This is a genomic window from Alkalihalophilus marmarensis DSM 21297 (genome assembly GCF_000474275.2).
Classification (GTDB): Bacteria; Bacillota; Bacilli; order Bacillales; family Bacillaceae_D; genus Alkalihalophilus; species Alkalihalophilus marmarensis.
This window is the reverse complement of sequence record NZ_ATAE01000045.1, coordinates 1-57,671: the sequence shown is the minus strand read 5'-3', so window position 1 is coordinate 57,671 and position 57,671 is coordinate 1. Positions and strand designations below refer to the sequence as shown.

The window sequence follows — 57,671 nt, the reverse complement described above, 5'->3', positions numbered from 1 at the left end:
CCATTTATCCTCGCTTTAGGAGTAGGGGTTGCATCTGTCTTAAGAGGGAAGTCTGCTTCATCTGATGGATTTGGATTAGTAGCACTAGCTTCAATAGGACCTATTTTAGCTGTATTAGTATTAGGGGTGATTTATGGATGACTTTAAACATATTTGATGGTTTCGGGCATGTTTTATATGAAGTTGCCTTTGCACTTATTCCCCTGCTCATATTTTTCTTATTCTTTCAATTTTTTATTTTGAAGCTTCCAAAAAAGAAATTGCTAGATATACTAAAAGGGATGATTCTTACTTTTTGGGGACTCGCTTTTTTCCTTCAAGGTGTACACATCGGATTTCTCCCTGCTGGAGAAATGATGGGAACGTTAATGGGGCAACTGGATCATTTATGGATGTTGATTCCAATAGGTTTTCTTTTGGGATTTGTGGCCACGTTTGCTGAACCAGCGGTGCGTATATTAAATCATGAAGTTGAAAAAGTATCAGGTGGTTATATCCCTAAGAAGGTCATGCTTTATACATTATCAATCGGTGTTGCTATCTCCATAGCATTATCCATGTTGAGAATCATTGCAGGTATTCCATTATGGTACTTTATTATACCTGGGTACCTTATCGCATTGATCCTCATCAAATTTTCAACTCCAACATTTACAGCTATTGCGTTTGATTCAGGAGGCGTCGCAACGGGGCCAATGACAGTAACATTTATTGTAGCCATGTCAGTTGGAATAGCCACTGTCTTAGAAGGTCGTGACCCTTTACTTGATGGGTTTGGAATGATAACATTAGTCGCTCTTTCCCCTATCTTATCAGTACTAACCTTAGGGTTGCTTTACGGAAGAAAGGAGAAAGAAAATGAACAAAAAATTAAATCCGAAGCATAAATTGCTTGTTACAATTGTAAATAAAGGTATGGCTCAGAAAGTAGTTAAAGCTTCCAAAAAAGCAGGGGCTGAAGGGGCTACCATTATATATGGCAGAGGTAACGGTATTCATGACAACCAAAATCTACTTGGATTCAGCGTAGATACAGATAAAGAAGTTATATTTACCCTGATGTCTAAAGAAAAAATGGATGCAATCATAACAGCAGTTGAAAACGCAGGCAAATTAGATAAACCTGGTAGCGGGATTGGTTTTGTCGTTGATGTAAAAAGATTCGCTGGAATTGTACACTTACTTAAGAGTCAAGATTAAGGTAAGTATTCAGGAGGTTACCATGAACAATAAAGTTTTATATGATTTAATTGTGACGATTGTAAATAAAGGCTATTCAGAAGAAGTTGTTGAAGCTTCTAAGAAAGCAGGAGCTGAGGGTGGTACCATTGTTTGCGGCAGAGGTACAGGTATACACGAACAAGCAAAGCTCTTTAATATAACCATTGAACCAGAAAAAGAATTGGTTCTGACATTAATTGATAGATCAAAAACAGATGAAGTACTAGTGGCGATTGAAAAATATGCAGAATTAGATAAGCCTGGAAAAGGTATAGCATTTGTTTTAGAAGTAGAACGTACGATTGGGATTAACCATATCCTAAATCGAATGATAAATGAGAATTCAACTAGAAAAGAGTTCTAAAGCGTTGTAACTCAACGCCTTCAAAAAAGCAATATTATTTCTGGTTTTCGGACGAACTTGTGTATGGGACATTCAATATAGATAGTCCCTCTATAGTATCAAAATCATAGGAAGTACTACGCCAGTCTAGATGGGTTGTATTAGCAGCCTACCATTGTATTAGACTTTTAGAAGAACTTCCATTTTTGTTAAATAGTTAGACTTTATTCGTCCGCTCTTAATTTGTGTTGGTTATCGCTTGAATAAGCCTTTGAGGCAACTCGAGGGCTTTTTTGTCTATATGAATGAAATGGTGCTCTGCTTCTTCATTTTGTTTCTCTTTTTCGACCTCTTGATGAATCCTCTCCATCTTCCGATCTAATTCAGCTGCCGTATCCGCCGCTTCTTTTAATTCTTGTAGTAAATGACTGGGCACTGCCTTTTGATACTTATAGTATATTTTATGTTCGAGACTAGCCCAGAAATCCATAGCGACCGTCCGGATTTGAACCTCCACTTTCACACTTTCCTCACGGTCGGACATAAAGACTGGAATTTCTAGTATAAGATGTAGGCTTTGGTATCCATTTGGCTTAGCCTTCTTTATATAATCCTTACATTCAATCACCGTAATATCTTTTTGCTGTTGCAGCATTTCACTAATAATATAAATGTCTGTGATAAAGGAGCAGCTAATCCTAATACCTGCGATATCATGTATATGCTCTCTTACACTCACTAACGATGGCGGCAATCCTTTACGCTGCACTTTTTTGAATATACTCTCAGGAGATTTCAATCTCGATTTTGTATGTTCAATCGGATTATAGCTGTGAATATACTGAAATTCTTCTTGTAGAATATTTATTTTCGTATTCATCTCATCCAGAGCAAATTTGTACACCATCATAAATCTTGTAAGCTCTTGCTTCATTGCTTTAATTTGTCCTACATTCACACTTGTTTGTTGTGACAAACCTCATCTACTCCTTTATATAGAACGTTGAGTTAAAAAGCTATTATTAGATCCAACTATACTGTTTATATAATTATTGCTTTAAACTAGCCTTCTGATTCAATAATAATAGATGTCAACTTTTCAAGAACTGATGTCAGCTGTTCCATTTCTTCTTCAGTTAATTTTGACATATACTTCTCCATAATTATATTCCGTTTCTTTACAGATGATTTCAAAGCACTCATACCTTCATCTGAAATCCGCACATATACCGCTCTTCGGTCTTTCTCATCTCGTTCCCTTATCACAAAATCATTTTTTAACAAACGGTCAACCATGGCTGTGATTGCACTTGGCTTCACCTGAAGCTCTTCTGCTAACTGCGATGATGTTATGCGACCCTTCTGCTCTAGCGTATTGAGGACAAAAAATTGTTCTCCCGTGAGGTTATGTTCAAGTTTTTCATATACTTTTGGCCCTAACGTTTTCATTGCCTTATAAAAAGCCTGATCAAGCCTTGCGTAATATAACTTCAACTCATCCTTTTCCATTATAGACTCCCTCATTTATTTCACGTCATTAACTATTTACTTCATGTAGTTAAATATAAATGGATTTAAGTACTTTGTCAAATAGGACAATAATATAAATGAAAGCAAGTCATGTACAAGCAAAAGAATTCCTCCTTGCAATGGTGGTTGATTTCCGCTGCAGGTACTCGCTTTCCGCGGGCGGACCGGGAGCCTCCTCGTCGTTTTCACTCCTGTGGGTCTCCCATGGTCAACGCACATCCCCTGGAGTCTCGTACCTTCCGCTCCAATCAACGGAGCTTGAAGAAGATTATATATTCCTGCACAAAAAGACGACTTATCTAATTCAATAGAATCAGTCGTCTTTAAGTCAGGTTGTTTAAATTTCTCTAAAAGGGGCTAGCTAGCTCTTCATTCGTGTTTTAATTTTAACTATTGTTCACTAGGATTTACGATCGGTGTGTCGGGGTCATTTCCCCATTCCTCCCAAGATCCTTCATACATTCTAAGATGTTCAAACCCCATTAATCTTAACGTAAAGTACATATGAGATGCTCGCTCTGCCTTTTGACAGTAAATGATAATCTGTTTTTCTCTCGTTACTCCAGCTTCCTCAAGCATTTGTTCAATGGCACTTGCCTCTTTAAAATATGGCACTTCTCCGTCCTCTAAAACCTTTTTCCATTCGAGGTTCACAGCACTTGGGATATGACCGCCTCTTTTCGCCCTGACATCCTCCCCCATATATTCAGCTTTTGAACGAACATCGAACAGTACCTTATTGGGGTGGTCTATTGCTGCCTTCACATAATCGTGTTCCACCTCAAGGTTTGCCTGCATATTCGCCTTGAAGCTGCCTTTTCTCTCCTCGCTGGGAGTGGTAGAAACCTCCTTGCCTTGTGCCTTCCATGCTTTAAGTCCGCCATTTAATACCCGTACTTTTTTATGTCCGTATAATTCCAGCGCATAAAATAACCTTGTAGCTGCCGTATCATCGCCATCATCATACACAATCACTTCATCATCGTTGCTTATTCCAAGCTCATTCATTAATCGCTCAAATTCTTCTGCCCGAACTAAATATCCGTCAACAGGGTGGCTTTTATCTGCTAATTGAGCAGCATCAAATGGTAAAGCTCCCGGAATATGTCCTTCCGTGTACCCCTCGCTGCGCGTATCAACAATGATAAAGTGTTCTTCATTTAATCGCTGGGCCGTCTCCTCTACACTAATGAGGAGATCATTATTAGGATACGTCACTTCTCTTGCAATCCCTTTCATTGGAACCAAGATGGTAAGCATCAGCAGCAAACATAACAAAACAAACAGCTTTCTCATAGCTTTCTTCACTCCTTTGGTCAAATATCTACCTTAGTATGACCAAAAGTGGAAAACACATGAAAAAAGCAAGCGCTCTAATAAGAACGCTTGCTGCAGTTATGCTCTTCTTCCAGTTAACATTTGTAGAATGAAGACGATAAGGGCTACAACTAACAGTAAGTGAATAAGTCCTCCTCCAACTTCAAATGAAAAGCCTAGTAACCACAATACAAACAACACAATCAGTACTGTCCATAACATTTTATCCTCACACCTTTCCATCTTATTTTCCAATTTGTTTGTTGGTTATTACATCCCCCTATTTAACTTAATCAAAACCTCTACGCCTAAATTAAGTCCTTGTTCACACGGAAATGACTCCACGCCTTTTCCTAATTGAATCCATTTCACTAGTTAGAACTGATTGGTAAAAGGGTAGATCAACTCTCCTTTTTTACTTATGTTTCAGGTGGTATCAAATCGGATATATAAACGATAAGAAATCATTTTAAAGGGAGGCGTTATCATGAGAAAAGATGTAGATGTCGAGGAGAAGCATGTGGAGAAAAAGCATGATTCAAGTAAAGTAGCATCGAGCTTTATAAAATATTTAGCTTATATTATCATTTTCTTTGGGTTCTTATGGTTCTTAGTTCAATATGTCTTTCCGATGTTTCAATAGAAATCGATCTTATCTAATCTTGTTTGCTCTTTTCTATCCCACATTTAAAAACAGCCTTTGCATCAGTTATATTACTGATGCAAAGGCTGTTTTTGGTTTAGAGAGAATTATTTAATTAAGCGACAAGTTGATCACAATGCCTTTCGCTTCTTCTGACTCTAGTTTAATTCGATAATTTCCTTCTCTCAGCTCTACCGCCATCTCGCCGGAATGGTTCCCGGAAACCTCTTCACTCCAAATCATTTCGCCATTATGCTCTAGAAATAATAAAAAGGAACCTTCTCTTATAAAGGCCTCGTAAGGCAATAAAGCCACGTCTTTTATTGATTCCTCTAATTGAAACGCCTCAATTTGAAACGCCTCAATTTCATAAGTACCTTTTACTGATCCAATCGAAAGCTCTATTTCACCATTCACATTTGTATTGGAAACATTCGTTACAACGTTGTCTGAAAATATAAAGACGAGGATAGGAAAGGTGATCATTAGGATGACAAAAGCACTCCCTATCATTATCCATTTCTTCTTTAAAGGTGAATGATCTTTTTGATTAGAGATCGATTGATAAATAAACGTATTTAATTTATACACTATACGAAACAATAAAGGAAAGATTACTAGAGGTATGATAAAAAGCCACTCACCCGTCATTACAATCAAAGAGATCATCATCACAAACCCGACAAAATAAAAAGCAATGACAAACCAATAAAAAAAGAGAAAGAGCCTATTAGCGCGATACGGCTTGCCAAATAGTAAAGAAATGATATTCATTAAACACCTCTGTTAGAAAGATTAAACGATTTTTGAGTTCTATCGTTATATTCTTTTTTAATCAAAAAGAACCCATGCCTCATGCCAGGTAATGGGTACTTATAACATTTTCAGCGTAACGAACGATTGCGTACTTCCTGTCACTTGAAAAGTAATCGTCTGACCAGCATCGACTGTCACTTCAGCCTCTTCCGTTTGAAATCCGTCCATACTTGCATACACCGTATGAACTCCTGGAGATACCTCAACGATTATTTCTTTCCCTCGTTTGATCTTCCCTATTTCTTCTCCGTTTACATAAAGCTTGAAAGCACGCGTAAAAGCATACCATTCCTTGCCTCTAAAAAATTTAATAAAACCTTGGTCTGTAGCCAATGTGTAAACCTCCTTATTGCATCTATTGTTATGTATAATTCTATTTAAATAATTTATTGATTATTTTATATGCGATAAAAACAGCAATCGTTGTTAGGATTAACTGAACACCAATCATCACAAGCTTCTCAAAAGTATCTTCATAGATAAGCAAGGAAGTGACGATTTGAATGGTGATACTAATTAAATAAAAGACAATGATAAACGTAAAGCCATGGCGCTCCCAGAGATTGGCCACATCCTCTCCCCCTTTGCCTTTAGTGAATCTCTACATTGTAGGCTTGATATAGTTCCAAGTAGAAAAATTCACTTGTAGAAGTTTATTTTCATTTCAAACTCTTCCAATATTCTCTTCATTTCTTTTTACATTCAGGGTATTTTTTTAAGAATATATATTTGTGAATAATATGAAGAATGGCAATAGGCAGAAAGGAAACAATGAACCAGGAAATCACAATTACGATCCATTCTTCTTCTGATTTAGCACGCGCATCTGAAACGAAAATAATAACTATTAATAATCCGAAGAGAAAGGCCATTATTTTACCTATAATAAAAGCTGCATGTACACTTTTTAATAAAGATTGTTTATCTTTATTCATTTTTGTGTCTCCGTTTCACTCCATATAAGAACCTATTTCCTTCTTATTTATAAATGCTTTCTGGTTGGCATTATAACAGCTTGCTAGTATAAAGAATTCAATAAAAAACAGCCCATATTAAACTGCCTTTCATATTTGTCAAATCTTCTTTGACAAATCTTTAAATGCTATTAAACTATTCTAGAAATTTCCCCTTAAACTTTGGATAGACAATCTTCCTTATTAAAATTAACATTCCTAGTAAAGGGATAAAGCTCAACAAAGTTAATAGGATGTATAAGCCATAAAAAAAAGATAAAATTATATATGTTATATTTATTAAAATCACTAGAGAATAAATTAATAAAAATAAACCGTTAAAGTATGCTAAAGTATTTAATTTAGCTTTATCCTTTTTATTTTCAATACTTTTAGCTCTATTAGAACAATGCCTATATTCTTCTAATGAAATAGTGTATAACTCCTTTAATATTCTCACATTACTCTTCCTTCTTTGACACCATATCTAATTTAACTCTCATAATTTGACCTTTAGTACTAAAGTCTTTATGTGCTTCATATTGACTAGCTAATGTCTTAAAGAAAGTCAGCAAAGGCAGATGTCATTCAATAAATAAAGAACGAATTGCCTTCACCTCTCTTATTTACTGTTAATCTGCGAACTCACATTCTGATCAGCTTGTTTCATCGTTTCAATTGATTGGCGGGTGTCTTCTTCATTTTTTAGAAGCAGGGCTTGGTACGCTTCAATCATTTGATTCATTTGTTGGTTCAGCTGGTTAAGACGGTCTACTACATCTAGGACATTATTTTCCCCCACTGAAGAAGGCATTGAAGGGTCTAGTGCTTGAACAGCGGTTTGCAGCTTTGCTAATTCTTGCTCTACATCCGCATATATAATTTTAATTTCGCTCATCTATACCCCTCCTTAACGTGCGACCATCGCGGCTTTTGCAGCAACGATCGATTGTTGAAGTGAAATAATTTCTTGCTCTGTCTGTGAAATCTTGGATGAGAGAGTTTGAAGAGAGGTATCAAGCTGACTGCCCGGTAATTCCCGGTAACTTGATACGAGGCCGCCTTCACGGAGGTTTTCAAACCGATCTGCCAGGCTCCCTGCCCATGTGACTGAAGATAAACTAGGATTCTTGCATAGATGCTCATTGCTATAGAAATCTTCTCTGCAATTCATCAACTCAGTGCGGCATGATCTAAGTCTTGCGAGTTCATCCTGCTTTTGACGTAAGCTCAAATACAATCCGGTTAATGGCATAAATGACACTTCCCTCTTTTTATTTTTTAAGAAAAAGAAGCATGTTTCTCTCTCTGTCATGCTTCTTTAGGTTAGTTGCTCATACTTGTCTGGCTTTTTCATTAATTTTGGAATAACAACAAACATTAATATAGCGATCATTAGGATGACAACTGCGATTAAAATGGTACTGATTTGAACAATCCCTGTTTCAGATTCCTGCTCTATCCGGCTCTGTCTCGCAGGTTCTGTTTCTCCATTAAACAAATCGAGCCGCTCTGCTTTAGCGGTAATCGTATTCACTTCGATCGTCCCTGTTTGAAAGAGCTCCTCATATACCTCACCAAAGTATTTCATTTCTCTTTGCGTAAAAGTAAGCACCCTTTGCTCTTTAGACAGTGCTTCCCGCCTCACACGTTCGTCTTCTCTGTAATAATTTAAATCCACATTAATTTGTCGTTCTTTGTATTCCTGAGGCTCTACTACTGGATCCCCCTCCGCCAGCACTAATGACGGAAGGAGAAAAAATAGTAAACAAACAAAGGCAGATATATTAAGAAGCTTCATAGCTCTCATCTAAATCTTCCTCTTCTTTTTGAGTAAGACGGCGTCCTCTAATGAAGTATGCAGCAGCTGCTGCTATGATACTTACAATAGATAAAACAATAACAGCTGGAATGAACATCGATTGATTTCCAAATTGAATCGACATGTATACTTCAGAAACCGGATGATTCATGCTGAAATTCGGCATAACCAGATCAAGCAGCGGTGTGACAAAGAACAGCATTAGACCTACGATGACAAGACCGCCGGTTATTAGACCGAAAACTAGACCTAACTGAACCAATCCAGCCGTGGCAGTTAATAGCAGAATCGTTACAATCGTCCACTTAAATGCTTGAACATCATGCATTGGGTAAATATTAAGCCCATAAATACTAATGATTAACCCGACAGCGATATTTAATAGTACAAACATTGATGCATTAAGCATGGCTGGTACATAAGAGAAGTAGTGTACAAACAATCCGATAATTAACCCAGACACTAAGATAATGACCAGCATTACAACTGGAGGCGTATTATTTGTTCTTTCTTCAGGAGCCTCACCGCTGATTTGGACTGGATTTGACAGGTAATCATACACGTAAGGATTTGGCTGACCATCCACTACAGCATTTCTAAGAATACTGTAAAGGTCGTTTTGTACAAGCTGTGAGGCTTCTACATTGGTAGCCCAGTTATTATTTAATTCATCTGCTCTAGATTGAACAGAGCCTACTTTTTCATATAACTCATCAGTATACTCATTGACGTAATTTGAGCGATCAGACAGCGAACTGACTAAGTTTGATACTTGTTCAATATTGCCCATGGCATTTTGCTGATTCGATACGATCATTTCTCCGCTCATATCATCTACTGGAGGAGATTCAACCTCCGGCGTTTCGATACCTTCGCGCAGCGCAAGTGTTACAAGATTCGCATTTTCCTCAATTTCTTGCAGCTCACTTACAATCGCCTCTTGTTCAAGCTGAACACTCTCATCATATTCATCAATAAAAGTATGAACAGCCTCAACAAATCCTTCAAAGTCACTTTCTAAAAGATCAAGATCATCAATCGATTGATCTAATCCAGATTGAAGATCGTTGAAGCCGCCTTGAATGGATTCAAAAGTTTCTTCAACAGCTGTGAGACCTTCACTGCCTGCTAAAATATCAGAAATCAACTCATCTTCTTGTTCCGCAGACTGATTAGCAGCCTCGTGATACGCAGAAAGATGTGAGTAATACGTTAATAATTTATCAGTATCTTGGGTCTGAATAGCCGTCCCAAAATATGGAGCTAATCGATCTTTGCGAGTAGTTGATAAGTTAGAAGAGCCTAGGATGCCAGCTTCTTTTTGATTGATCTTATCAATAATTGCTCTATTCCCTGGATTCCCAGTGTTCGGCTGCTGCTGTGGTGCGCTTTCGATTTGAGCAATCAATTCTTCTAACACTCGTTCCCACTCTGCTTGAGTAGAAGATTGAGCATTTAGCTCGCCTTCTATTTTTTCAATTTCACTCTCAAGTGCAGCTACAGAAGCACGAAGACCTTCTAAGTGGTCTTGTTGACCTCCACTGTCTTCTTCGCCCTCTTCTCCGTCTGAGGGAGAGTCACTAGCGGCAGAATCAATCGCTCCCCTTAATTGTGACAGCTGGGCTTTTAGTTCTGTTAATGATTCTGCTGAGGCAAGGGTAGCTGTTGGTATATCAACATCAACTTCAGCAGGCGGGTTCTGGCCTCCCTCGTTTCCCCCTCCGTTTGATCCATTGGTCAACTCTTCGCGAATTGGGAGCATAGCTGATTCTAGCTGATTAAAAGAATAACTCATTCGCTGAGTTCTAAAAGTATTCATCATCTCTCTTTGGCCATCTTCAAGATGACCAGCTAGTTGATTAACAGTCTCCTCGCCTGTGGAAGCTCTTAAATCGGATAGCACTGAATAATTACCATCAATCGCACCTTGGACCCTAGAGACACTTTGTGAAAAATCTTGACCATCATTCGTAAATGCTGGTCTTGGACGTTCTTGGATTCGTACAATTGTATCGAATCCGTTGTACATGGTAGATTCATAGCTTGTCAGCCCTTGCTCAAGCAGCTGTTGATTTTCCAGACTAGTTGTCATGAATAATTCGTTCTGCTGCTCTTGATACTCACGATATGCTTGAACATTTTCTAAAAATGCACTCAGTTGCTGCTCGTATGTTTCAATGTTGGCAATCGCTTCTTCGGACGTGGCCTCTGCATCTGTAGATGAGCTGAGCAATTGTTCAAGCAGCTCTTTTTGTCTTTCCACTTCACTTGCGATCGTTTGAGAGTTCGGTGCATAGAAGGAATACATCGCTTCTTGGAAAGCAATTTCCCGTTCTACGATGTTATCGAATTTTTGGCGAATATCATTCACTTCTTGTGCCACTACATCCCAATAAATGCTCGTCACTTGTCTATTAATTCGGTTTCTAGCATTTTGAAGCGAACGCTGAACCCTTTCAATATTTCTTGCATTTAAGTTTGGTTGAATTTGATAGCTCAAGGAAGCTCGTTCAGGCTGATCTTCTTTAAATGTTAAAATATTATTTGAGAAATCAGAGGATAGATACAAGATTCCATCATATTGGTTTCTCTCAAGACCAGACTCGGCAGCATTTCTTCCTACTACCACATAATTGTATTCTGAATTCTCACCGATTGAGGCTGTTACAGCCTGACCAAAAAATACCCTCTCGCCTTGAAATTCAGCTCCTAAATCTTCGTTTACAATGGCGATTTGCCCTGAGGAGTTGTCTTGTCTCTTGTTTGGTTCCTGACCAATGTAAGAAAAGAACAAGCTCGGCAGGACAAGGATCAGGACAATCATCGCAATTAACTTTATTAAATTCGTTTTCTCAAGCATTCTCTGCCCTTCTTTCCCTGCTTTAGCATTTAGGAATTTGCATCCTTGTTGCTGTGCCATCTTGAATCAAGTAACCAAAGCCAGCCAGAATTTCCGGCTCATTCCGTGTAAACGGCAGTGTAATTAAACTCTGATCAGATTTCTTCGCTAATAGTACAGCCTGCCTGATCTGCTTTAACTCATTTGTTAAAGGATCAAAGCCTTTTGTAAAGTCGTTTGTGTTTCCGGCAACAATCACAGTAAAGCCTAAATGAGTGTATTTCTTCATGAATGTTGATATCTTTCCTTGAATCTGTGCATCAATCGTTTGCTGCAAGCGCGAAACGCTATCTACAACCAAGTAAATAGGAGCAAATGTCAGTGCACTGGATTGACCTATTACTTGTAAATACTCATTCTCACGGCGTCTTAGAGTCTCTTCAACGCTATTGAGCCATTCATTTATTTGATCTTTAGTCTCCATATAAAGGACACCATCCCGGCTCGCATATGTTGATAAACCTCGATCAACTCCGTCAAATAGAGCTACATCTGCATGCTCTTGTTTAAACATTTCTTCTAATAACACTTTTACTGCATTGGTTTTCCCTTTTTTACTTTGACCAACCACGAGACAATGCTCACTTTCGATATCGACTGATAACGTAGTCACTGTCTCTTCATCTAACCCAATTGACAGCGAACCTTGCTTTTTAGTAGCCGCATATTTCTTTGCAAATGTTTGGTAGTCAAGATTAGTAGGAAGCATAGGAATAGGTGCAGGCAATCGACAGCCTTGATACCTTTCCTTCATACGTTCGATCTTATCTTTTACGGCAGCAAGAATCTCTAAATCATCCTCACCCCAAGCCGGCAAGTACATCTGAGAAAGAGCTACTTGGTCTTTAATGATTAATGCACGGCCGGCTATTGCCTCTACTTCATACGGTGTGCGGCCGATAATTGAAAACTTCTCATTGCTATCCATTAAATAATGAACGACTTTCGTTTTTAGAGAGTTCATTAGTGGCTGCCTTACTACATTAATTCTTGTGGCTGAAAGCATAACCATGATGCCAAGCGACTGACCATCTCGGGCAAATTGGATAAACTGCGTTTCAATGTCAGGAAGCTCCTCTTTCACAAGATCAAAGTTATCAATCGTAAGAACAATCGTCGGTAGTATTTCATCTGTAAGACGGTTGTAATGAGTGATATTACTCACTTCACGATCAAGGAACAACTGCTTTCTTTTTTCAATTTCTTTCTTTATATACACCATAAATTTTTCAATTTTGCGCTGATCATCAAATCTGAAATAATCGGCTGTATGAGGAAGCTGTCTCAACGGCAGAAGCGCACTGTTTCCAAAATCAAATACATAATAATGAAGTTCTTCTGGTGTAAACGCCTCTGCAAAACGAAGCAGATAGGTCATGATTGTTGTTGATTTTCCGTACCCTGCTGACCCAAAAATACCTATATTGCCGTCTTCCTGCCACCTGTAACGATATGGTGTTTGACTTTGTCTTTCAGGCTCATCTTTTAAGCCAATAAGAAATCCTTCATCCACACTCCCTGCTTCCTCACTCGCAAGACGCGAAGCGAGAGGCGGCAGCCATGGACTTTGCAGTTTTTGAATGCCCATTGTGGATTGAACATTTGCTATCTCTGATACAATGGCTTCTATTTCTGTCTGCTTTTTTCGTTGCTCCCGCTTTACTTTTGCACTTACGTTAGACAACTGTACAAGGCCAAGGTCGGTTACAAGTGAGATTTCATCTTCTGTACCGACTGTCTCCTCAAGATAAGGAGCTCCACTCCAAGCTGATTGGAATAATTCATACACCTCGTTATTTCCTACTTGCAAATAACCGCGTCCCGTAATCGTGAGATTTGCTGCATCCGAATTTTTTAAGACCTCTTTACTATCTGTTGCATCCTGCACTTTCAAAGCAATCTTAAAACGTGCGTTACTCCAAATTTGATTATCAATGACACCGCCAGGCTTTTGAGTCGCTAGAATTAAATGAACGCCTAAGCTTCGCCCAATCCTGGCAGCACTGACCAGCTCTCTAATAAATTCAGGCTCCTCATTTTTCAGCTCGGCAAATTCATCTGAGATCAGAAACAGATGAGGAAGCGGCTCTTTGGCTGTACCTTCTTTATAAAGGTCTGTGTAGTCATTGATGTGGTTTACCTCAAATTGATCAAATAAACGCTGGCGGCGCTTCATCTCACTATTAATGGAAGCGAGGGCACGTGTACTAAAGTTTTGGCTCTCATTTATATTTGTAATGGTTCCAAGAAGGTGAGGGATTTGCTTAAATGGCTGGGCCATCCCTCCGCCTTTGTAATCAATTAATAAAAACGCCACTTCATGAGGGTGATAATGAACAGCTAAGCTTAAAATATACGTTTGAAGCAGCTCACTTTTACCTGAACCTGTAGTACCAGCTAGAAGTCCATGAGGTCCGTGAGCTTTCTCATGTAAATTTAAGACAGCTACATCCTTTTTCCCTTTTAATCCAATCGGTACAGCTAAAGACTTCGAAGACTGATTAGTAAGCCACCTATTTGGGATATCTAGTTCTTCCACATCTTTCGCATTGAATAGATCAAGGAATGAAACCATTTCAGGGATCGAATTGTTCATCCCTTTTAGATGATTAAGAGAACGTAGTGTTCTAGCAAATGTTTCATTGCCTTGTTGTTGATGGCTGTCTAGATCAAACGCTGTATGCAGCGCTTTTTTCTCTTGGATGAGGATTTCACCTTGTTGATCATTAATATAGCCTACTAACGTATGAATCGTTTCAGCCAAATTCTCTTTTGTATCTGTAGCAAAGATTGTAGACATGCCAATCCCTTTATCTTCGCCTTCTAAGTACTCCATAATCAGGTGCTCAGAGATTAACGCTCGATTCGATACAATGAAGACAATATGAGGGTAAAAACGTTTCTTGTCCTTTTCCTCATCCATATCTCTTTCTCTTAATATTTCATAGATAGATGATAACAACTGGTCTCTCGTTCTCTCATTGTAAACAAAGCCTCTAGCAAAAGAATGCGGCAGCTGAAAATGAGGCAGCCATTTCATCCATTCCCAATCTCCATATTCTTCTTCATCAAAGATCGCAACAAACCTTATGTCATGATAGCTATGGAAGAACGCCAGCTGACCGACAATTTGCTGAATCTCCTTTTGCACAATCGATTGCTTCCCAATCAATCCAATTGCCCCTTTAGAAGCATCGATCGTTAACGGGACATTTTCCACTTTGTTATAAACATCAATCATTTCTTGTGATTTTTCAACTAAGTCATCTATTTCCCGATTGGCAAAATCTAAGCTTCCGACCGCTACTTCATAGCTAGCAGGAACCGTTGCTCTCCCTACTCTAAAATGCAAGAAATCCTCACTTTCTAGAGTACGCTCAAAAATACGATCACTAATCTGTCTTACGTCTGTTTTTAATTTCTCAAATGAAGGGAAATGGTAATACAGCACTTTCTTTTGCTGATCTGATAACGCTTGTAGTTCCTCTCGCTTTTGTTCTAGATAGCGATTGTAGACTCGAAGACGCGTTGCTAGCTTGATTTTGCGCTTTTTCTTCTCACGGAAGTATTGAATAGTTGAAGTGAAGATCGTTGTTGTAAACATTACAATCGAAATGATAATAAAGACACCTCTAGGTATTAATAACGCCACCATCCCCATGACAATGAGCATCATTAACGGAGGCAGGATTAACAGCCATAATGCCCTTTGGTTATCATCCCCTTCTTGGGAAGGAAACGAAAACGTTACTTTTTCCTCAGGGAGATCATAAATCATTCTTGGCGTGCGGCGATAATCTGGATACTTCTTTTTCATTTCAGAAGTAGGCGGCATCGCACGTGCTAGGGAGGTTTCATAGTCGTCTGATCCTGACAAATGCAGAAGATCCCCTTCGATAAATGTCATAGAGAGGCCTGAATAATAGATTACATCACCATTAAACAAATGCTTACTCTCTTTAATCTGCTTGCCATTCACATAAACGATAGCATCACTCGCTGCGCTAAGATGCCATGTCTCCTCTATACGGTCCATTTGAATAGAATTTTTACTTACATGGTTTTCTCCTAATTCGTTCAAAAGGACAATCGTCGCACCTTCTTTATGACCGACCGTTATTTCTTTTTGATGCCCAACATAATACGTAGCTTCAGCGTTCGAACCTTCTTTTAAAATGAACGTCAGGCTATGACCTTCCTCTGTGAGCGTGAATGGTTCCTCAATCTTCAGTTCTGTAAGACGCTCCCCTTCTTGATACAGTACATATCCGTCCTCTTTTACAATGGATAACTCGCCGCTTGTAAATGGATGAGAATAAAGAGTTAGTGAATGTTCTTCACTGTTTCCAATCGTCACTCTTTTATGGTGCTCCAACGGGTAAAGTTGATATGTATCCTTATAAAACACAAACAATTGTTGCATCTGTCTCACCTCCCTAAGACTCGGAATCTTCTTCCTCTGCTGCTTCTTCTGTTTCATCAGCAGATGGTTCTGGTTCTGATGGAGGTTCTGGCTGTGCTGGTGCTGAAGCTGGTGTTTCTTCTTCCTCTTCTTCTACAACAGTCTCCGCCTCAGCCGCTTCCTCAGCTTCTAGCTCCTCACGTTCTCTCATATACTCATCTATCTCATTTTGAATGATTTGCAGTTCTTCTTCTTTTTCTTGTCCCGATAAGCGGTCATTGGCTTTAATATCCTCGCGATACTTAAGCAGTCCAAGCATGACAAGGTCTCTATCTTCTAAGGACCTAGCTAAATCAACGGCTTCTTCATTTTCTCCCCTGCCAATATGAATCCAGTATTTGAAATAACGTTCATCCGACTGAAGGGTCAGCGTGTTGCGGACAGCATTACGCTGATCTTCCGTTAAAGGTTCATACTCTACATAAGAGGTGGCCAGCTGATATTGCACCACATACGGCATACCATCTGAATCGTAGTAATTCAGCTGATTAATGACTTCGCTATAATTTGTCATTAAGAAAGCTTCACTGCTTTCTATAAATGTTTCCTGCTTTGGCTGCTCAAAAAAGAATGAATAAATGCTGTATGCAATAAATGGTAGTAATAGAGCAGCCGCTGCAATTAAGCTGTATTTATGTGCAAGCCATTTCTTCTTCGGAAGGGAGATAAGGGTCTTTTCACGGCTCTCAAACTCTGTAATCGTTTCTTCTACGTAAGCTGTTAATTCGTCTAATGTGCTGCACTCAAATATTTCTTTTACAAAGGGACTTAACGTCATTGTTGTGTGGTAGTGATAATAGTCGTAAAATGTATGAGCTGGGTCAATCAACTCACTTATTGTCGCTTTAACTTCAAGTGTCAGATTATCTTTTTCTTGACTATAAGGAGGAAGACTTTCTTTCACCCCGTAGTGGAGGAATATTGGTTCGAAGCTCTTATCAAATACGATGTTCTCAGGGCACACGATTAAATGAAGTCTTGTATACGAATGAGTCTTTACCGCTTTTAAAAGATTATGAGCGAGCAGCCATTTAGCATAGGTTGTCTTACGCTGGATCATTGCAAAGTTCAAAATCGATTTGGGACGCTTCATGATGATTTTGATTTCATCTTCTGTATCTTCAACAATTCTTTCAATCTTGTCATCTAATTTTGTCAGCATTCCTGCTTCTAGAGGATCGCTTAGTTTCACTTTTGCTCTTTGAAAATGAAAAACATGCTGACCTTTATCTTTTGAAACCGTGGCTTCTATTTGTTTTTCTAAATACGATAGCCGTTTTTCTTCCATAGCAGGTACTCCTTTAAAGGCTCTTAGTCAGTAACTGGTCACCTATTTGTTTAATCTAGTGATAGTATCTCTACCTTATATAATGACGATTTTGTCACCGTTTGTGATTCCGCTTGCTTGAAGAGTGGCATGACCTGGAAGGACCTTTTCTTTATTCTCAATCCTTACCCAATTGCCCTCACGAGGAGGCTCTTTCATTTCTTTGATCTGCCAAACAATATCAATGACTTTTTTCACAGAATAATAGTCAGACAAGCGCAAATCAAAGGTTTCTCCCTCATAATGACGCATGTCAATAGTTACCTGTATATATATTGAAATCACCCCAAGACAGGAAAAAAAGCGCATAAACAAGTGTGTTGTCAGCGCTCCTTTTCATTATCATTTCATTGTGCTTTTTTACTATTTAACTTTACTGCACATTTTCACTTTATCGAACACTTTACTTAGCCTCGAATTTGACTAGCAATTTGACGGTCAGTATCTTCAAGAACTTGTGCAGAATTTGCAAGCTGCATAGATACTTCGTTTAATAGAGCTGCCATTCGATCAAAAGACGGGCGTAGTTCTTGGTATTGTTGAGCAAATGCTTGGCTTGAAGCACCTTCCCAAACATCTTGTAAGTGACTGCTCATACCATCAAGACGAGTAAGTAAGTCGTAAATATTACCACTCTCTGTATCATACTGTCTAGCAACGTCACGTAGTTCAGCCGGTGTTAAGCGAATTACATCTGACATGTCCACAACCCCTTTAACATTTAGTTTTGTCTCTTATAGCTTACCAACTATTTTTTTACAGTCAACGCATCTACCACTATTTGTTTAAAACACTATTAATGACCTATTAATCCACTAATCTTCCGGCTGTTTACCTTTAGCAAACAAGGAAAATATAACTAGCATAATTAGACAAATAGCGACTAAATACCCAACCTTTATTAATAGACTATATTAGATTAATCTTTAAATACCCACTATTAGATAAAAATATGCACTTAATCCAAAATTTTCTTTTTACATATTATAAAAAATCAAAACCACCAGTGTGAACTGGTGGTTTACTCTGCGGCTTAAAGCCTCTCTTACCGGTGCTGCTCACTTGGAACAGCCGGTCCTGTGTTAGATTGTGCTGCCTGGGCTGGTGACATAAGTAAGCTTGCTGCTAAGAAACTGGTACCTACTGTCATGGCAAATTTCTTCATAATGATTCCTCCTCAACTTTTATCATTCACCTACGAATTCTCTCATTAAAATCGAATCCCTCCTTAGATACACGAAATTTTAGATAAGCGTAATAATGCACTAGTTGATGTCTTATTTCGACAAAAACAACCGCAAACTTCAGTCGTATTTCATGATCCTAAAAAAAGAGACACTAGGCTGTTACACCTAGTGTCTCTTCTGTAAGTTCCTATGTAGAACTTAATATTCTTCAATTTCAAAGCGTTCGACATTCTCCATGTTTATATACTGGTTTTTGTGATCGAACCATTTAGCCGTTTGAATTTTATCAATTTGCTGATTAAGTTCGTAGCCACTCTCCAGTTCAAATACAACACTTTCTCCACCACAAAAATAAAACGTAACTTTATATCTTTTCATTCTCTATCCCTCCTAACTCACTTATTCCCAAACATTTTCCTTTTTAACCTTAGTATTTCTAGAAAAATGTAAAAGAATCTATAATTAAGTTTTCCATATCTTATTTAAAAACTATTTATTGTGTTGATTTCTTTTTCCCAAAATAAAGCAAGCCTAAAAGAAGCCATGATATCATGATCACAAATGCAATAATAAGCGTAATAACTGGGCCTAGTGCTATAATAAGAGGGACAGATGCCGCTGTGACAATTCCCCCTCCTACAATAAGGTCGAGCATCAGTTGTTTATAACTAAATCCTTCCTTTGCTGGGCTTTCGTCTTTTGGATCTGCGAGTTTAATCAATAACAAACCAGCAGCACTCATCCCCATCGCCTGTCCTAAATCTCCAATTGCCCGCTCAAACCAATAGTCAGGCATAATACGAGGAGCAATGAATATGAAGGCCACAATATTCCACCCTATTGCAGCAACAGACATAAGTAAGAATGGGACGATATATTCACCAAGGACTGACAAGGATAACGTGGCGATAGCTGACACAATCAGCAAATCTAAGGCAAACCCTTGGATACGAGTAATCAGGTCCCGGTCTAAAATGGACTTTTTAACAAACTTACTTAGGACAAGCTGAACTATGACCGCACCAACCATTGCTAAAGGGAATAAAGGCAGGTGAACAAAAAGCTCCATATTCTCACCCCATAGAGCCTCTTCAATTAAAATAAATCCTTCTAAAATGACATACCCAATGGCAATAGCCACCCCTATGTATGCAAAATGAACAGTAAGTGTTTCGATCACTTCAGAGCGAGTTGTCTGATTGCCAGCAGACATGTCTTGCTGGTCTTCCTTTTTGATTAAGCCTTTCTTTTGTTCATCTGAAATGTCATCAGGACTATTTAAAATTTCGGTTTTTCCTTTACGCGCAGCCCAATTTATTAATAAAATTCCTAGAAAAACTCCAGTTAGAACACCGACAGTAGCTAATCCAATTGCTAAATCTCTTCCTTCTTCAAAACCAACGCCGCTGAATGTACCCGATAATCCGGCTGCGGTACCATGTCCACCAACAAAGCTGATCTCAAGTAAGGCACCAGCCGCTGGATTCATTCCAAATAAAGGCGTTAATACAACTAAAGCCAATGTGATGCCAATGACGTACTGTCCCCATGATAGAAAATGGGCAAATGTTATTTGCGGGCCAGCAACCTTCCATATCTTTTTGATATTAGGAACTTTCTTCCCTATGAATAAAGAGGCAAAGATGATACTGATCAACAGTTCGGGGAGCACTTCCCATACCTCTATCATAGGGGCTGGGAAAAGACCTCCCCCTTCAAATACTTCTACTCCAAACAGACCAAGCACTTCCGGTCCTAGCAGCAGTCCAAGAAGCCCCGCAATAATTGAGCTTGGGATAAAGAAAGATTGTAGAAATGGCGTGGCAACCCGAATCCATTTTCCGATAATAAGTAAAATACCTAATATGATAAAGCTAAATCCTATAACTTCTGCCGACATAAAAACAAAGCCCTCCTCTTCTTTTACTTTATAGAGAAATATTACCTGACGATTGAAAGATAAAACGTATCGTTATTAATCAAATAAAATAAAGCACCCTCCATGGATGCTTTAAACAACGACAGATAAATCGCCTCTTCCGAAATAATCAAGTAATTCAGGCCCGTTGTAAACTAGATTTAGTATATCTGCGATTCGATATTGCTCTTCAGTGATCGTCATACGTTCTTTATCCGGATAAGGAATAAATACACGGAAGCCGTCTACTGCTACTGTACGAAAACGTTCTATCGCTACTCCGTTATAACGTAAATTAAAGAATTTCTCATAAGCAATATCATCTTCATAAGCTGAAATCCAATCTTCTCTTAATCCTTCACTCGGAACAGTAATATCAGAATCAATTGTAATGGAGATATTATCTTTGAATACATACACACTAGTGTCTTGATCATATAACCAGTCACTAGGCTTTGATTCAATAATGGATAACTTAAACTCTTCGTATCTCATTTTCGTCAGCTCCTTTGTACCCTAAATCCCCTCTCTCTTCTGATTTGAAACCTAAACAAGAAACCTCCAATGATCTTCACTAACTTGATCCTTTTATAAATTGAGAAGATAATGACTATAGATTTATATACACAAGAGAATGAAAGGAGAGCTCCCTGTGGATTCTTTTCCTCACCACTTCAAAGAGAAGCACCTGCTTACCCCTAAGGTGAAAATGAATTTGAAATTAAAAATGATCCTGTTAATAGGAGCATTAATTTCGCTTACTTTTATCATTATGGGTGTGTTTCTTCATTATTTCTTTTCTGATACGATTGAAACACAATTAGGTGAGCGAGCGTTAAGCGTAGCAACAAGCATTTCGCTCATTCCTGAAATCCAAGAGGCATTTGCCCTTGATGTTCCTGCAGCTGTCATCCAGCCGATCGTTAAACCGATTCAAGAAGAGACAGGTGCTGAATTTATTGTTGTCGGCAATACTCATGAAATCCGTTATGCTCATCCTGATAAAGAAAAAATTGGGTTGAAGATGGTTGGTGAGGACAACGCACCTGCCCTCTTGCACGGAGAGTCTTATATATCAAAAGCCACCGGTTCCCTAGGGTATTCCATCAGAGGAAAAGTTCCTGTATATTCAGAACAAGAAATTGTCGGAGTTGTTTCAGTAGGGTATTTAGTAAATGATGTGCAAAGCATGGTTCTTACATACAGCAAAGAGCTTTGGTATGTCCTTCTCTTCATGATCACTCTCGGTATTATTGGAGCTGTCCTGATTGCTCACTACATAAAAAAGCTGTTATTCGGGTTAGAGCCGGAGGAAATCTCACATTTATTACTTCAAAAAGAGACGATCCTGCAATCAACGCACGAGGGGATTATCGCAGTCAATCAAGAAGGAAAAGTTACCCTGGCTAATCATGCCGCTTTAAAACTGCTAACAGATCGACACTCTGCTCCACTATCACCACTAGAGAGTCCCGTTGGCAGGCCCATTCAAGAAGTATTGCCTATGTCTGCCCTTCCTCAAGTCCTTCATTCCGGGGAGAGTCAGTATGATCAACAGATGTATGTCGGGGCTCATACCGTGTTAGTTAACCGTGTTCCTATTTTTTATGAGAAGACACTAATCGGTGCGGTTTCTACCTTCCGTAATAAAACAGAAATTGACCAACTCACCAAGGAACTCACACAAGCCAAACAATATGCTGATGCGCTTCGTGCTCAGACGCATGAGTTTTCTAATAAGTTATTTACGATATTAGGGCTGTTACAATTAGAAAGAAAAGACGAAGCCATTTCATTTATTCAAAAGGAAAATAATATTCAACAGGACTGGATCCATTCTGTATTAGAGAAAGTCACCGATCCGATGGTTGGGGCAATTCTTCTTGGAAAGCTCAATCAAGCGATGGAACAACGGGTTAATATGGTGATTGAAGAAGGCAGCCAATTGATGCATCCATTAGAGGAACCACAGCAGGAAGCCCTTGTCACAGCTTTAGGAAACCTTCTTGAAAATGCGATTGATGCTGCGAAAACAAACCCCAAACTGCAGCAAGTCAGTATCTTTTTTACTGATCTCGGTGAAGACCTTGTTTTTGAAATAGAGGACTCCGGACCAGGAATTCCAATGGATTTAGCGAACAGCATTTTCACTAGAGGCTTCTCTACAAAAAAAGGAGAGCATCGCGGATTTGGCCTTGCTCTTGTAAAAGAAGTGCTCGCTGAAGTGAATGGACAAATTTATATAGAAGAAGGCGATCTTGGCGGTGCTTGCTTTGTCATAACGATCCCCAGAATAAAACTTCTCTAAGGAGGTTCCCCCTTTGCAAAATCCAATGTATAACGTACTCATCGTGGAAGATGATTTCCGTGTCGCTGAAATAACAAAAGGATTTGTTGAAAAAGTGGATGGTTTCAATGTGATTGGCCTATGCAAGACAGGTGCTGAAACTGAAAGCTTTCTATCTAATCTTAACGAAACAACTCCTGATCTCATCTTATTAGATGTATATATTCCTGATGTGAACGGGCTTGACCTTTTCTGGAAGATTCGTGAGAACTTGCATCAAGTGGATATCGTCATGATTACAGCTGCAAAAGAGGTTTATACGATTGAAGAAGCGCTGCGCGGCGGGATTTTTGATTATATTGTAAAGCCGGTTGATTTTAACCGTTTTAAACGCACGTTAGATACATTCAAAGATCAAAGAGGATCCCTTTCTTCTAAAGAAAAGCTTAATCAAGAAGAAATCGATCTCTTAACCAGGGCGCAAAGCCCTTCCCATTCCGCTGCCTTAGTAGAGCAAGAGCAGCTTCCTAAAGGAATTGACAGCATCACACTTGAAAAGGTTAAAAATATTCTAAGCTTACATAGTGATACGGGCATAACGGCAAGCAGCTTAGGAGAAGCCGTAGGGATAAGCCGCTCCACTGCAAGGAGATATTTAGAATATCTTGTTTCTATAAGTGAAGCACGGGCTGAATTAAGTTATGGCGATGTCGGAAGACCAGAACGACTCTACATTTCTAACAAGTAACCCTGTGAACAAAATGAACAAAACCCTCGAAATGAACAATATTTCATTAATGTTCATAAACTTCATCCCCTCTATTTTTCGTGATAAAGTTCTGTAATATCAGACAATTAGAAAAATAGAGGGATTTTTATTTTTGAGTGTATTTGTATACGCTTACAAGACTCCCTCTTTACTATTAAAAACAAAGGGGAGAGTATTATGCTTAGTATCATCGGTTTTGTCACCATTTTAGCTATTGTCCTGTTTCTTCTTAGCGGCAAAATGTCACCTATTATCAGCCTTATTACGATACCGATTCTTGGGGCTCTACTAGCAGGTTTCTCAATTGCAGAGATTGGATTGTTCTTTGATGAGGGGATAGCTAAAGTTATCAGCGTAGTGATTATGTTTATCTTTGCCATTCTTTATTTTGGAATTATGCAAGATGCAGGCCTTTTTGATCCAATTATTAATAAAGTCATTAAGATCTCTAAAGGGAATATCGTTGCTGTGGCTGTTGGTACGGTTATCATTGGAGCGATTGCGCATTTAGATGGTTCCGGAGCTTCTACTTTTTTAATCACGATCCCAGCGCTCCTTCCATTATATAAACGGTTAAAAATGAATCCGTATCTTTTGCTATTACTAGTAGGTACTAGTGCTAGTATTATGAATATGGTACCGTGGGCTGGTCCAATTGGACGTGTCGGCTCTGTCCTTGGAATGGATCCGACCGAACTATGGAGACCCCTTATTCCGCTTCAAATTATTGCTCTTATTCTACTAATGGGATTAGCCTTTTTCTTAGGACTAAGAGAAAAACGCCGCATTGAAAAGCTCAATCAAAAGCTTGCAGTATCATCTGATCAGCTTGAAGCAGCGGCAGCATTGGATGTTACAGATGATGATGTAGCTCCCACAAAAGATACAACTCTCGCAAGACCTAAACTATTATGGGTAAACCTCCTCTTAACGCTCGGTTTAATTGCGATGTTAGTATGGGGAATTCTACCGGCTGGATTTATCTTTATGATCGCACTAAGTATTGCACTGCCGCTTAATTATCCTAAAGTAGATGATCAAATGGATCGAATTAAAGCCCATGCACCAAATGCCTTATTGATGGCTGCTATTATTCTTGCAGCAGGTTCTTTCCTTGGAATTTTAGGCGGGTCAGGAATGCTTGATGCCTTAGCTACAGATCTTGTTACCTTACTGCCAGCTTTCATCATTCCTTATCTGCACCTGATCATCGGCTTTTTCGGTGCACCATTTGAACTGATCTTAAACACGGATGCCTATTACTTTGCCCTCTTGCCTGTCGTTGAACAAATCGTAACTTCATACGGTGTTGAATCAACCTCAGCTGCTTACGCAATGGTCATTGGTAATATCATCGGAACATTTATCAGCCCGTTCTCTCCTGCACTGTGGCTTGCACTCGGCTTAGCAGGGCTTGAAATGGGTAAACATATTCGCTATTCCTTCTTCTGGATTTGGGGCTTCAGCGTCGTTTTACTGATTATTGCTGTAGTCATTGGAATTGTATAAAGAGTTTAAAGCTTCTCAGCCATCTTGGTATGAGAAGCTTTTTTCATTTTCATAAGTCTCCCTCCGCAAATTGACAAATTTTTAATGTTAGATTATATGACATCATTGTTGTTTCATGTTCCTCTTCGCGTTAAAGTTTGATTAATCTAAATATTCATTTTAATTTCTTTTGGGAGGGTTAGATCATGAAATTAACAGAAGTAGAGAAAGAGAAACTATTAATCGTCGTTGCTGGTCAATTGAGCAAAGAGCGAAAGGAACGTGGAATATTATTAAATTATCCCGAGGCTACCGCCTATTTAACATGCTACGCAATTGAGAAAGCGCGTGAAGGCAAAAGTGTCGAAGAAATTATGGAGCTTGGACGCCATGTGCTTACAGCGGATGATCTAATGGAAGGTGTTCCTGAAATGCTGGATAGTATCCAAGTTGAAGCGACATTTCCGGACGGTGTGAAACTTGTAACGATTCATCACCCAATACAAGCGGGGGTGAAATCATGAAACCAGGAGCATTTAAGATAGCCGAAGGTTCAATAGAGATCAATGCAGGCAGAGTTACATTGGAGTTAACTGTTAAAAATACAGGAACACGTTCTATTCAAATAGGATCGCACTTTCATTTTGCAGAGGCGAACAGCGCCCTTTCTTTTGACCGAGAAAAAGCGATTGGCATGCGGCTCGATATTCCTTCTGGGACCGCCATTCGAATTGAACCGGAAGAAGAACAAAGCGTAACGCTCGTCTCCATAGCCGGTAATAAAACAGTGTATGGCTTAAATGGGATGACAGAAGGCTCCCTAGATGAAGGAGGAAAAGAGAAAACACTTAAGAAACTCACAGAATCTGGCTGGATGACAAAGGAGATTTTATCATGAAGATTTCTAAGCAACGATACGCAGAGCTTTTCGGACCGACAACTGGAGATCAAGTACGTTTAGCAGACACCGATTTATGGATTGAGATCGAAAAAGATTGTACCGTATACGGCGAAGAAATGATTTTCGGCGGCGGAAAATCGATTCGAGATGGGATGGGTCAAAACGGAAGATTAACAGCTAAAGATGGCGCACTTGATTTAGTCATTACGAATGTCATCGTCGTCGATTACACAGGCATCATTAAAGCTGATGTGGGAGTGAAAGATGGACGAGTAGTCGGTGTAGGAAAAAGCGGCAACCCTGATATTATGGACCACGTTGATCCGAGCCTCGTCATCGGAGCAGGTACAGAAGTCATATCAGGTGAAGGGAAAATCTTAACCGCCGGCGGTGTGGATACTCATATTCACTTTATTTGTCCGCAGCAAATGGAAGTTGCCCTTTCTTCTGGGATCACCACCTTAATTGGCGGCGGAACAGGCCCGGCAACGGGAAGTAAAGCAACAACTTGTACTTCTGGTCCATGGTATATGGAAAGGATGCTGGAAGCAGCGGAAGAATTCCCTGTAAATGTAGGCTTCCTAGGGAAAGGAAATGCCTCTCACCCTGCTCCTTTAATCGAGCAAATTGAAGCTGGTGCTGTCGGACTTAAACTTCATGAAGACTGGGGTTCCACACCAAAAGCGATTGAAACATGCATGGAAGTGGTAGAAGATGCTGATATTCAAGTAGCAATCCACACCGATACGCTAAATGAAGCTGGATTTCTTGAAAATACATTAGAAGCAATCGGCGATCGAGTGATTCATACATATCATATTGAAGGTGCAGGCGGAGGACATGCTCCAGATATTATGAGACTCGCTTCTCACTCGAATATTTTACCTTCCTCTACTACACCAACGATGCCTTATACAACGAATACGATGGAAGAGCATTTAGATATGATGATGGTCTGCCATCACCTAGATTCAAACGTTCCAGAAGATGTGGCATTCAGCCGTTCCCGTATTCGTGCAGCAACGATTGCCGCTGAAGATGTCTTACATGATATAGGTGCGATCAGCATGATGTCCTCTGACTCGCAAGCGATGGGGCGTGTAGGTGAAGTCATTATCCGCACGTGGCAGACAGCCGATAAAATGAAGAAACAGCGTGGTCCGCTTGTCAGCGAACATGACCATGACAATGAACGTGTAAAGCGCTATATTGCTAAATACACAATTAATCCAGCCATCACTCATGGAATAAGCCATGAAGTCGGTTCAATCGAGAGCGGTAAATTAGCTGACCTTGTTTTATGGGATCCCGTATTCTTTGGAGTGAAACCTGAACTTGTGTTAAAAGGCGGAATGATCGCGCGCGCTCAGATGGGTGATCCAAATGCATCCATCCCAACACCGGAACCAGTGTATATGCGAAGAATGTACGCGTCATACGGACGAGCTAACCGTTCTACATCGATCACTTTTATGTCGCAAGCAAGCATTGATCTTGGTGTCCCTGAAAAATTAGGATTAACAAAAATGATTTCTCCTGTTCGTAACATAAGAAACTTAAGTAAGCTGGATATGAAATTGAATAATGCCCTGCCACAAATTGAAATCAACCCGAAAACGTATCAAGTCTTTGCAGATGGCGAAGAAATTTCGTGTGAACCGGTAAGCTCGGTTCCGCTCGGGCAAAGATACTTTTTGTTTTAATCATAAGCTAAACGAAGCATCTCCTCTTTAAAAGAGTGAGATGCTTCGTTTTTCGATGTTTCCATTCTCAATTGATTGAATATTGAGCTGCATCGGATATTTAATCAATGAGCCGCCTATAACTACCTAATAAGAACATCCCTACCATCCACAGTTAATTGACACACACCATTTTTGTTTTTTTAAACATTTCTAGGTGTCCTTTTAAAAAATCAACATAACGGTCAACCTCATCTATCGTTGTGTAGGGCGAAATGCTAAAAAATTTATGTGTATATATTGGTACGCGTTTGTCTGTATTTAATGCTTCTACTAGACATTGTTTTTTTGTGTTCCCAAAAAAGACCGTATCTCGGTAGACGCTCATCACTTCTGCCAGCTCGTCATTAAATTGATTAATCTCCATTATCTCTTCAACAGTTAAACTCCCCCTCCATTCATCATTCCATTTTATTTTCTCAGGATAAAAGCGAAAGGTTGTAATCGGGGATTTTTCATTTGTAATTACTACATTTGAAATTTCTTCTACTAACCTTTCTCTAAACTTCATATTGACTCGAATATAATTAGCCAAAAGTTCTTGATAACCTTCCATACCAAATGCCAATAACGACGCGTAGATTGCTAGAGAACTTCCCATTCGTGAGCATTCGATTGTGTAGCCAGTATGGTAGTTTCCATACCCACGATTCCCAACGTACGGCGTTTCTTCCTCATCTAAATCAACATATTTTAAGTGTTGTCTATTTTTCACTAAGAATAAGCTCGTGATATAGGGTGTTTGGCCAAGCTTGTGGAAATCAAAAACCATACTATCTGCAAGCTTGATTTGTTTAAACTTTTGTTGATAGGACTTTAATACTTGTATAACAGATTCTTCTAACTTAAGATGATTGCTTTTAAAGTCATACTCATTAAAGAAGGTATACATGCCTCCCATTGCTGAGTCAGCATGGATATAGACAGGACTCAAGCAGTGCTTAACCTCTAACTCTTCAGTTACCCTCTTAATCCCCTCCATGTCATCAATCCCAAACGTATCGGTTGTTCCCATTGTGGCAAGAACATATAATGGAACACCGCCTTTTTCAATAACATGCCCCATTTTCTCTTTTAAGTCTTCTAAATTCATAGAATGATCACGATTCACCTTCACCCGAATCATGTTTTCTACTCCTATTCCAGTTGCTTCTACTGATTTATACAAGCTGTAATGGGAAAGCTCTGAGCAAAAGCAATACAGATTATCAGGCACCCCCTTTTGATTAGAGTCCGGTGAGTACCTTGCAATAGCAAGTCGTAAAGAGTTAAAGACAGCCCCCTGCCCTCCCCAGGTTGTATAGCCAGAACTTAGATTTTCATCGTATCCGATTAGTTTTGAAAGCATACTGGTGATCTCGACTTCTGCCGCTGCTGCTGCAGGCCCCTCTACATCCCAAAGATTATTTCCATTGACAAGGACCATAATTAAATTCCCAATGATACTCGCAATATTCGGCAGGGGCGCCGCATTAGCAACGTAGTTTCGGTTGACATACCTATGTCCCTCTACCAATTTAAGAAGCTTCACAATCACTTCATCCATAGGCGTACCCGTTTCCGGGATGTCTGCCTGATGAATTAAACGATTATAATAATCTACCGTGTACTCAGGCATTTCTCCTAACGTTAGTTTATTAGGATCCTTTAATTCATCTACTTTTGTTATTACCGTCTTAAAATAGGATAATAATTCTTCTCTTTGAACCTTATTACCGTCCATGCTCGGATACAACTTTTGTAACTCGTTCATTACTTTACCTCCTTGATGTCTATCACAAAAAGAAGCTTCACACAAGTTTAATTAACCTATGAGAAGCATTCCTATTCTTATGCTGTAATATTAATTTTTTGTTAAACTGTCACTTCTTCTGTTTCATTACGAGGGTCCCATGATGACAATACATGGTTAGAGCTATTTTCAGCCTCTAACAGTGTTTCTGCTTCCTGGACTAATATTTGAATGGTACGTTGTTCATCATCACTAATTTCGATTAGTTCCTCGAACATTTCAACTGATTCTCTTGAGATTGAAGCGATCTCGACCATAGTTGACATAATTTGCTGAGAAGCTGCCGTTATTTCTTCTGTACTTGCAGAGGAATTAACATTATTCTCAGCAATAACCTTTGTTGTAGATAAAATCTTCTCAAACATAGCTCCCACTTCTTCGATCGCCATGTTTGTGGCTTTAAATTCTTCAGTTCCTTGCTTCATTGATTTTACAACATCCTCGGTTTCTGTTTGTATATTTTTTACTATATTAGATACTTCAGAAGAAGATTGACGTGATTGTTCAGCCAACTTTCGAACCTCATCAGCTACAACCGCAAATCCCCTGCCGTGTTCTCCTGCTCGAGCTGCTTCAATGGAGGCATTTAGGGCAAGTAAATTAATTTGTTCGGATATTCCTGTAATCACCTTTACAATAGAACCGATTTCATGTGATTTTTCACCAAGTTTATTGATGCCATCAAATGTTTGGTTAACGGTTTGATTAAACTGCTCCATTTTTTCCAAAGAGTCCTTTAATCTCTCATTTCCATCTTGTGTTAATTCTAAAGTAGCCGTTGATCGATCTGAAATTTCATTTGACCTATTTGAAAGATCTTCAATTGCCTGTGTCATCTCTTCCATGGACATGGCGCTTTCTTCTGTAGCTACTAACTGTTTCTCTAAACCTCTTCCTACCTCATCAATTGCCGCTCTTACAATGTCCGCTTTCTCAATAGCAGACTCCCCGACCTTAGCTAAACTCTCTCCTTTTTGATAAACATTGCTTGATAAGGAAGAGTAACTTTCCTTTACACGATGTAAAAATTCGATTAGTTGATTGTATACTGTATGATCAGCGCTTTTTTCTTCCAATTTGCTCCTCATATTGCCTGCAGAAAGTTCTCTTATACCATTTATAATTTCTTTATTGATGCGCGGATTATGCTTTAGGGAAAAATAACGGTAAGCAAAATACACTGTAGTGCCTAATAAAACGATAATAATACTGAGCAGTATCACTTCCATAAGAATGAATCCCCTACTTTTTATTATATTTTCATTCGAAATGAACCCTTTTAAAGTTCTCTGATAAGGAAATAGGTCCCATCAGCTATATTCTCATCAATTCCACTTAACCTGTTATTCTCTTTATATTTATGTACAATGTAATGCCCGTCTATATCTGTATACTTCTCCATTTGATGATATTTTCCCATTACACGTATCGATTTTGGGTTTGTCGCTTCACCTATAACTGCCTTCAATCCCTGTGAAGCTGCCTTAGTTATTAACTTATTGCCTAATTGTTGAATCACTTCATGACGGTCATGTTCAGCTGTTAAACCCAACATGAATAAATGCAAAAACTCGCCATCTTCTATTTCTTTTCCGCTTCGTTTTTTATAATCATCTATGAATCGTTGATCTATCTCTTCTAAAACATGTAGAATGACATTCATATCGGAAAACGACCCTTCAAATAAATCTTCTCCAAATATGACTGGCGCATTTGTATCTCCTGCTAATACACCCACCACATTCTGATTTTGATCTTTAGCGATGACGCAATAACCCTGGTCCACTGTACTGACTAAATAATCTTTGGTAAAATCGTAGAAATCTTCATAATGTATATCTAATTGACCTACCATAGGTTCCTGAACCCATTTACCTGAAACATTCACTCCTATAAATGAGCGGGCTAGACAATCAGCTGCTTTTTCTATTAGAGTAGATTGTTCGCTTGTTATAACTTCATATGAATATCGTTCTAATGTTTTTTGCACGTCTTAACTCCCTTTCAGATCATTAAATGAACCTCGTTTTAAAACGAATGAGACACTCTCTCAACAAATGTACCTGAGAAGTTAATTCTCTGAAGAGCATTCCGTATTTGAACTTGAGCAATTTTAGAGGCAGGCTTTACAACAAGAATATCTTTAAAGCCTAAACTAGAATAAAATTGCATCGTTTGCTCTAGTTGCGGGACAACTTTTGATGGGACAGGTGTTTGGTGTGTGGCATCGACAACAAATGTATAATGTGGCTTTGATACTTTATTGATGGTTTCCTGCAAATCGATCATATATCCTTCTACATCTTCTTCTCTCATTAATCCATGCACTTGAACTTGGATTTCTTTTGCATTCTCATCTATGGCCATTTTGTACTTCCTTTTATTAACTACTATCATCTCTTAACGCCTTCTTCCTATGGAATGTTATTTTCATTAATAACCTTCACTTATTTGTCTCGATAAAAAAAGAAAAGCTACCCCCAGACGTAAATAGGGATAGCCAAATAATCGTTCCATTCATAAATCATTTTTGGCAACCCGACTATCATGACCCAAGAGGATGTTAGACTCGTAGCTTTGCGTCCTTACCTTTCGATAAGTTTGCCTTTATCCTATTTAATTACTGGTTCTAAACTCATAATGACACAAATGTAATTATAGCACAAAAGAATTAGTTATTGTCGAATTATGTATTCTTTTAATTTAAAAATGGATAATAAATATCAATACTAATGATCTACATTAAGTTGTTTATAAAAATAGCAGTAATAATAGTACCAACACTTGGAAATGGGAGGTCAATTTGATCGAGATGTCCATAGAAAAGAGGCCTCTGAATTCTCAGAGACCTCTTAGCTTGTAGGAATCAAGTCATTTATACACCATGACCCCGAAACCTATTTTATTATGGTGTTAGAACGACATTACATCATGCCGCCCATTCCACCCATACCGCCCATGCCGCCCATGTCAGGCATGCCGCCGCCTTCGTTTTCCTCAGGCTTATCAGCGATTACAGCTTCTGTTGTTAAGAACATAGCTGATACTGAAGCAGCGTGTTGGAGAGCTGAACGAGTTACTTTTGTTGGGTCAACGATACCTGTTTCAACCATGTTTACCCACTCGCCAGTAGCTGCGTTGAATCCAAAGCCAACTTCTTGTGACTTAAGACGTTCAACAATTACAGAACCTTCAAGACCTGCATTGTGTGCGATTTGACGAACTGGCTCTTCTAGAGCACGAAGTACGATGTTCACACCAGTTGCTTCGTCTCCATCAGCAGATACAGCTTCAACTGCTTTAATTACATTAATAAGTGCTGTACCACCACCAGCTACGATACCTTCTTCAACTGCTGCACGAGTTGAGTTAAGAGCATCTTCAATGCGAAGCTTGCGCTCTTTCATTTCAGTTTCTGTTGCAGCACCAACTTTAAGAACAGCTACACCGCCAGCTAATTTAGCAAGACGCTCTTGAAGCTTTTCTTTATCAAAGTCAGAAGTTGTTTCTTCTAATTGCCCTTTGATTTGGTTTACGCGAGCTGCGATTTGATCTGCTTCGCCTGCACCTTCAACGATTGTTGTGTTTTCTTTTGTTACAACTACTTTACCAGCACGGCCAAGTTGAGTGATGTTCGCAGACTTAAGGTCTAGACCTAGATCTTCTGTGATCACTTCTCCGCCTGTTAATGTAGCGATGTCTTCAAGCATAGCTTTACGACGGTCACCGAATCCAGGAGCTTTAACAGCTACTGCATTAAATGTTCCGCGAAGTTTGTTCACAACTAGTGTAGCAAGAGCTTCACCTTCAACATCTTCAGCGATGATAAGGATCGGCTTGCCTTGTTGTACAACTTGCTCAAGAACTGGAAGTACCTCTTGAATGTTAGAGATCTTCTTGTCTGTAATTAGAACGTAAGGGTTATCTAGAACTGCTTCCATTTTGTCAGAATCAGTTACCATGTAAGGTGAAGCATAGCCGCGGTCGAATTGCATACCTTCTACCACTTCTAGCTCAGTAGAGAAACCTTTAGATTCTTCGATTGTGATAACGCCGTCGTTACCAACACGCTCCATTGCCTCAGCAATGATTTGGCCAACTTCCTCATCAGCAGAAGAGATTGCAGCAACTTGTGCAATAGACTCTTTACCTTCGATTGGTTTAGCAATGTTTTTAAGCTCTGTCACAGCAGCTGCTGTTGCTTTTTCGATTCCTTTACGGATAACCATCGGGTTTGCACCAGATGTTACGTTTTTAAGTCCTTCACGAATCATAGCTTGTGCAAGTACTGTTGCAGTTGTTGTACCGTCACCAGCGATGTCATTTGTTTTGCTTGCTACTTCAGCAACAAGTTTAGCACCCATGTTCTCGAATGCATCTTCAAGTTCAATTTCCTTTGCAATCGTTACACCATCGTTAGTGATTAACGGGGAACCAAACTTCTTCTCTAAAACAACATTACGACCTTTTGGTCCAAGCGTTACTTTTACTGCATTTGCAAGCGCATCTACACCGCGCAGCATCGAACGACGTGCTTCTTCGCTAAATTTAATATCCTTAGCCATGATTTCGACCTCCTAAAAATAGTGTGTATAGTCAAATTCGCTTTTGTTTAATGGTTAACTTAAATGGATTAATTCCTTAAATGGATTAACCGATAATAGCTAGTACGTCACTTTCACGAAGGATTAAGTATTCAACTCCGCCGTACTTCACTTCTGTTCCCGCATATTTAGAGAAAATGATAGAATCGCCTTCTTTAACGTCAAGTGCAATGCGCTCTCCGTTATCAGTTACACGGCCTGTTCCAACAGCTACAACCTTACCTTCTTGCGGCTTTTCTTTTGCAGAGTCAGGTAATACAATCCCGCTCGCTGTTTTTTCCTCAGATTCGACTAACTCGATAATAATACGATCACCTAATGGCTTTAACAAGGAAAACACCCTCCTTCAAGACCTATGTAATATTCTTTATTAGCACTCACTCATCATGAGTGCTAACACAATTATTATAATAATCATTACACTCTCGTTTTGCAAGCCCTTTACTATACTTTTTTTGATTTTTCTTAACCAGGCCTGTTAGATCACGCAATAGCCACATACAATAAATAGCACTACTAACTATTCGCTCTTAAACGAGGCATTCCTCCTGCCTTTCTAAATAACCTATGGTAAAATAAATGAATTAAAGAAAATTGACTATTTCTTAATAAAGGAGTTAGCAAATTGAACATTCGTTATTGGTGGATTCTTATTACATATGTACTGATGCAGCTCTCAGCGATCCCAGGAACCCTGCTGTTGCTTCAGTTTGATATCGCCGTTGACCGCATACCGGGGATATGGAGTATTTTCAGTTTCACAGTCGGGCTAATGATTATTTTATTCCTTCTCGTCCCAGATATGCGTGAAAGACATCAAATGCGCGGCCGCTCCTCTCGGGGTGAGGCAGTTAGATGGGCAATCATCGGTGTATTTATGGTTTTTGGCGCTCAATATGCAGCTGCCTTAATTGAAATGTATGCATTTGGAATTGAGCCCGGATCAGAAAATACGGAGGCCATAGTCGAAATGGCTAAAGCATTTCCAGCATTTATTTTTGTTATTGCGATTATCGGACCGATATTAGAAGAAATCGTGTTTCGTTTAATCATTTTCGGAGCACTCTATAAACGATTCAATTTTTGGATTGCAGGCTTTGTCAGCTCATTGATCTTTGCAGCTATCCATTTTGACTTTACACACTTACTCATTTATACGGCTATGGGCTTTGTTTTTGCCTTCCTATATGTAAAAACTGGGCGGATCCTTGTACCAATTATCGCTCATGTGGCTCTTAACCTTTTTGTAGCAGTTGTAAATGTACTGCTTGCAGACAGACTAGAAGAATGGGTTGAACGTTTAGAAGAAGTCCAACAAACATCATTGATCATCGGGGGATTATTATGAGGATATCTCCAACAACTATGGCTTTTATGTATTTCTTTCTTGGGGTATTAGTCGTATTTATTGCGATCCAAAAGGTTAATCAAACCGGCTGGGATTTCTGGGCCTACCTCATTATTGGTTTTGCTGCATTTGACTTTATGATTGCTTATCGCTTCTTTCGGATCAGGCGTGTGATCAAGCAAATTGAAAAGCAGCAAAATAAGCATAAAAAATAACGGCAAACAGCACCGTGTCATGATACACGGTGCTGTTTTTTATTTTGAGGCCATCTTGATCGTTTTAGCAATGTTGTTTGCGGTACGCTCTAAATAAGTTAATCCATCCTCAATTGCCTCATTTAACGTCATAATACCTGGCACGAGGGAGAATGCAGCATCAATACCTTCCTCGTAAATGGCTTCATGGCCAGGAGCTAATCCACCGGCAATAGCAATGACGGAAGCTCCCTGTGATTTTGCAGCCCGCGCGACCCCGATTGGCGTTTTTCCGAATACCGTTTGATGATCAAGACGTCCTTCACCTGTGATAACGAGGTCAGCTCCCTCTGCTTTTTTGTTAAAATCGGTTGCCTCAAGAACTAAAGTCACTCCAGACTCGAGACGAACATTTAGAAAGGCAAGCAAGCCTGCACCTAATCCTCCAGCGGCACCAGCACCTGCAATCTCCACTACATCTTTACCTAAATCACTATTAATAACAGATGCATAGTGAGCAAGTGCTGCATCGAGCTGTTCGACCATCTCAGCAGTAGCCCCTTTTTGCGGACCGTAAATCGCTGATGCGCCTGTTTCACCTAAAAGTGGGTTATCAACATCACAAGCAACCTCAACGGTCACCTCACTAAGCCTTGGGTGAATCTCATTTGTATGAATAGAAGCCAGCTGAGCTAGGGCAGCTCCGCCGTATGGAAGGTCTTCCCCCTTTGAATTAAGCAGCTTTACTCCGAGTGCTTGAGCCATACCAGCTCCTCCGTCATTTGTTGCGCTCCCGCCAATACCTATTATGATATGGTTTACACCCTCATTTAAGGCATCTTCAATTAATTGTCCTGTCCCATACGTTGTTGTAATAAGCGGATTACGCAGCTCTATGGGAACTAAAGACAAGCCCGATGCTTCAGCCATTTCAATAACCGCCGTTTGCCTGTCTCCAGATAATCCATATTTCGCCTCAACAGGCTCCCCTAGCGGCCCTGTAACGTTTACAGACTTCACAGTTCCTTCTAGCGCATCAACCAATGATTGAACCGTACCCTCTCCCCCGTCAGCCATAGGAATTTTAATATATTCAGCTTCAGGAAACACTTGCTTAAACCCGTTCTCTATTGCAATCGCCGCTTGAAGAGCTGAAAAGCTTTCTTTAAATGAATCTGGTGCAATCACTATTTTTCTCATCAAATGTTTCCTCCTTTTCATTCTGAGTTGTCATTGTGCTTATAAGAACCTGTGCTTATAAAAACCATCGCTTATAAGAACCATTGAAAGACTCCGAAGATTAATGTTGAGACAATAGCCATAATTAATCCGACAAGAGACTCATAAGGAATAAGCTTTAAGCGTTCATTAATCTGCATACCGACACTTCCTGCCGTCGCATGGAAGAAGCTTCCGTGCGGCAAGTGATCAAGTACTGTCGCTCCTGCATGGACCATCGCAGCTCCTGCAAGCCCTGCCACACCAAGCTCAAGCAGAGTTGCTCCAAATACGCTGCTAGCCACAGCTGAACCTGCAGTAGTTGATGCAGTCGCTGCAGACATAAAGATCCCTGATGCCGGGGCCAGTGCGTAAGCAGGCAGACCAAGTCCATCTAATCCATTAATCAGTACATCTCGGAGTCCAGAGTTAGAGATAATTCCCGCAATTGCACCTGTACCAATTAATAAAATCGCAACACCTGACATTTTATTCAATCCTGAAATCGCGTATTGATTCATCATTTTAAACTTACCCATCACAAGTGCACCAGCTAATCCACCTAAAGGAAGTGCGATCATTGGATCTACGACAATATCAAACAGCGGTCTAAGCATTAATAGAATAATAGCTACCAGCGGTGCGACAATGGCAGCTGCAAAAGACGGTGCTCCTTTGGCATTAGTTGATTCTACTTCTTCTAATTTTACTGCCGTACCCTTGTTAGATAGTCGTTTCGCAATAAAGTACGTCGCTGTTACACCAAAAGCTGCCGGAATAATACCTGCTGCCATAACCGAAGTGAGCGGTACATTAAATGCCTCTGAAACCGCAATCGTGTTTGGGTTAGGACTCATGATATTTCCGGCTTTACCTCCACCGATCATCGCAAGTAAAATGGCCGTTTTAGATAACCCTGCCTGACTTGCAATGGCTAAAGCGATCGGTGCTACGGTAATAACGGCAACGTCAACAAAGACACCAACTGCTGTCAAAATCATTGTAGCCACAGCAAGCGCTAATAAAGCACGGGTCTGTCCCACTCTTTTTACGATACCCTGTGCAATCGTCGCAGCTGCTCCTGACTCAATTAACACTCCTGCCAACACACCCGCTGCTAAGATCCTGAGAACAGCAGGAATAATACCGCCAGCTCCTCCAATCATTAAATCTACTGTATCGACAATCGAGGCACCGCCGACAATTCCGCCAGTCAAAGCACCCGCCATTAACGCATAGACAGGAGGAATTTTTCTTAAAATCATGACAATGGCTATAATTAAACCGAGTAATGCTCCAATAGCTGTTACTTGTACATCCATACTCATAAACCCCCAGAGAATGACTTTTCTCTATTGTAAGCGTTTACCGTTTAGTGATCATTGTGCATGACACTAAAATCAATTCCATTATGAGGACAATATTAGGTCATCTGCACAATCATTTTATTTCACTTCATTCCATCATATTGGTTTAATTTCAAGCTGACATATAACTCCAACAGCTGTTCCAACACCCGTGGATCCTTCTTTGTTATGTCTGCAATTTTTTGAAGCCGGTATTGAACCGTATTTCTATGAACAAAAAGAGCCTTGGCCACTTGTTTTACTTCCCCATTATGTTCAATGTAAGCTTTTAACGTGTCTAAAAGTTGATTTGCTTGATCCTCCGGCTTAAGAGGCTTGAGGATTTCCTTTAACTCCTTCATATCCGTACTCCTAGAAAGCTTGTACAATGAGACATCGAGCATTAATTCCTCATAATAATGAATTTGTTGACCCGCTTTTTTAAACCGACCCGCATGAATAGAGTACGATGCCTTTTGATAAGATGGAGCAATTTCATCCAGCGTATAAGCAATTGTTCCGTAGCCTACATCAAGCTTGAACCTTGAAGCAATATGTAAAAGTTTATCTTTAGAGATCGCCTTCTTCGTAGGAAGAAACAATACATAGCGGTCTTTTTGAATTTGAGTAAGGGATGAATATTCTTTAAAATGTTCTTCTAAGGCGTATTTTTGCCGTTCTTCGTTATATCGGGTAGCAGTTTGTGGTGTATCAATACAAATGACTTCACAAGGCAGCGAAATTGACAACCCGAGTGAACCGGCTCTTGTTTTAAATAAATTCCAATCCTCTATCTCCGCACGAATAAGCTGTCTTACAAGCTCTTCTTTATGCCGTGTATCCCACTGAAGCTCAGCTGTTAAGAAGGCTTGACTTAAAGAAAGCTCGGCTGCCATTTTCACAAGCTTTCCGTAACCTCTAATTTCATCTAATGGACCGGTTATCCCGATCACACCGACAATTTCTTCATTAAAGGTAATAGGCAGATTAATTCCTGTTTTTGTTCCCTTTAGACGAGTCAGATCCTCTTCCCCCACCTCTACTTCTACCTCTTTGGCTATGGCCTCCACCGCCCCGGCATGCAGTTCAAATAAGCGGCTTTGATCCCCGCTTCCAATAATAATGCCGTCTTTGTCCATGACATTTACGTTGTATCCAATAATATCTATTGTACGATTCACAATTTCTTGAGCCAGCGTTCTCGTCAGCAAATTCTTCACCTCGATCTTTTACCATCTTTCTCTTACCATCTATCTCTTACCTATACAAAAAACCTCCTAGAGATTCTAGGAGGAAGCTATATCTTTATTATAACCCATAAATATCAACCTCTTTAAGGTTCGTTGATTGATCTTGCTGAATAAGGTTCTTTAGTGAATTCGTTCGCGAACGTAAAGAATTAATTGCAACCGTCCGCTTATAAGAGGCTTCATTTAATTGAAAGATTGGTGAGTCAGAAAAAATATGATCGTCCATCACAATCAGTTCAATTTCCTGCCACAGCTTAGCGTCCATTTCAAACGATTGATTCTCCATTATAAAATCGTTTTCATAACTAGCCGGCTCTTCTTCTTTCATAATCAAATGTAGTAATTGCTCATGCTTCTCTGTAAGCTCTGGCGTTTCATCATGGGAGATCAACGGCATAACCTGCTCTTCTTCTTCCCATAAATACACTTTCATCCTCTCAGTAACATCTACGCTTGGTATATGTTCAAGCTGGAGTGAATTCATCTGATTCGTAGCGCTTTGAGTTGGCTGACTGCAAGCAGACAGCACAAGGATGCACAGCCCCACTAGTAAGCTTATATACCCCTTCATCCTTCATACCTCCATTAAAAAACTTCATAATATCTTGTAAAAATAACTGATTATCTGTACCCTTTCAACAAAAGATTAAACCTTTTTCCATAAAATAAGCAGGATAACCTACAAATTTCTACATAGTTTACCCTAACCATAGTACTATTATCCTGATTATCCAAACAAAAATACCGCCGATAGGCATTACAGCTTACCGGCGGCAAATGTCTATTTTTTATAAGATTCCTGTCCTTTTGCTCCCCACCAAAACAAACCTGCTATACAGAGAATGACAATTAGAATCGGAGCAATCATAATTAAGAAAAAATCCATTCTTATCCTCCTTACTTTCTGCCTTGTACATACTTATTGTCAAATAAGAAGAGTCTCATCAATAAATATAATGAAGGAATCAACAAGAACAATCCAGCAATGAACGCAATAATTAAAGCAATCGCCATCGCTTCATTGGTAAAGCCGTCATAGATCGTTAAATGCGGATAAAGCAGATATGGCAAGTGAGAAGCCCCGTATCCATAGAATGCAGTTGCAAACTGCAGCATAACGAAGACAAAGGACAACCCTAATCTTTTACCCTTCCAAATGAGGTAAACAGCACCTAAAAAGAATAAGAAGGATAAACTGAACATCCAGGCAAGGTCCACCATCTTTTCAAAGTGAACCGGATTATGTTGGTTTAGAGCAAAGAATACTAGAATACTCGCTAATATGGTTGGGAAACTCCAAAATAAAGCATACCCTCTCAGCACTTTAAACGCATCGATATCACGAGCTTTATAGGCATAAAAAGTTAAGAAACATGCTGAAATATAAAGCACACTTACTATAGCTAATATAACCACAGTCCATGAATAGAAACTAGAAAATAAAGCTGGGTAATCCAAGAGTACTTGATCACCCTCTAAGATGATAAATCCGCCTTCTGAGATGGTTAAAACGACAGAAAGGGATGCTGGGATTAACAGGCCTGTAGCTCCGTACAAAAATTGATAGAAGAGACTTCCTTTTTCCCCGTAATTGTGAAAAGCGTAATAGGACCCGCGGATAGCCAGCAAAATGATTGCTATACTACCTGGGATAAGCAATGCTGTTCCGTAATAATAGGCGGTTGAAGGAAAGAACCCCACAATCCCGATAAAAAAGAATACTAGAAAGACATTTGTTACTTCCCATACAGGTGAAAGATAACGAGCAATGACTTTATTAATAATATGTTCTCGCCCTGTGATACTAGAGTAGTAGCTAAAGAACCCGGCGCCGAAATCAATCGACGCCACGATTAGATAGCCGTAGAGAAAGGTCCACAGAACGGTGATTCCTATTAATTCATAATCCATGGTCGCACTCCTCTCTATTCCATTCCACGATCTTTAAGTTCACGTTCTACTGGATTTGAACTAAACAATTTACGCAGCACAGTAATACACGTAATCGTTAATATGAGGTATAAACCTATAAACAGATACAGCATTAAATCAACATGTGCAGAGGTCGTAGCTCCTTCTGCTGTTGTCATATAGCCAACTAAAATCCATGGCTGACGTCCAAGTTCTGCAAAAAACCAACCCATCTCAATAGCTATAATGGAGAGCGGCCCGCCAATAAAAATGGCCCACAACAATAAACGATTGTGTTCGTTCCATCTTTTCGTCCGCTGTATGAAGACGTAAGCCACTGAGACAAGCGCTAAGAACATACCGATCCCTACCATTGCATCAAAGAAATAATGAACAATAAGCGGCGGTAGTTCATCTTGAGGAAATTCCTCAAGACCGATTACTTCAGCACTTGGAGAACCATGAGCTAAAATACTGAGCGCGTACGGAATCTCAAGCGCATAACGAATATTTTGATCTTCATCTAAGACCCCACCTAAAATAAGGGGTGCTTCTGTAGATGTTTCAAAATGCCACTCAGCCGCTGCTAATTTTTCCGGTTGATACTCTGCAAGATATTTACCAGAAAAGTCACCAATTAAAGCCGTCGCAACAGCAAACACAGCTGCTACAGTCATCGTAAGGTGCAGCGCTTTTTTGTGGTACACATGATCTTTTCCTTTAAGCAGTGCAAATGCGGCAATCGCCGCTAACACAAAAGCTGATGTTAAATAAGCCGATGAAAGCACATGGGCTACTTTCGTTGGTGTCGCTGGGTTAAACATTGCGGCCAACGGATTAATATTTGTGACCACACCATTTTGAATTTCAACACCTGTTGGTGCATTCATAAAAGCATTCACTGTCGTAATAAAGAAGCCAGACATAGAAGCCCCTATGACAACTGGGATCAGCAAGTAGAAATGATACATCTTATTTTTAAATCGATCCCACGTATATAAATAGATTCCTAGAAAAATTGCCTCAAAGAAGAACGCAAAAGTTTCCATAAACATCGGCAGACTAATCGCATGCCCTGCTACCTGCATAAAGTTCGGCCATAACAGGCTGAGCTGCAAGCCTATAGCCGTCCCAGTTACCACACCAATTGCAACGGTAATAACAAATCCCCGTGCCCACCTTCTTGCAAGCAAGCGGTAATGCTCATCATTTCTTTTTATTCCTATCCACTCAGCAAGAGCAATCAATAAAGGTATACCAACACCAATTGTCGCAAAGATCACGTGGTAGCCTAACGTTAACCCCGTTAATATACGACTATATATGACTGGATCGTATTCAAACATCCTTTTCCCTCCCACATGTATTCAAACCATTTATCACGGGACTATGCTCAATCCTTCACATAGTCTGTTATCTATTTCTAGAGCTATTTGTATGTACACATTACCATAATCATTAACGTCGAAACCTATATTTTTATGACAACTATGTGAAATAAATCACAAATTACAATGGCTGAAAAAAAGACCAACATTTGTTAGCCTTTTTCTCCTTTATGTGGACTTATTAGGAAGCTTTTTCAAGCTCTTGTTTTGCATTTTTTTCAAGGTAATAAGCAGCCGGAATGGTAATCGCTGTAATGAGCCCAACAACAATAAACCCTTCATTGATTGCTTGCAAGCTTGCTTCCTCTAGTGAGACTGTCGCTCCCATTAAATGTCCGCGTCTTACCTCATAATAAATCGAAATAAACACAATCCCTAATGCCGAGCTCATTTGACGCATCACATTATTCATCGCAGACCCTCTTGAGATAAGACGGTCTGGTATAGCATTCATTCCAATTGTCGTAGCAGGCATCGTACTGAGTCCTGATCCAATTCCTCTGATAGCCATCATAATGAAGATAAACAATAAAGAAGTCTCAAGACTCAAAAACCCTAGGGCGAACGTGCCTATTGTCATGACAATAAGTCCAGTCGTTACAACACCACGAGCGCCCTTTTGATCTAATACTCTGCCCCCCACCGTCATAAAAAGGCCAGTCAATAAAGCTGAAGGTAAGAAAATTAAGCCTGTCATAATAGCACTTAACCCGTAAACCTGCTGGATCAGAAGCGGAATCAAAAAGATCCCCGCGAATAAACCGATTGATGTGGTCCCTGCAATGATCACACTAAAGGTATAGGCAGGTATTTTAAATAGAGATAAATCAAGCAAAGGCTGCTTTACTCGAGTTTCAATTTGAACAAATAAAATCAGCAGCATTATACCGGTTATGGCTAATACGATATTCAACGGCATCAATAAATGAGCAAGCTCTGACATTCTACCAAGCGCAAGGAGTATCGCTCCAACCCCAGCAGTTACCGTAATGAATCCATAGAGATCAAACCGAACCTCTTTGTTGGGCGATGTGACTGGTAAGTATTTCAGGGCAAACCATAATCCTAAGAGCCCGATCGGCACATTACACCAAAATAAATACTGCCAACCGCTTGTCTCAAGCAGAACTCCCCCAACGGTTGGCCCGATCGTCGGCGCCATCATCGCTGCAATTCCCCATACACCTGTCGCCATTCCACGCTCATTTCTCGGAAAGGCTTCAAAAATAAGCGCCATCGATAGAGGCATCATAATTCCGCCCCCGACTCCTTGTAAGCCGCGAAAGACGATCAAAGATGACAAGTTCCAAGAAAATGAGCCAAGAATAGAACCAATAACAAAAATAAGCAGCCCTATTAGGTAGAGTTTCTTTTTACCGAAACGATCACCTAAATACCCTGTTACAGGGACCGTCATCCCCATTGTAACCATAAAAATGGTAATGACCCACCCCGTACTTACCGCATCTGATTCAAATACTTCCATTAATTTAGGTACAGCCGGATTTAACATACTATTATTTAAGATCATCGTAAATGACCCTAGCAAAACCGCAATGACAACCATCCACTTGCTAGAAATTCTCCCCATAAATCACACACCATTTCGCTTATCGAAAGATTTACTTTTATCATAGCATGATTCAATCAAAAAAGCTCAACAGATCCTACTTTTAACAAGCGTAATCAGTTGAGCTTTTTCTGTCTCATTTATATATGTTGATTTTGGCGTTGCTTTAAAGACTGATAGACGCGTTCAATTTCTTGTAATGTTAATTCAAAAAGTTGACGGCCCTGCACCTTGTACACACCAAAAGCGATAATTTTTTCAATTAGATTATCTTTTCGTTGTTCTGTTTCACTTGCTGCCCTTCTCATGGTTATCCTCCTTTCTCCTTTTGTTTAGTTCCCAATTTAACGTTTGATTAAACAGTTTCTCTACATGTTTAAATATGTAAAATTACCGTAAAAGCAAAAAAAGACAGTTAAGCAGGTTCTGCTTAACTGTCTTATCATTTAAATTAATCTTGATTCATTTCTTTTTGCTTGGCTTCTTCTTCCATTAAACGTTCAGCCTTTAATACTTTTCTGTACGTCAATCTTGATACCCATATACTGAATTCATATAAGAGTAACAACGGTACAGTCACCATCAAATGGCTTAACAATTCAGGCGGAGTAATAAAGCCAGCAATAACCAGCAATATAAAATACGCATATTTTCTGATACTCGATAAATAAGCTGGCGTAACAAGTCCCAGCCTTGTAAAGAACATCACAACAACCGGCAGCTGGAACAACAGGCCAAAAGGCAATGTGATTTGGAATAAGAATGTAAAGTATTCGTTAATCCCGTACTGCTCAGTGATATTTAATCGTTCGGCTAAATTCCCCATAAATTGAATAATGAACGGGAATAAAATAAAGTAAGCAAAGCCAATACCTGTTAAAAACAAAATAAAGGCAATCGGAATATACGCTAGTGTTGCTTTCTGTTCATTCTCATGAAGTCCCGGACTAATAAACGCCCAGAGCTGATATAAAATAATAGGAAAAATCAAAATTAATGCGCTCGCAAAAGCAAAGGTCATAAATACACGGATCGGATCCGTCATTTTAAATGCATTCATTGGCAGCTCTTGCGCTGTCGGTGCGCTTTGTAAATACGTAATTAACGGTGTGGCGAAAAAGAAGCCGGCAATGAGCGCAATTAGAAAGAATACAACGACAATCATAATACGGCGTCGCAACTCTCCAATATGGTCCATTACCGACATATCACGTGATTCCATTTATAAACCCTTCCTGCTTAAGCCTGATCTTTGTTATTTTTCTTTTTATCGTCCTCTTCATCAGCCAAGCCTTTAGTGGCGTTTTTAAATTCACGCAATGTATTTCCTGCTGCTTTTCCTAGTTCCGGCAGCTTTTTTGGTCCAAAAATCAATAAAGCGACAAGTCCAATAATGACAATACTTCCTGCACCTAATCCACCCATAGGTTGCACCTCCTTGTCCAATCTACTTCTATTATAACGGATAATGCTTTAAAAAATAAACCAGTGCCTGTAATTCAACAGACAAATCAATATGGTGAACTCTGACCGAGTCTGGCACAGATAATCTAGCCGGAGTAAAGTTCAAAATCCCTTTAATACCCGCATCTACAAGACGGTCAGCAATTTTTTGCGCTGCTTGTGATGGTACGGTAAGGATCGCAACCGTTACCTCAGGGTCTAAAATGTTCTCAAAATCGTCAAGATTGTAGATCTTCACTCCGCCTACTTCCGTGCCGATTTTTGACTCATCCACATCAAATGCCATTTCAATCTGGGTATTATTGTTCTTAGAGAAGTTATAGTGTAAAAAGGCTGTCCCTAAGTTACCTACCCCAACTAAGATGACTTTCGTTAATTCATTTTGATCGAGCGTTTCGCGGAAAAATGAAAGCAAGTAGTTCACATTATATCCATAGCCCTTTTTTCCAAGAGCTCCAAAGTAAGAAAAATCACGACGAATCGTTGCAGAGTCAACTTTGACTGCTTCGCTTAATTCAGTCGAAGATACTCGTTGTTTTCCTGATGCATGCAGGTTTTCTAAAAAGCGATAGTATAAGGGCAATCGCTTTGCAGTTGCTTGAGGAATTTTTACTTGATCTGACTTCAACGTAAATTCCCCTCCTCTCCTAGCCTAGTCCCTTAAGTAAGATCTATAATGTACGTTCTTTTCCTTTTGTTACATTTTTTCTTAGAACGATATCATTTTATCTTATTGTTTTATCCTATTGTACACTATTTGACTGTTTATGTAATCGTTTTACATCAGGTCCTGCAAGTTGTTCACCGCAGTCTTTTACGTTAAACTGAGTGAAGAAAACTATTGATATGATGTAAGGATAGGATGGATATCCCATGATTTTATTACAATGTGTAAACGTATCAAAATCGTTTGGTGCAGAAACGATTTTATCAAATATTAAACTCGAAGTACAAACTGGCGACCGTGTCGCATTAGTCGGTCGAAATGGGGCTGGTAAATCAACTCTTTTAAAAGTGATAGCAGGACAGCTATCACATGACAGCGGAGAAATCATTCAGCCAAAAGATGTAGAGGCAGGCTACCTCGCTCAAGATACCGGCCTAGAATCCGAATTATCGATTTGGGATGAGATGCTGACAGTATTTGACCTGCTTTTAAAAATGGAAAAAAGACTAAGAGAGATGGAACAAAAAATGTCTGACCCTTCTCTTTTAGATCACGAGGCAAGTTATAACAAATTATTAGCAGAATACGATCAGCTCCAGCTCGATTTTAAAGATAAGGGCGGATATCAATATGAAGCAGATATTAGAAGTGTACTAGCAGGCCTTCATTTTGACTCTTTTGACTATCAAACAAAAATCCAAACGCTAAGCGGCGGGCAGAAAACAAGACTAGCCCTTGGTAAACTATTATTAACCAAGCCTGATTTACTTATCCTTGATGAGCCGACAAACCACTTAGACATAGAGACATTAACCTGGCTTGAGAACTATTTGCAAGGCTATCCAGGTGCCATTTTAATCGTATCACATGACCGCTATTTCTTAGACAAAATCGTTACCCAAGTCGTAGAAATTTCAAGAAACCAATCAAGGAAATACGTTGGGAACTACAGTCTTTATTTAGAGGAAAAAGCAAAACGTTATGAGCTCGAGAAAAAGCAGTTTGACAAACAACAAAGCGAAGTTGCAAAGCTTGAGGATTTCGTTCAACGAAATATTGCTCGTGCCTCTACTACCAAGCGAGCGCAAAGCCGCAGAAAGCAGCTTGAAAGAATGAACCGTCTTGATCGTCCTGAAGGGGACGAGAAATCAGCTTCTTTCTCGTTTGAAATCAACCGCCAAAGCGGCAATGAGGTCCTTCGTATCGAAGGCTTAGAAGTGAAATACGGGATGGAGCCGATCTTTTCTAACTTAAGATTAGATTTGAACCGCGAGGAAAGTGTTGCACTAATCGGTCCTAACGGTGCAGGAAAATCAACGATCTTAAAGGCAATCATAAAGCAGATTGAAACGTCAAAAGGAACAATTCGCTTTGGCAGTAATGTGACAGTCGGCTATTATGATCAGGAACAAGCAAAACTTACTTCTAATAAACTTGTTCTTCATGAATTATGGGATGATTATAGTTTGCTCCCTGAAAAAGAAATCCGGACGGTGTTAGGAAACTTCTTATTTTCAGGGGACGATGTGTTAAAACCTGTTTCCACATTAAGCGGCGGTGAGAAAGCACGCCTTGCGCTAGCTAAATTAATGATGCAAAAGGCAAACCTGCTGATTCTGGATGAGCCGACAAACCACTTGGACCTAGATGCAAAAGAAGTGTTAGAAGCAGCATTAATTAACTACCCTGGCACTCTCTTGTTTGTATCACATGACCGTTATTTCCTTAACCGCATTGCCACTAGAGTGTGCGAGCTTGATAACGGACAAGTCACAAATTATTTAGGCGATTACGATTACTATTTAGAAAAGAAAGAAGAAAATCGGCAGCGTCTATTATTGAAAGAACAAGAAGAGCAGGAAAACAAGGTTGCTCCAACTTCAGAAAAGAAGGAAGCTAAGACGGATAAGAAATCGTTTGAATTAGATAAAGAAGCGAAGCGTCAAGAGCGACAACGCTTGCGTCGAATTGAGGAAATTGAAACGAAGATTGAGGAGCTAGAAGAATCACTTTCAGTAAATGAAGAAGCTCTTTGTGACCCTGAGATCTATTCAGATCATGAACAAGCGAGTAAAATCCAAGCTTACATTGACCAAACCCAAGTGACTCTCGAACAGTTAATGGAAGAGTGGGAAGAGCTTCAATCCTAACTAATAAAGATGCTGAGTATTTTAAACCCTCCTCCTGACAGTGGTTGTTGATTTCCGCTGCAGGCACTCGCTTTCCGCAGGAGTCGAGTACCTTCCGCTCCAATCAACAGTGCAAAAAGGTGACTAAGCTATTCCAACAAAAACCAGACGACCTATCATTATAAATGAATAGGTCGTCTGGTTTTTTAATACTTTAAAAAGTAAATATCATTAGGTTCTTGTTTCCAGTAGGAGTCTGTGTTCCCCCCTACCTTGATAACTTGTTCGGAAGCAAGGTTAAGACGTTAAGTACATTCCGCCTAATTTTTCACTTCTTCTCTTCTACTTCTTCTTCAGGTCTGTGCTTGCGATCTAAATTCCATTTAATAAACGCATAGACAACAAAGATCCACAAGATTGGGTGCGTTAAGCTAAGTCCGACTTGAGACTCTCCACCAAGAAAAGTGAATAGGGCAATTAATCCGATCACATAAAAGATGAAAAATATATCATGCTCCCATATAGGAATTCCCTGTCTTCTTCGTTTATCACGCGGCATCATCACTTCTGCTGCAACAGCAAAACCAAAACCAATCAATAATAAAATAAATGTGCCTCTCCCGCCTAATAAGCCGCCATTGATCAGCTGAGGAAAGTAATCTAAAAATAGACCAACCGCTAGAACAACGAGCACCGCAATACGCAGCATTCGCGCCCGCTTCATTTTCTTCTCCACTCTCATGCTCCCCTTTTTTCCTTTTGCTCTAAGAGCCAGTAGTAATGCATACATACGACACAAAACATTGATGTTGCAGCAGCCACTACTCCCGAGTCATTTAATACAAGCAACGCAACGGATGCACAAATACCTGTCTGCAAAATTAACGCGTGTAATTGATGACTTTTTTGCAATGTCTTCCTTATTAACATCACCATCACAACAAGATAGCTTGTCACAAATAATTGCGTCCAATTGGAATGCCTGAAGATCTTCCAGTTCATAGAAACTTTTCTTTCAATCGTATGAAGAAGATAGCTTAGATCTCCTGCAAACAAACGATTAAACCCAGCTCCAATATGCGTTTGGTTTCCTGTTAATTGTAGCACAAATAAAAACGAAAATAATAGAAGAAGAGAAGCCGCTCCAATGAGAATGGCACGGAGTAGAGTCCATTTAAATTGTAATAAGCGAAATAGAAGAAAGAAATAGGCAATACCCGCAGCCAATGTTGCTCCAGCATTTGTTCCAAGCTCACTATGCCCCAATAAAATAAGCTGAATCGCTCCTAATGCTACTACCATCATGACACTCATCTTTTTGTTTACCAATTGAAAACCGCTTAAAAGAGCAAGACCTGAAATAATATAAATCCCCGCATATTCATTTCCAATGCCGTAATACCTTGCCCCAATAATAGGGTCATAGCCTAAATAGGATCGCTGCATAAAAGGGGTTCCTAAAAGTAAATCCAGTGAAATAAGAACAAATAACATGCCCCCTACGATGGCAATGGCATTTCTTTTAAACCGACTGATTATATATCCACAACCGAGTGAGAAAATAACAACAAAAAACACGAACACTGTGATACCAATGTGGATAAGCAGTTTAGATCCTATGAGAAAAGGAATAGGTGAAAGAAGAGCTGATAAAATAATCATTTTCAATACATTCTGACCCATGATCTGAGGTTTTCTGAAAAAACTAAGCACCCCTGCTACGACCAATAAGATAACAAGTGTCGTAATATAGGCAGAAAGAACACTTGCCCTGGACTGATAAATTAAGGTTAATTCATCCACATGATTCAGCACTTTTTGTTTATCTCCCTCACCAACATTCATTCTTTGAATGCTATGTCCAGGCAAATCTCTTGGGTCATTCAACCCAAAGTGAGCAAGAATGGAAGGTGCTATATCAAGATTGCTGATAAGATAATGTTGATTAGTCGTATTCGAGGTAAGAAAACCTCCATTTTCTTTACCCCATATCAAAAGAGGAGCCAGCTGCTGTTTTTGATCATAAGCTTCGTCGTTCATCATCGGCGAAAGAAGCCACACCGCCTGACCACCCTGTTCTTTTTGGCGTAATTGTTGAATAAATGCTCCCAATCGCGTTAGCTGATAGTCTCTCTCTTGATTAAAATGTGAGTCCTTCATTAAAGACCTATGTTCATATAACCGATGGAGATCTCCCCATTCAATGACAATCAAACCATTTCGGACTTGTAATTCACTTAGTAAATATGCTTCATCCATTTCCTTTCCTGCCGGAGAGGCGGGAGACTTTTTTACAGATTGTTTATAGTCACCCTCTACCACCCCTTCTGAATCAATGACAAGAAGAGAACCGTATCTTATTTTTTCAGTTATCGTATCACTGTGACCCAATACAAAACGATCGATCCCAGCTTCTTTTAGCTTATCCCCAAGGATACCAACACGCGGTTGATAACTAGACTTGTCATTTTTACTTACTAAGCGGTGAAAATGTGGATGACTAAGACTTGATGATGAAGCCTGGCCCGTTAATTGAATCTCTAAATCTCTTGCTGTCACATTAAACTCTGTTTGTTCATTACCTTCATAGCTATTCCAGTCCTGCACCCCTACCGCTCTCTTGCCGCTTCCTATACTAACCATACTGTTTAAATAAGAATAAGGCCCATCTGGTTTAATGTTTAATGCACCGATCGCTGCTTCTTTCCACAGTTCATTATTCTCTTCTGTCTCCAAAATACGTTTGACATCTTCAAAAGAAAGATCAGGCGCTACAACGATAATTAATGTTTGTTCATTTTCAGCGGAAACCGGAATGTGAATAAATAAACAAATAATAAGAATTAACAAACCTACCTTTTGCGACATAGCTACCAGCCTTTTCGTATAATTTTCTGACATATCCACATTATTCACAGGTTTATACACAGGTAAAACCCTTATATTATAAGGGTTTATTTAAAAATTCACATTCAATCTCCACTTATCCACAACCAAAGTTAATAACAGTTTACCCCTTGCAAAAACGTATCATTTTTAAGTTATCCACGTTATCCACATGAATGTTAATAAAACCTGTGGATAAAATAGAGATCGCTTACATGCCTAAAAAAAACCACCTATAGGTAGCATTTGCACCAATAAGTGGTTTTAAACCTGAAAGTTACTCGTTATTCTCTTTCTAAATCAAGACCTGGATTTCCATTTAAATCATACGATGAAAACTTGCCCTGCTTGTATTTGATACTTGCTGCAGCCCCGATCATCGCTGCATTATCTGTGCATAAGTTTAATGGCGGGATAATTAACTCTACTTCTGTATGTTCAAAGGTTCGCTGAAGCTCTGCCCTTAACCCTTTATTCGCTGCTACTCCGCCTGCAAGAAGCACCTGTTTAACATTGTACTTCTCTTGCGCTCTTTTTGTTTTTGTTATTAATACATCTATTACACTTGCTTGAAAACTCGCTGCAAGATCTTGTGTATTAATTTCTTCACCACGCTGCTTCTGGTTGTGCAAGGTGTTAATAACTGCTGATTTTAATCCACTAAAACTAAAATCAAAGCTGTCAGGCTCAAGCCAAGCTCTTGGAAGGTCATAGCTAGACTCGCCCTCATGTGCAAGCTTGTCAATGTGAGGCCCGCCAGGATATGGAAGACCAATTGTTCTAGCTACCTTATCATAGGCTTCCCCTACAGCATCATCTCGCGTTTCACCTATAATTTCAAATGATCCATCGCTTTCCATATACACAAGCTCCGTATGACCGCCTGAGACCACTAACGTCAGTAACGGAAATTCAAGTTTGTGGATAAGTTGGTTTGCATAAATATGACCAGCAATATGATGAACTCCGATTAACGGCAGGTTATGGGCAAATGCCAGTGTTTTAGCCGCATTCACTCCAATTAACAGCGCTCCGACAAGACCCGGTCCTTCCGTTACAGCAATGGCAGAAAGGTCTTTAAAAGTCACTTCGGCCTCACTCATCGCTTCTTCAATAATAAGGGTAATTTGTTCAACGTGATGCCTAGATGCAATTTCCGGCACTACCCCTCCAAACCGTTTATGACTCTCAATTTGTGAGGAGACAATGTTGCTTAGGATCTCTTTCCCATCCTTAATTACCGCAGCAGACGTCTCATCACAGCTGGTTTCAATTGCTAATATCAATTCTTTATTCTCCATTTAAGTTCACCCACATTACCATTGCGTCTTCTTGGTTATCCGTGTAGTAATTTTTACGGATTCCACCCTCTTTAAAACCTAGCTTTTTATAAAGGCCTTGTGCAACGACATTACTCACTCTTACCTCAAGTGACATATGGACAGCTCCAAGCTCTCTAGCATGATTCATCGCATAAGAAAGAAGTTGTTCTCCAAACTTTTGTCCGCGCATAGAAGAATGTACCGCTATATTTGTAATTTGAGCATCTTCTCCTATCACCCAAAGACCACAATAGCCCGCAATATAGCCTTCTTTTTCACATACAAAGTAATGAGCATACTTATTCACGTGTAATTCATTAATAAAAATGGATGGCTTCCAAGGTGTCGGAAAAGAATTCTTTTCTACTTCATAGACCCCTTCAATGTCATCGATTGTCATTAAACGAATGATACTTTTCGCTTGCTCAATCATTGGACTCACACGCCTTCTTCTGCTCGCTTTGCCATTTGGCTTCAGCTTCTGCAAGACGGAGATAACGAGGTACAAACGTATGAATAGACTCGACTGCTTCTTTTTCTTCCCCAAGTGCAGCTAACTCCCCGCCCCGAGGCAGAGTCATTTGAGCAGGAGCAAAGACCGCTTTATCACCGAGGGCTGATTGAATGTCTTCCTGATGCAGTTCAACGTCTTGTCCTACAAACAAAATTAGCCCTTCTATCTCTTTTAACTCTTCTAACCATTCATTTAACATCCTTAATCGATCTTCTTTCTGAACGGTCATTTTATGCTGCTCGCCTCTATAAAGGGCTGTAAATACTTGTCCTCGTCTGGCATCTACAATAGGAACCGTATACCCTTCAAAGAAACGACCATTTTGAACCATTAATTCTAGACTCGAGACGCCGACGAGCGGTATATTTAAAGACCATGCTAAGGTCTTTGCTGTCGTCACTGCTATACGTACACCTGTATAAGAGCCAGGTCCATCAGCTACAACAACCTTTGTTAGCTGCTCTGGTGTAATTCCCGTATCTCTCATTAGCTGCTCAATCGCAGGCATTAAACGCAGCGAATGATTCTTTTTAATATTAGTCGTCATTTCACCCAACACTTTAGAGTCTTCTGTGACTGCAACAGTCAGTACATATGAGGACGTATCGATTGCTAATGTGTAGCCCATGTCGCTAACTCCTTACTTAGTTGTTCATAACGGATTCCTCTTGCAAAAAATGATAATTCACGCGTCGTATCACCGGCATGAGTAATCACAATGTCTAGACGATCATTTGGAAGCTGTTCTCGGATGATGCTTGCCCATTCAATCACAGACACACCTTCACCTTCAAAATACTCTTCCAACCCAAGTTCTTCCGCGCCCTCATCTAAACGATAGACATCCATATGATAGAGCGGAATTCTTCCTTTGTATTCTTTTATAATCGTAAAGGTTGGACTGCTAACTACCCGTGTAACTCCTAACCCTTTTGCTAACCCTTTAGTAAAGCTGGTTTTACCTGCACCTAAATCACCTTCAAGCGTAAGTACATCACCAGCTTGTACAAGCTCTCCTACTCGCTCAGCTAGCTGCGCCGTTTCTTCGGGAGAGGTTGTTTTGATTGTCCATTTATCCATTGAAATCACCTATTTTGAAAAATGATTGTATCCCTTTTTTGAAAGCAAAATTTTTGCATTTTCTTTTTGTAAATATACTGCTGGCTGATTATCTATAACTTCACCTATTAGATGTAATGAGATCCCTTGCCTTTTACATTCTGCTTGTATTAAAGGAAAGGTTTCCTTAGAAGCTGTTCCAATCAGCTGAAAATCTTCTCCGCCATATAAAGCGGCATCGAGCTGCTGGTCTAACTCATTTGCTGACATAGCTGGATGAAGCGGTAATTTTTCTTCATATAATAATAAAGTGACCTGGCTGGCTTCAGCAATTTCGTTAGCTTCACTTGCTAGCCCATCACTCACATCATTTAATGAGATTCTCTCATTTGACTGGGCAAAAATTCGCCCTGCCCTCACTTGTGGAACCGGCTCTTGATGAGCTTTGATCAGTTCTTGTTCATGATCGAAGTAAGGAGCTTCATTTCCTTTTTCAAGTAATAGTGATAAACCGGCTGCCGAACCACCTACGTAACCTGTGACGAAAACATTATCCCCCACTTCAGCACTAGAACGAAGGAGGCTTCGATTCTTTTCAACTCTCCCAATGACAGTAACAGTAATTACTAGACATTCTTGAATCGATACCGTATCTCCGCCTATCAAATCGACTTTAAATTGATTGGCCAAATCTTTCATCCCATGATAAACAGCTTCTAACTGCTCTTCACTCCAGCTCTTTGGGATAGCAATAGAAACCAGATAATAGTGAGGGATCGCTCCCATAGCTGCTAAATCACTAAGATTAACCGCTAACGCTTTTTTTCCAATCTGGTAAGGCGTTAGGGTGTCCTTCCTAAAATGTATTCCTTCTACCATAGTATCCACACATATGACCTCATCAAACAGATCCGTCCCGCTGTAAACAGCAGCATCATCACCGATTGCTACTTTTAAGGAAGATTGATGAGTATGACGGGGAGTAATCTTTGATATAAATGAAAACTCATCTTTCACATTCATGCCCCCTTCTGATGTACATCATCCCGCAAAAAACCTTAGGATAGATGTTCCTAAGGGTATCTGTATTAGTTTAGCTGATCTTATAAGTGATGTGCAAGCTATAATCTAAGTATGATGAGAACATAGAAAAAACCGGAACAAATATGTTCCGGTTTCTCCAGGTATTGCGGGAGGAGGATTTGAACCTCCGACCTTCGGGTTATGAGCCCGACGAGCTACCAGACTGCTCCATCCCGCGACGCTATACTATTATTATAGACAACTTTTCAATTCTTAAACATAAAAATTGTTAGCCTGGCAACGTCCTACTCTCACAGGGGGAAGCCCCCAACTACCATCGGCGCAAAAGAGCTTAACGACCGTGTTCGGCATGGGAACGGGTGTGACCTCTTTGCTATCGCCACCAGACTATGTTGTCTCTAAGACATATATAAATATACCATGTGTTCTAAAACATTGCAAGCATTAATTAAAATTCTTTTTAAGAAAATATAAACTCAAATCAAAAACCGTTAAAGGTTCTTGATTTGAGCTTGTTTAATGGCATGCTGAAAAGCTTCTATTATATCCGTTTCATCCTCAATCCCCACAGAGATTCGTACCAGCTGCTTTCCGATCCCAAGCTCTGATCTCAATTCATCGGGTATCGTACGATGAGAAGTACGTAACGGGTAAGACACTGTTGTTTCTACTCCAGCAAGCGTAGGAGCAATTTTAACCCAGCTTAAGTTCTTAAAAAACTCTTCAACATCTACTTCTTCTGCTAAATCAATGCTTACCATAGCACCGTTCCCTTTAGCAGAAACATCGGTCGGATAATAAACTTTGCTTACTCCTGCACTTTCATTAAATGACATTGCAAGGTTTGAAGCATTTTCGCATTGTCTTTGCATTCTTAAACTTAATGTCTTTAAGCCCCTGCACCCAAGCCATGCTTCAAATGGTGTTAAATTGCAGCCAAGTGTCACAATTTTTGCTTTTGCTTTTTGGATAAGCTCCGTAGTACCAACTAACACTCCAGCGTTGACATCACTGTGGCCGCCAATATATTTAGTAGCACTATGTACGATTAGATCTGCACCAATTTTAGCTGGCTGCAGTAAATATGGTGTTGCAAATGTATTATCAATCATTGAATAGATCGTATGTTTTTTCGCAAGTCTGATCACACCCTCGAGATCTTCTACCCGCAACAAAGGGTTAGTGATCGATTCTGTATAAATCAGCACTGTACGGTCTGTGAGCGCCTTTTCTACTGTCTCTAAGTCTTCAAATGAGACAAAGCTCACATCAATCCCCATATTGGGAAGCTCTTGTTCAAACAATTGATATGTCCCGCCATATAAATCTTCTGAAGCAAGGACATGATCGCCCTCTTTCGCCACTGCTAACACTCCAGCTAGAATAGCCGACATACCAGAAGACGTAGCAACCCCGTCTTCTGCCCCTTCTAATAAAGCGATGCCTACTCCTAAGTCATCTGTATTGGGATTACTGTATCTTGAATATAAATAACTCTTTTCTCCTTCATAAAAGCTTTCCATATCATCAAGGTCTGTAAAGGTAAAGGCCGTTGTTTGATAAATTGGTTTTGCTTTGCTCACATGATAAGCTGATTCTTTCTTTTGAAAATGAACCGCTTGAGTATTAAATCGCTTCTCACGCATACACTCCAACTCCTTGTGTTCTCTTTCTATCATCTAAATAATAGTCTTATTGTTTACTTTAACACATTATCGTAACAAATACCTTTAAATTGTTGGAATAATTCGATATCAGATTAGTGATATACTTAGAAACTGAATGAAGTGCGGGATGCTAGTAGAAGAGAGAGGCGATTTCAGATGTTGATTTGGGACCTGAATGGAGTGATTGCGTCAGTAGCACTCATTATTGCGTCAATTGTCTGGTTATTTGTATCCTTCTGTCTTGTAAATGCGTAGGTTGAGCGAGGAAATGCGTCAAAGCTCGTTTATTGCGCGATTTATGGTTCGATATGCGTCATTGGCATGAGGTATTATATTGAGTTTGCTATTTATTGCGCGAGTTGATGAGCGAGGAGATTTGCTAGCCTAGCTCACAAGCGCCCCTTACCCTGTTTATGCATACTATAAAACACAATCCTAATGGATTGTGTTTTATTTGCCTGGCAACGTCCTGGCTCACCCTTTCTCTTCTACGGGGAAGTACAGGCATGGCGTTTCTCTTTGAGGCTTATCCATGAATCATTACGAAGAGAAAGGGTTCGTCTCACAGGGCGATCACGAAGATTATTCAAGATGAATATCATGAAGGATCCAAGAAGAATTCAAAGGTGGCGCTGCTCCTTCGGACCAGTTAAGCTCTATTGCGCCACTTATC

Annotated in this window: 60 protein-coding genes, 1 tRNA gene, 1 rRNA gene and 1 riboswitch (1 of these 63 running past the window's edge); of the genes, 15 read left to right on the top strand and 47 right to left on the bottom strand. The window is 39.7% G+C overall.

What is annotated here, in order from left to right; genetic code table 11:
* The 4 genes in view from A33I_RS16660 to A33I_RS21325 are tightly spaced (at most 22 nt apart) and all read left to right on the top strand, a layout consistent with a single transcriptional unit that may run on beyond the window.
* A protein-coding gene (locus tag A33I_RS16660) for a DUF1538 domain-containing protein (RefSeq protein WP_022629473.1) crosses the window boundary here: on the top strand, positions 1-141 show its end. It extends 552 nt beyond the left edge of the window; the window shows 141 of its 693 coding nt (coding positions 553-693); its start codon lies off the left edge, out of view; its stop codon occupies positions 139-141.
* Positions 138-887: a DUF1538 domain-containing protein gene (locus A33I_RS16655; RefSeq protein WP_022629472.1), complete on the top strand. Its 750-nt coding sequence runs from the start codon at positions 138-140 to the stop codon at positions 885-887. The genes A33I_RS16660 and A33I_RS16655 overlap by 4 nt, the downstream gene beginning before the upstream one ends.
* Positions 859-1,200 (top strand): P-II family nitrogen regulator, encoded by a 342-nt coding sequence (locus A33I_RS21330; protein WP_022629471.1) that lies wholly within the window; start codon positions 859-861, stop codon positions 1,198-1,200. Before A33I_RS16655 ends, A33I_RS21330 begins: the two co-directional genes overlap by 29 nt.
* 22 nt (positions 1,201-1,222) lie before the next feature.
* Positions 1,223-1,585 carry a P-II family nitrogen regulator gene (locus tag A33I_RS21325; protein ID WP_022629470.1) on the top strand — a complete coding sequence of 121 codons (363 nt, stop codon included), beginning with the start codon at positions 1,223-1,225 and terminating at the stop codon, positions 1,583-1,585.
* Between the two features lie 217 nt (positions 1,586-1,802).
* Here the strand turns inward: A33I_RS21325 and A33I_RS16640 are convergent, their stop codons facing one another.
* Positions 1,803-2,498, bottom strand: coding sequence for a GTP pyrophosphokinase (locus tag A33I_RS16640; RefSeq protein ID WP_051320855.1), 696 nt, complete (start codon positions 2,496-2,498; stop codon positions 1,803-1,805).
* A 128-nt stretch (positions 2,499-2,626) separates the two neighbouring features.
* Entirely contained in the window at positions 2,627-3,073 is a 447-nt protein-coding gene (locus A33I_RS16635) for a MarR family winged helix-turn-helix transcriptional regulator (RefSeq protein ID WP_022629468.1), read from the bottom strand.
* 98 nt (positions 3,074-3,171) lie between these two features.
* Between A33I_RS16635 and A33I_RS20945 the strand changes: the two genes are divergently transcribed.
* Positions 3,172-3,405: a hypothetical protein gene (locus tag A33I_RS20945; protein WP_161808691.1), complete on the top strand. Its 234-nt coding sequence runs from the start codon at positions 3,172-3,174 to the stop codon at positions 3,403-3,405.
* 79 nt (positions 3,406-3,484) lie between these two features.
* Here the strand turns inward: A33I_RS20945 and A33I_RS16630 are convergent, their stop codons facing one another.
* Both A33I_RS16630 and A33I_RS20650 read right to left on the bottom strand, forming a co-directional pair.
* Positions 3,485-4,390 carry a sulfurtransferase gene (locus tag A33I_RS16630; RefSeq protein WP_022629467.1) on the bottom strand — a complete coding sequence of 302 codons (906 nt, stop codon included), beginning with the start codon at positions 4,388-4,390 and terminating at the stop codon, positions 3,485-3,487.
* 99 nt (positions 4,391-4,489) lie between these two features.
* Entirely contained in the window at positions 4,490-4,633 is a 144-nt protein-coding gene (locus tag A33I_RS20650) for a lmo0937 family membrane protein (protein ID WP_139314744.1), read from the bottom strand.
* A 265-nt stretch (positions 4,634-4,898) separates the two neighbouring features.
* Here A33I_RS20650 and A33I_RS21130 point away from each other — a divergent pair, with 265 nt between their 5' ends.
* On the top strand, positions 4,899-5,054 hold the full coding sequence (locus A33I_RS21130; RefSeq protein WP_012957322.1) for a hypothetical protein: 156 nt from the start codon (positions 4,899-4,901) through the stop codon (positions 5,052-5,054).
* Between the two features lie 111 nt (positions 5,055-5,165).
* On the opposite strand, the gene A33I_RS16625 is transcribed toward A33I_RS21130, so the two are convergent.
* From A33I_RS16625 to A33I_RS16550, 15 genes are all read right to left on the bottom strand, one after another.
* The gene (locus A33I_RS16625; RefSeq protein ID WP_022629465.1) at positions 5,166-5,828 is read right to left on the bottom strand and encodes a hypothetical protein; all 663 of its coding nucleotides are present in this window, start codon (positions 5,826-5,828) and stop codon (positions 5,166-5,168) included.
* Positions 5,829-5,927: 99 nt separating this feature from the next.
* The gene (locus tag A33I_RS16620) at positions 5,928-6,203 is read right to left on the bottom strand and encodes a PEGA domain-containing protein (protein WP_022629464.1); all 276 of its coding nucleotides are present in this window, start codon (positions 6,201-6,203) and stop codon (positions 5,928-5,930) included.
* Between the two features lie 40 nt (positions 6,204-6,243).
* On the bottom strand, positions 6,244-6,441 hold the full coding sequence (locus A33I_RS16615) for a hypothetical protein (RefSeq protein WP_012957319.1): 198 nt from the start codon (positions 6,439-6,441) through the stop codon (positions 6,244-6,246).
* 115 nt (positions 6,442-6,556) lie between these two features.
* Positions 6,557-6,805 carry a hypothetical protein gene (locus A33I_RS16610; RefSeq protein ID WP_022629463.1) on the bottom strand — a complete coding sequence of 83 codons (249 nt, stop codon included), beginning with the start codon at positions 6,803-6,805 and terminating at the stop codon, positions 6,557-6,559.
* A gap of 640 nt (positions 6,806-7,445) precedes the next feature.
* Positions 7,446-7,721 (bottom strand): YwqI/YxiC family protein, encoded by a 276-nt coding sequence (locus A33I_RS16600; protein WP_022629461.1) that lies wholly within the window; start codon positions 7,719-7,721, stop codon positions 7,446-7,448.
* A gap of 12 nt (positions 7,722-7,733) precedes the next feature.
* Positions 7,734-8,078, bottom strand: a complete 345-nt coding sequence (locus A33I_RS16595) for a DUF5082 family protein (RefSeq protein ID WP_022629460.1) — start codon at positions 8,076-8,078, stop codon at positions 7,734-7,736.
* Positions 8,079-8,144: 66 nt separating this feature from the next.
* Complete coding sequence (essA, locus tag A33I_RS16590) at positions 8,145-8,633, bottom strand: type VII secretion protein EssA (protein ID WP_022629459.1); 489 nt, start codon at positions 8,631-8,633, stop codon at positions 8,145-8,147.
* Positions 8,611-11,505, bottom strand: coding sequence for a type VII secretion protein EsaA (esaA, locus tag A33I_RS16585; RefSeq protein WP_022629458.1), 2,895 nt, complete (start codon positions 11,503-11,505; stop codon positions 8,611-8,613). The genes essA and esaA overlap by 23 nt, the downstream gene beginning before the upstream one ends.
* Before the next feature lie 22 nt (positions 11,506-11,527).
* Positions 11,528-15,967, bottom strand: coding sequence for a type VII secretion protein EssC (gene essC, locus A33I_RS16580; RefSeq protein ID WP_022629457.1), 4,440 nt, complete (start codon positions 15,965-15,967; stop codon positions 11,528-11,530).
* 13 nt (positions 15,968-15,980) lie between these two features.
* Positions 15,981-17,294, bottom strand: coding sequence for a type VII secretion protein EssB (gene essB, locus A33I_RS16575; RefSeq protein WP_022629456.1), 1,314 nt, complete (start codon positions 17,292-17,294; stop codon positions 15,981-15,983).
* A gap of 75 nt (positions 17,295-17,369) precedes the next feature.
* Positions 17,370-17,609 (bottom strand): ESX secretion system protein YukD, encoded by a 240-nt coding sequence (yukD, locus tag A33I_RS16570; RefSeq protein ID WP_031311775.1) that lies wholly within the window; start codon positions 17,607-17,609, stop codon positions 17,370-17,372.
* Between the two features lie 131 nt (positions 17,610-17,740).
* Positions 17,741-18,034 (bottom strand): WXG100 family type VII secretion target, encoded by a 294-nt coding sequence (locus A33I_RS16565; RefSeq protein WP_012957307.1) that lies wholly within the window; start codon positions 18,032-18,034, stop codon positions 17,741-17,743.
* Between the two features lie 684 nt (positions 18,035-18,718).
* Positions 18,719-18,898: a hypothetical protein gene (locus A33I_RS16560; protein WP_022629454.1), complete on the bottom strand. Its 180-nt coding sequence runs from the start codon at positions 18,896-18,898 to the stop codon at positions 18,719-18,721.
* 115 nt (positions 18,899-19,013) lie between these two features.
* Entirely contained in the window at positions 19,014-20,420 is a 1,407-nt protein-coding gene (locus A33I_RS16555) for a sodium/glutamate symporter (RefSeq protein WP_022629453.1), read from the bottom strand.
* Between the two features lie 111 nt (positions 20,421-20,531).
* Complete coding sequence (locus A33I_RS16550) at positions 20,532-20,933, bottom strand: hypothetical protein (protein ID WP_022629452.1); 402 nt, start codon at positions 20,931-20,933, stop codon at positions 20,532-20,534.
* Between the two features lie 157 nt (positions 20,934-21,090).
* Here A33I_RS16550 and A33I_RS16545 point away from each other — a divergent pair, with 157 nt between their 5' ends.
* The 6 genes from A33I_RS16545 (at position 21,091) to ureC (ending at position 27,586) form a co-directional block, all read left to right on the top strand.
* The gene (locus tag A33I_RS16545) at positions 21,091-22,746 is read left to right on the top strand and encodes an ATP-binding protein (protein ID WP_022629451.1); all 1,656 of its coding nucleotides are present in this window, start codon (positions 21,091-21,093) and stop codon (positions 22,744-22,746) included.
* 13 nt (positions 22,747-22,759) lie between these two features.
* Positions 22,760-23,473, top strand: coding sequence for a response regulator (locus tag A33I_RS16540; protein ID WP_022629450.1), 714 nt, complete (start codon positions 22,760-22,762; stop codon positions 23,471-23,473).
* A gap of 198 nt (positions 23,474-23,671) precedes the next feature.
* A complete protein-coding gene (locus A33I_RS16535) occupies positions 23,672-25,003 on the top strand; it encodes a CitMHS family transporter (protein WP_022629449.1) in 1,332 nt (443 codons plus the stop codon).
* 185 nt (positions 25,004-25,188) lie between these two features.
* Positions 25,189-25,506, top strand: coding sequence for an urease subunit gamma (ureA, locus tag A33I_RS16530; protein ID WP_022629448.1), 318 nt, complete (start codon positions 25,189-25,191; stop codon positions 25,504-25,506).
* Entirely contained in the window at positions 25,503-25,880 is a 378-nt protein-coding gene (gene ureB, locus A33I_RS16525) for an urease subunit beta (protein ID WP_022629447.1), read from the top strand. Before ureA ends, ureB begins: the two co-directional genes overlap by 4 nt.
* Positions 25,877-27,586 (top strand): urease subunit alpha, encoded by a 1,710-nt coding sequence (gene ureC, locus A33I_RS16520; RefSeq protein ID WP_022629446.1) that lies wholly within the window; start codon positions 25,877-25,879, stop codon positions 27,584-27,586. Before ureB ends, ureC begins: the two co-directional genes overlap by 4 nt.
* A 154-nt stretch (positions 27,587-27,740) precedes the next feature.
* Here the strand turns inward: ureC and A33I_RS16515 are convergent, their stop codons facing one another.
* From A33I_RS16515 to groES, 6 genes are all read right to left on the bottom strand, one after another.
* Positions 27,741-29,378: a pyridoxal phosphate-dependent decarboxylase family protein gene (locus A33I_RS16515; RefSeq protein WP_022629445.1), complete on the bottom strand. Its 1,638-nt coding sequence runs from the start codon at positions 29,376-29,378 to the stop codon at positions 27,741-27,743.
* 101 nt (positions 29,379-29,479) lie between these two features.
* The gene (locus A33I_RS16510) at positions 29,480-30,646 is read right to left on the bottom strand and encodes a methyl-accepting chemotaxis protein (RefSeq protein WP_022629444.1); all 1,167 of its coding nucleotides are present in this window, start codon (positions 30,644-30,646) and stop codon (positions 29,480-29,482) included.
* 50 nt (positions 30,647-30,696) lie between these two features.
* The gene (locus tag A33I_RS16505; protein WP_022629443.1) at positions 30,697-31,407 is read right to left on the bottom strand and encodes a hypothetical protein; all 711 of its coding nucleotides are present in this window, start codon (positions 31,405-31,407) and stop codon (positions 30,697-30,699) included.
* A gap of 38 nt (positions 31,408-31,445) precedes the next feature.
* Positions 31,446-31,814: a hypothetical protein gene (locus A33I_RS16500; RefSeq protein WP_031311772.1), complete on the bottom strand. Its 369-nt coding sequence runs from the start codon at positions 31,812-31,814 to the stop codon at positions 31,446-31,448.
* A gap of 132 nt (positions 31,815-31,946) precedes the next feature.
* Positions 31,947-32,033: riboswitch (cyclic di-GMP riboswitch) on the bottom strand.
* Between the two features lie 308 nt (positions 32,034-32,341).
* On the bottom strand, positions 32,342-33,982 hold the full coding sequence (gene groL, locus A33I_RS16495) for a chaperonin GroEL (RefSeq protein ID WP_012957293.1): 1,641 nt from the start codon (positions 33,980-33,982) through the stop codon (positions 32,342-32,344).
* A gap of 85 nt (positions 33,983-34,067) precedes the next feature.
* On the bottom strand, positions 34,068-34,352 hold the full coding sequence (gene groES, locus A33I_RS16490; protein ID WP_012957292.1) for a co-chaperone GroES: 285 nt from the start codon (positions 34,350-34,352) through the stop codon (positions 34,068-34,070).
* Positions 34,353-34,646: 294 nt separating this feature from the next.
* On the opposite strand from groES, the gene A33I_RS16485 reads away from it, so the two are divergent.
* Both A33I_RS16485 and A33I_RS16480 read left to right on the top strand, forming a co-directional pair.
* The gene (locus tag A33I_RS16485) at positions 34,647-35,369 is read left to right on the top strand and encodes a CPBP family intramembrane glutamic endopeptidase (protein ID WP_012957291.1); all 723 of its coding nucleotides are present in this window, start codon (positions 34,647-34,649) and stop codon (positions 35,367-35,369) included.
* Positions 35,366-35,584 (top strand): YdiK family protein, encoded by a 219-nt coding sequence (locus A33I_RS16480; RefSeq protein WP_012957290.1) that lies wholly within the window; start codon positions 35,366-35,368, stop codon positions 35,582-35,584. The genes A33I_RS16485 and A33I_RS16480 overlap by 4 nt, the downstream gene beginning before the upstream one ends.
* 39 nt (positions 35,585-35,623) lie before the next feature.
* On the opposite strand, the gene A33I_RS16475 is transcribed toward A33I_RS16480, so the two are convergent.
* The 12 genes from A33I_RS16475 to A33I_RS16430 form a co-directional block, all read right to left on the bottom strand.
* Positions 35,624-36,763 carry a glycerate kinase gene (locus A33I_RS16475; protein ID WP_022629441.1) on the bottom strand — a complete coding sequence of 380 codons (1,140 nt, stop codon included), beginning with the start codon at positions 36,761-36,763 and terminating at the stop codon, positions 35,624-35,626.
* A 71-nt stretch (positions 36,764-36,834) separates the two neighbouring features.
* Positions 36,835-38,103: a GntP family permease gene (locus tag A33I_RS16470; protein WP_022629440.1), complete on the bottom strand. Its 1,269-nt coding sequence runs from the start codon at positions 38,101-38,103 to the stop codon at positions 36,835-36,837.
* Between the two features lie 128 nt (positions 38,104-38,231).
* Positions 38,232-39,338, bottom strand: coding sequence for a CdaR family transcriptional regulator (locus tag A33I_RS16465; protein ID WP_022629439.1), 1,107 nt, complete (start codon positions 39,336-39,338; stop codon positions 38,232-38,234).
* Positions 39,339-39,435: 97 nt separating this feature from the next.
* Positions 39,436-39,948, bottom strand: coding sequence for a hypothetical protein (locus A33I_RS16460; RefSeq protein ID WP_022629438.1), 513 nt, complete (start codon positions 39,946-39,948; stop codon positions 39,436-39,438).
* A 210-nt stretch (positions 39,949-40,158) separates the two neighbouring features.
* Positions 40,159-40,263, bottom strand: coding sequence for a cytochrome bd oxidase small subunit CydS family protein (cydS, locus tag A33I_RS21540; protein ID WP_012957285.1), 105 nt, complete (start codon positions 40,261-40,263; stop codon positions 40,159-40,161).
* A gap of 11 nt (positions 40,264-40,274) precedes the next feature.
* Positions 40,275-41,288, bottom strand: a complete 1,014-nt coding sequence (locus A33I_RS16455) for a cytochrome d ubiquinol oxidase subunit II (RefSeq protein ID WP_022629437.1) — start codon at positions 41,286-41,288, stop codon at positions 40,275-40,277.
* Between the two features lie 14 nt (positions 41,289-41,302).
* Positions 41,303-42,634 carry a cytochrome ubiquinol oxidase subunit I gene (locus A33I_RS16450; RefSeq protein WP_022629436.1) on the bottom strand — a complete coding sequence of 444 codons (1,332 nt, stop codon included), beginning with the start codon at positions 42,632-42,634 and terminating at the stop codon, positions 41,303-41,305.
* Positions 42,635-42,857: 223 nt separating this feature from the next.
* A complete protein-coding gene (locus A33I_RS16445; protein WP_022629435.1) occupies positions 42,858-44,267 on the bottom strand; it encodes an MDR family MFS transporter in 1,410 nt (469 codons plus the stop codon).
* Between the two features lie 119 nt (positions 44,268-44,386).
* Positions 44,387-44,554, bottom strand: coding sequence for a Fur-regulated basic protein FbpA (locus tag A33I_RS20365; RefSeq protein ID WP_022629434.1), 168 nt, complete (start codon positions 44,552-44,554; stop codon positions 44,387-44,389).
* Between the two features lie 143 nt (positions 44,555-44,697).
* The gene (tatC, locus tag A33I_RS16440) at positions 44,698-45,468 is read right to left on the bottom strand and encodes a twin-arginine translocase subunit TatC (RefSeq protein WP_022629433.1); all 771 of its coding nucleotides are present in this window, start codon (positions 45,466-45,468) and stop codon (positions 44,698-44,700) included.
* A gap of 17 nt (positions 45,469-45,485) precedes the next feature.
* Positions 45,486-45,671, bottom strand: a complete 186-nt coding sequence (locus A33I_RS16435) for a twin-arginine translocase TatA/TatE family subunit (protein ID WP_012957279.1) — start codon at positions 45,669-45,671, stop codon at positions 45,486-45,488.
* Positions 45,672-45,702: 31 nt separating this feature from the next.
* Complete coding sequence (locus A33I_RS16430) at positions 45,703-46,338, bottom strand: redox-sensing transcriptional repressor Rex (protein ID WP_012957278.1); 636 nt, start codon at positions 46,336-46,338, stop codon at positions 45,703-45,705.
* A gap of 245 nt (positions 46,339-46,583) precedes the next feature.
* Between A33I_RS16430 and A33I_RS16425 the strand changes: the two genes are divergently transcribed.
* On the top strand, positions 46,584-48,527 hold the full coding sequence (locus tag A33I_RS16425) for an ABC-F family ATP-binding cassette domain-containing protein (RefSeq protein ID WP_022629432.1): 1,944 nt from the start codon (positions 46,584-46,586) through the stop codon (positions 48,525-48,527).
* 307 nt (positions 48,528-48,834) lie between these two features.
* On the opposite strand, the gene A33I_RS16420 is transcribed toward A33I_RS16425, so the two are convergent.
* The 10 genes from A33I_RS16420 to A33I_RS16375 form a co-directional block, all read right to left on the bottom strand.
* Positions 48,835-49,248 carry a hypothetical protein gene (locus tag A33I_RS16420; protein ID WP_235806204.1) on the bottom strand — a complete coding sequence of 138 codons (414 nt, stop codon included), beginning with the start codon at positions 49,246-49,248 and terminating at the stop codon, positions 48,835-48,837.
* Positions 49,245-51,434 carry a hypothetical protein gene (locus A33I_RS16415; protein ID WP_022629430.1) on the bottom strand — a complete coding sequence of 730 codons (2,190 nt, stop codon included), beginning with the start codon at positions 51,432-51,434 and terminating at the stop codon, positions 49,245-49,247. The genes A33I_RS16420 and A33I_RS16415 overlap by 4 nt, the downstream gene beginning before the upstream one ends.
* A gap of 242 nt (positions 51,435-51,676) precedes the next feature.
* Complete coding sequence (gene tsaD, locus A33I_RS16410; RefSeq protein WP_022629429.1) at positions 51,677-52,693, bottom strand: tRNA (adenosine(37)-N6)-threonylcarbamoyltransferase complex transferase subunit TsaD; 1,017 nt, start codon at positions 52,691-52,693, stop codon at positions 51,677-51,679.
* Positions 52,683-53,147, bottom strand: a complete 465-nt coding sequence (rimI, locus tag A33I_RS16405; protein WP_012957273.1) for a ribosomal protein S18-alanine N-acetyltransferase — start codon at positions 53,145-53,147, stop codon at positions 52,683-52,685. Before rimI ends, tsaD begins: the two co-directional genes overlap by 11 nt.
* The gene (gene tsaB / locus A33I_RS16400; RefSeq protein WP_022629428.1) at positions 53,140-53,856 is read right to left on the bottom strand and encodes a tRNA (adenosine(37)-N6)-threonylcarbamoyltransferase complex dimerization subunit type 1 TsaB; all 717 of its coding nucleotides are present in this window, start codon (positions 53,854-53,856) and stop codon (positions 53,140-53,142) included. The genes rimI and tsaB overlap by 8 nt, the downstream gene beginning before the upstream one ends.
* A complete protein-coding gene (tsaE, locus tag A33I_RS16395; RefSeq protein ID WP_022629427.1) occupies positions 53,841-54,308 on the bottom strand; it encodes a tRNA (adenosine(37)-N6)-threonylcarbamoyltransferase complex ATPase subunit type 1 TsaE in 468 nt (155 codons plus the stop codon). The genes tsaB and tsaE overlap by 16 nt, the downstream gene beginning before the upstream one ends.
* Positions 54,309-54,317: 9 nt before the next feature.
* The gene (gene thiL, locus A33I_RS16390) at positions 54,318-55,310 is read right to left on the bottom strand and encodes a thiamine-phosphate kinase (protein WP_285839984.1); all 993 of its coding nucleotides are present in this window, start codon (positions 55,308-55,310) and stop codon (positions 54,318-54,320) included.
* Between the two features lie 164 nt (positions 55,311-55,474).
* Positions 55,475-55,548, bottom strand: a tRNA-Met gene (locus tag A33I_RS16385).
* Between the two features lie 54 nt (positions 55,549-55,602).
* Positions 55,603-55,718, bottom strand: a 5S ribosomal RNA gene (rrf, locus tag A33I_RS16380).
* 104 nt (positions 55,719-55,822) lie between these two features.
* On the bottom strand, positions 55,823-56,977 hold the full coding sequence (locus A33I_RS16375; protein WP_022629425.1) for a trans-sulfuration enzyme family protein: 1,155 nt from the start codon (positions 56,975-56,977) through the stop codon (positions 55,823-55,825).
* Between the last annotated feature and the right edge of the window lie 694 nt (positions 56,978-57,671).

Bases quoted from the DNA above. Each gene is read 5' to 3' on its own strand.
- A33I_RS16610 (WP_022629463.1), bottom strand. From the start codon at position 6,805: ATGAATAAAGATAAACAATCTTTATTAAAAAGTGTACATGCAGCTTTT.
- groL (WP_012957293.1), bottom strand. From the start codon at position 33,982: ATGGCTAAGGATATTAAATTTAGCGAAGAAGCACGTCGTTCGATGCTG.
- A33I_RS16640 (WP_051320855.1), bottom strand. From the start codon at position 2,498: ATGAAGCAAGAGCTTACAAGATTTATGATGGTGTACAAATTTGCTCTG.
- A33I_RS16515 (WP_022629445.1), bottom strand. From the start codon at position 29,378: ATGAACGAGTTACAAAAGTTGTATCCGAGCATGGACGGTAATAAGGTT.
- essA (WP_022629459.1), bottom strand. From the start codon at position 8,633: ATGAGAGCTATGAAGCTTCTTAATATATCTGCCTTTGTTTGTTTACTA.
- A33I_RS21130 (WP_012957322.1), top strand. From the start codon at position 4,899: ATGAGAAAAGATGTAGATGTCGAGGAGAAGCATGTGGAGAAAAAGCAT.
- cydS (WP_012957285.1), bottom strand. From the start codon at position 40,263: ATGGATTTTTTCTTAATTATGATTGCTCCGATTCTAATTGTCATTCTC.
- tsaD (WP_022629429.1), bottom strand. From the start codon at position 52,693: ATGGAGAATAAAGAATTGATATTAGCAATTGAAACCAGCTGTGATGAG.
- A33I_RS16460 (WP_022629438.1), bottom strand. From the start codon at position 39,948: ATGAAGGGGTATATAAGCTTACTAGTGGGGCTGTGCATCCTTGTGCTG.
- A33I_RS16510 (WP_022629444.1), bottom strand. From the start codon at position 30,646: ATGGAAGTGATACTGCTCAGTATTATTATCGTTTTATTAGGCACTACA.
- A33I_RS16475 (WP_022629441.1), bottom strand. From the start codon at position 36,763: ATGAGAAAAATAGTGATTGCACCAGATTCATTTAAAGAAAGCTTTTCA.
- A33I_RS21330 (WP_022629471.1), top strand. From the start codon at position 859: ATGAACAAAAAATTAAATCCGAAGCATAAATTGCTTGTTACAATTGTA.
- A33I_RS16375 (WP_022629425.1), bottom strand. From the start codon at position 56,977: ATGCGTGAGAAGCGATTTAATACTCAAGCGGTTCATTTTCAAAAGAAA.
- thiL (WP_285839984.1), bottom strand. From the start codon at position 55,310: ATGAATGTGAAAGATGAGTTTTCATTTATATCAAAGATTACTCCCCGT.
- A33I_RS20365 (WP_022629434.1), bottom strand. From the start codon at position 44,554: ATGAGAAGGGCAGCAAGTGAAACAGAACAACGAAAAGATAATCTAATT.
- tatC (WP_022629433.1), bottom strand. From the start codon at position 45,468: ATGGAATCACGTGATATGTCGGTAATGGACCATATTGGAGAGTTGCGA.
- A33I_RS16625 (WP_022629465.1), bottom strand. From the start codon at position 5,828: ATGAATATCATTTCTTTACTATTTGGCAAGCCGTATCGCGCTAATAGG.
- A33I_RS16635 (WP_022629468.1), bottom strand. From the start codon at position 3,073: ATGGAAAAGGATGAGTTGAAGTTATATTACGCAAGGCTTGATCAGGCT.
- A33I_RS16600 (WP_022629461.1), bottom strand. From the start codon at position 7,721: ATGAGCGAAATTAAAATTATATATGCGGATGTAGAGCAAGAATTAGCA.
- A33I_RS16425 (WP_022629432.1), top strand. From the start codon at position 46,584: ATGATTTTATTACAATGTGTAAACGTATCAAAATCGTTTGGTGCAGAA.
- A33I_RS16655 (WP_022629472.1), top strand. From the start codon at position 138: ATGACTTTAAACATATTTGATGGTTTCGGGCATGTTTTATATGAAGTT.
- A33I_RS16455 (WP_022629437.1), bottom strand. From the start codon at position 41,288: ATGGATTATGAATTAATAGGAATCACCGTTCTGTGGACCTTTCTCTAC.
- A33I_RS16595 (WP_022629460.1), bottom strand. From the start codon at position 8,078: ATGCCATTAACCGGATTGTATTTGAGCTTACGTCAAAAGCAGGATGAA.
- esaA (WP_022629458.1), bottom strand. From the start codon at position 11,505: ATGCTTGAGAAAACGAATTTAATAAAGTTAATTGCGATGATTGTCCTG.
- ureB (WP_022629447.1), top strand. From the start codon at position 25,503: ATGAAACCAGGAGCATTTAAGATAGCCGAAGGTTCAATAGAGATCAAT.
- A33I_RS16435 (WP_012957279.1), bottom strand. From the start codon at position 45,671: ATGGGTGGATTAGGTGCAGGAAGTATTGTCATTATTGGACTTGTCGCT.
- A33I_RS21325 (WP_022629470.1), top strand. From the start codon at position 1,223: ATGAACAATAAAGTTTTATATGATTTAATTGTGACGATTGTAAATAAA.
- rimI (WP_012957273.1), bottom strand. From the start codon at position 53,147: ATGATTGAGCAAGCGAAAAGTATCATTCGTTTAATGACAATCGATGAC.
- A33I_RS20650 (WP_139314744.1), bottom strand. From the start codon at position 4,633: ATGTTATGGACAGTACTGATTGTGTTGTTTGTATTGTGGTTACTAGGC.
- essB (WP_022629456.1), bottom strand. From the start codon at position 17,294: ATGGAAGAAAAACGGCTATCGTATTTAGAAAAACAAATAGAAGCCACG.
- tsaE (WP_022629427.1), bottom strand. From the start codon at position 54,308: ATGGATAAATGGACAATCAAAACAACCTCTCCCGAAGAAACGGCGCAG.
- tsaB (WP_022629428.1), bottom strand. From the start codon at position 53,856: ATGGGCTACACATTAGCAATCGATACGTCCTCATATGTACTGACTGTT.
- A33I_RS16565 (WP_012957307.1), bottom strand. From the start codon at position 18,034: ATGTCAGATGTAATTCGCTTAACACCGGCTGAACTACGTGACGTTGCT.
- A33I_RS16560 (WP_022629454.1), bottom strand. From the start codon at position 18,898: ATGAAAAGATATAAAGTTACGTTTTATTTTTGTGGTGGAGAAAGTGTT.
- ureC (WP_022629446.1), top strand. From the start codon at position 25,877: ATGAAGATTTCTAAGCAACGATACGCAGAGCTTTTCGGACCGACAACT.
- A33I_RS16445 (WP_022629435.1), bottom strand. From the start codon at position 44,267: ATGGGGAGAATTTCTAGCAAGTGGATGGTTGTCATTGCGGTTTTGCTA.
- A33I_RS16420 (WP_235806204.1), bottom strand. From the start codon at position 49,248: ATGAGAGTGGAGAAGAAAATGAAGCGGGCGCGAATGCTGCGTATTGCG.
- A33I_RS16480 (WP_012957290.1), top strand. From the start codon at position 35,366: ATGAGGATATCTCCAACAACTATGGCTTTTATGTATTTCTTTCTTGGG.
- essC (WP_022629457.1), bottom strand. From the start codon at position 15,967: ATGCAACAATTGTTTGTGTTTTATAAGGATACATATCAACTTTACCCG.
- A33I_RS16500 (WP_031311772.1), bottom strand. From the start codon at position 31,814: ATGATAGTAGTTAATAAAAGGAAGTACAAAATGGCCATAGATGAGAAT.
- A33I_RS16450 (WP_022629436.1), bottom strand. From the start codon at position 42,634: ATGTTTGAATACGATCCAGTCATATATAGTCGTATATTAACGGGGTTA.
- A33I_RS16470 (WP_022629440.1), bottom strand. From the start codon at position 38,103: ATGGATGTACAAGTAACAGCTATTGGAGCATTACTCGGTTTAATTATA.
- A33I_RS20945 (WP_161808691.1), top strand. From the start codon at position 3,172: ATGAAAGCAAGTCATGTACAAGCAAAAGAATTCCTCCTTGCAATGGTG.
- A33I_RS16630 (WP_022629467.1), bottom strand. From the start codon at position 4,390: ATGAGAAAGCTGTTTGTTTTGTTATGTTTGCTGCTGATGCTTACCATC.
- ureA (WP_022629448.1), top strand. From the start codon at position 25,189: ATGAAATTAACAGAAGTAGAGAAAGAGAAACTATTAATCGTCGTTGCT.
- A33I_RS16550 (WP_022629452.1), bottom strand. From the start codon at position 20,933: ATGAGATACGAAGAGTTTAAGTTATCCATTATTGAATCAAAGCCTAGT.
- A33I_RS16535 (WP_022629449.1), top strand. From the start codon at position 23,672: ATGCTTAGTATCATCGGTTTTGTCACCATTTTAGCTATTGTCCTGTTT.
- A33I_RS16555 (WP_022629453.1), bottom strand. From the start codon at position 20,420: ATGTCGGCAGAAGTTATAGGATTTAGCTTTATCATATTAGGTATTTTA.